Origin of the sequence: Enterobacter cloacae complex sp.6700776, from assembly GCF_048284255.1 — a bacterium.
GTDB lineage: Bacteria > Pseudomonadota > Gammaproteobacteria > Enterobacterales > Enterobacteriaceae > Enterobacter > Enterobacter intestinihominis.
The window spans coordinates 1-56519 of the sequence record NZ_JBLVYK010000010.1; the positions used below are offsets into that span (position 1 = coordinate 1).

The 56519-nt window shown below is 55.9% G+C and carries 55 protein-coding genes and 5 tRNA genes (1 of these 60 running past the window's edge); 16 read left to right on the forward strand and 44 right to left on the reverse strand.

Going from position 1 to position 56519, the window contains the following annotated elements; all coding sequences use genetic code 11:
* From ACNQ0T_RS15105 to ACNQ0T_RS15125, 5 genes are all read right to left on the reverse strand, one after another.
* A partial coding sequence (locus tag ACNQ0T_RS15105; protein ID WP_000031670.1) for a GTP-binding protein occupies nucleotides 1–243 on the reverse strand: 243 nt, incomplete at its 3' end.
* A 118-nt stretch (nucleotides 244–361) separates the two neighbouring features.
* Nucleotides 362–437: transfer RNA gene (locus ACNQ0T_RS15110), tRNA-Thr, on the reverse strand.
* Nucleotides 438–443: 6 nt separating this feature from the next.
* Nucleotides 444–518, reverse strand: a tRNA-Gly gene (locus ACNQ0T_RS15115).
* A gap of 116 nt (nucleotides 519–634) precedes the next feature.
* A tRNA-Tyr gene (locus ACNQ0T_RS15120) sits at nucleotides 635–719 on the reverse strand.
* Nucleotides 720–727: 8 nt separating this feature from the next.
* Nucleotides 728–803 (reverse strand) — tRNA-Thr (locus ACNQ0T_RS15125).
* 317 nt (nucleotides 804–1120) lie between these two features.
* Between ACNQ0T_RS15125 and coaA the strand changes: the two genes are divergently transcribed.
* Nucleotides 1121–2071 carry a type I pantothenate kinase gene (coaA, locus tag ACNQ0T_RS15130; RefSeq protein WP_032622068.1) on the forward strand — a complete coding sequence of 317 codons (951 nt, stop codon included), beginning with the start codon at nucleotides 1121–1123 and terminating at the stop codon, nucleotides 2069–2071.
* 42 nt (nucleotides 2072–2113) lie between these two features.
* Here the strand turns inward: coaA and dppF are convergent, their stop codons facing one another.
* The 9 genes from dppF to ACNQ0T_RS15175 all read right to left on the reverse strand — a co-directional run bounded on the left by dppF (nucleotide 2114) and on the right by ACNQ0T_RS15175 (nucleotide 12508).
* Complete coding sequence (gene dppF, locus ACNQ0T_RS15135; RefSeq protein WP_417930207.1) at nucleotides 2114–3112, reverse strand: dipeptide ABC transporter ATP-binding subunit DppF; 999 nt, start codon at nucleotides 3110–3112, stop codon at nucleotides 2114–2116.
* Nucleotides 3109–4092, reverse strand: a complete 984-nt coding sequence (gene dppD / locus ACNQ0T_RS15140; protein ID WP_010426220.1) for a dipeptide ABC transporter ATP-binding protein — start codon at nucleotides 4090–4092, stop codon at nucleotides 3109–3111. Before dppD ends, dppF begins: the two co-directional genes overlap by 4 nt.
* Before the next feature lie 10 nt (nucleotides 4093–4102).
* The gene (gene dppC, locus ACNQ0T_RS15145) at nucleotides 4103–5005 is read right to left on the reverse strand and encodes a dipeptide ABC transporter permease DppC (protein WP_022646697.1); all 903 of its coding nucleotides are present in this window, start codon (nucleotides 5003–5005) and stop codon (nucleotides 4103–4105) included.
* 9 nt (nucleotides 5006–5014) lie between these two features.
* Nucleotides 5015–6034 carry a dipeptide ABC transporter permease DppB gene (gene dppB / locus ACNQ0T_RS15150; RefSeq protein WP_022646696.1) on the reverse strand — a complete coding sequence of 340 codons (1020 nt, stop codon included), beginning with the start codon at nucleotides 6032–6034 and terminating at the stop codon, nucleotides 5015–5017.
* Between the two features lie 161 nt (nucleotides 6035–6195).
* Nucleotides 6196–7803: a dipeptide ABC transporter periplasmic-binding protein DppA gene (gene dppA, locus ACNQ0T_RS15155; RefSeq protein ID WP_022646695.1), complete on the reverse strand. Its 1608-nt coding sequence runs from the start codon at nucleotides 7801–7803 to the stop codon at nucleotides 6196–6198.
* A gap of 621 nt (nucleotides 7804–8424) precedes the next feature.
* Nucleotides 8425–8501: transfer RNA gene (locus ACNQ0T_RS15160), tRNA-Pro, on the reverse strand.
* A gap of 91 nt (nucleotides 8502–8592) precedes the next feature.
* Entirely contained in the window at nucleotides 8593–10287 is a 1695-nt protein-coding gene (gene eptB / locus ACNQ0T_RS15165) for a kdo(2)-lipid A phosphoethanolamine 7''-transferase (RefSeq protein WP_022646694.1), read from the reverse strand.
* A gap of 239 nt (nucleotides 10288–10526) precedes the next feature.
* Nucleotides 10527–11729, reverse strand: a complete 1203-nt coding sequence (locus tag ACNQ0T_RS15170; protein ID WP_063146911.1) for an MFS transporter — start codon at nucleotides 11727–11729, stop codon at nucleotides 10527–10529.
* A 236-nt stretch (nucleotides 11730–11965) separates the two neighbouring features.
* Nucleotides 11966–12508 carry a lipase gene (locus ACNQ0T_RS15175; protein ID WP_022646692.1) on the reverse strand — a complete coding sequence of 181 codons (543 nt, stop codon included), beginning with the start codon at nucleotides 12506–12508 and terminating at the stop codon, nucleotides 11966–11968.
* A gap of 160 nt (nucleotides 12509–12668) precedes the next feature.
* On the opposite strand from ACNQ0T_RS15175, the gene tag reads away from it, so the two are divergent.
* Together tag and ACNQ0T_RS15185 are read left to right on the forward strand one after the other, a co-directional pair.
* Entirely contained in the window at nucleotides 12669–13250 is a 582-nt protein-coding gene (gene tag, locus ACNQ0T_RS15180) for a DNA-3-methyladenine glycosylase I (protein ID WP_032626511.1), read from the forward strand.
* Nucleotides 13228–13668 carry an N-acetyltransferase gene (locus tag ACNQ0T_RS15185; protein ID WP_022646690.1) on the forward strand — a complete coding sequence of 147 codons (441 nt, stop codon included), beginning with the start codon at nucleotides 13228–13230 and terminating at the stop codon, nucleotides 13666–13668. Before tag ends, ACNQ0T_RS15185 begins: the two co-directional genes overlap by 23 nt.
* On the opposite strand, the gene ACNQ0T_RS15190 is transcribed toward ACNQ0T_RS15185, so the two are convergent.
* A complete protein-coding gene (locus tag ACNQ0T_RS15190) occupies nucleotides 13637–16006 on the reverse strand; it encodes a molybdopterin guanine dinucleotide-containing S/N-oxide reductase (RefSeq protein WP_417930208.1) in 2370 nt (789 codons plus the stop codon). The two genes, ACNQ0T_RS15185 and ACNQ0T_RS15190, sit on opposite strands and share 32 nt — an antisense overlap.
* A gap of 122 nt (nucleotides 16007–16128) precedes the next feature.
* On the opposite strand from ACNQ0T_RS15190, the gene ACNQ0T_RS15195 reads away from it, so the two are divergent.
* The 6 genes from ACNQ0T_RS15195 (at nucleotide 16129) to ghrB (ending at nucleotide 22158) form a co-directional block, all read left to right on the forward strand.
* Nucleotides 16129–16791 carry an OmpA family lipoprotein gene (locus ACNQ0T_RS15195; RefSeq protein ID WP_022646688.1) on the forward strand — a complete coding sequence of 221 codons (663 nt, stop codon included), beginning with the start codon at nucleotides 16129–16131 and terminating at the stop codon, nucleotides 16789–16791.
* Nucleotides 16792–16948: 157 nt separating this feature from the next.
* Complete coding sequence (locus tag ACNQ0T_RS15200; RefSeq protein ID WP_023305241.1) at nucleotides 16949–17965, forward strand: LacI family DNA-binding transcriptional regulator; 1017 nt, start codon at nucleotides 16949–16951, stop codon at nucleotides 17963–17965.
* A 102-nt stretch (nucleotides 17966–18067) separates the two neighbouring features.
* On the forward strand, nucleotides 18068–18817 hold the full coding sequence (locus ACNQ0T_RS15205) for a sugar phosphate isomerase/epimerase family protein (protein WP_417930209.1): 750 nt from the start codon (nucleotides 18068–18070) through the stop codon (nucleotides 18815–18817).
* A gap of 3 nt (nucleotides 18818–18820) precedes the next feature.
* Complete coding sequence (locus ACNQ0T_RS15210; protein WP_105322898.1) at nucleotides 18821–19759, forward strand: sugar kinase; 939 nt, start codon at nucleotides 18821–18823, stop codon at nucleotides 19757–19759.
* Nucleotides 19760–19876: 117 nt separating this feature from the next.
* Nucleotides 19877–21157 carry an MFS transporter gene (locus ACNQ0T_RS15215; protein WP_001089079.1) on the forward strand — a complete coding sequence of 427 codons (1281 nt, stop codon included), beginning with the start codon at nucleotides 19877–19879 and terminating at the stop codon, nucleotides 21155–21157.
* Nucleotides 21158–21183: 26 nt separating this feature from the next.
* A complete protein-coding gene (gene ghrB / locus ACNQ0T_RS15220; protein WP_022646684.1) occupies nucleotides 21184–22158 on the forward strand; it encodes a glyoxylate/hydroxypyruvate reductase GhrB in 975 nt (324 codons plus the stop codon).
* 58 nt (nucleotides 22159–22216) lie between these two features.
* On the opposite strand, the gene cspA is transcribed toward ghrB, so the two are convergent.
* Both cspA and ACNQ0T_RS15230 read right to left on the reverse strand, forming a co-directional pair.
* Complete coding sequence (gene cspA / locus ACNQ0T_RS15225; RefSeq protein ID WP_003860775.1) at nucleotides 22217–22429, reverse strand: RNA chaperone/antiterminator CspA; 213 nt, start codon at nucleotides 22427–22429, stop codon at nucleotides 22217–22219.
* A gap of 243 nt (nucleotides 22430–22672) precedes the next feature.
* A complete protein-coding gene (locus ACNQ0T_RS15230; protein WP_023299059.1) occupies nucleotides 22673–23383 on the reverse strand; it encodes a DUF3053 domain-containing protein in 711 nt (236 codons plus the stop codon).
* 330 nt (nucleotides 23384–23713) lie between these two features.
* Between ACNQ0T_RS15230 and ACNQ0T_RS15235 the strand changes: the two genes are divergently transcribed.
* Nucleotides 23714–24001: an HTH-type transcriptional regulator gene (locus tag ACNQ0T_RS15235; RefSeq protein ID WP_003860776.1), complete on the forward strand. Its 288-nt coding sequence runs from the start codon at nucleotides 23714–23716 to the stop codon at nucleotides 23999–24001.
* Nucleotides 24002–24039: 38 nt separating this feature from the next.
* On the opposite strand, the gene ACNQ0T_RS15240 is transcribed toward ACNQ0T_RS15235, so the two are convergent.
* From ACNQ0T_RS15240 to ubiD, 3 genes are all read right to left on the reverse strand, one after another.
* Nucleotides 24040–25659, reverse strand: a complete 1620-nt coding sequence (locus ACNQ0T_RS15240; RefSeq protein WP_046621685.1) for an ABC-F family ATP-binding cassette domain-containing protein — start codon at nucleotides 25657–25659, stop codon at nucleotides 24040–24042.
* A 217-nt stretch (nucleotides 25660–25876) separates the two neighbouring features.
* Nucleotides 25877–26578, reverse strand: a complete 702-nt coding sequence (gene fre, locus ACNQ0T_RS15245) for an NAD(P)H-flavin reductase (RefSeq protein WP_003860778.1) — start codon at nucleotides 26576–26578, stop codon at nucleotides 25877–25879.
* A 39-nt stretch (nucleotides 26579–26617) separates the two neighbouring features.
* The gene (gene ubiD, locus ACNQ0T_RS15250; RefSeq protein WP_088581798.1) at nucleotides 26618–28111 is read right to left on the reverse strand and encodes a 4-hydroxy-3-polyprenylbenzoate decarboxylase; all 1494 of its coding nucleotides are present in this window, start codon (nucleotides 28109–28111) and stop codon (nucleotides 26618–26620) included.
* 172 nt (nucleotides 28112–28283) lie between these two features.
* Here ubiD and rfaH point away from each other — a divergent pair, with 172 nt between their 5' ends.
* Complete coding sequence (rfaH, locus tag ACNQ0T_RS15255) at nucleotides 28284–28775, forward strand: transcription/translation regulatory transformer protein RfaH (RefSeq protein ID WP_032626529.1); 492 nt, start codon at nucleotides 28284–28286, stop codon at nucleotides 28773–28775.
* Here the strand turns inward: rfaH and tatD are convergent.
* The 9 genes from tatD to udp all read right to left on the reverse strand — a co-directional run bounded on the left by tatD (nucleotide 28772) and on the right by udp (nucleotide 36682).
* Nucleotides 28772–29554 carry a 3'-5' ssDNA/RNA exonuclease TatD gene (tatD, locus tag ACNQ0T_RS15260; RefSeq protein WP_032626531.1) on the reverse strand — a complete coding sequence of 261 codons (783 nt, stop codon included), beginning with the start codon at nucleotides 29552–29554 and terminating at the stop codon, nucleotides 28772–28774. The genes rfaH and tatD overlap by 4 nt on opposite strands.
* Nucleotides 29555–29595: 41 nt before the next feature.
* A complete protein-coding gene (gene tatC / locus ACNQ0T_RS15265) occupies nucleotides 29596–30366 on the reverse strand; it encodes a Sec-independent protein translocase subunit TatC (protein ID WP_022646678.1) in 771 nt (256 codons plus the stop codon).
* A gap of 2 nt (nucleotides 30367–30368) precedes the next feature.
* The gene (gene tatB / locus ACNQ0T_RS15270; RefSeq protein WP_022646677.1) at nucleotides 30369–30911 is read right to left on the reverse strand and encodes a Sec-independent protein translocase protein TatB; all 543 of its coding nucleotides are present in this window, start codon (nucleotides 30909–30911) and stop codon (nucleotides 30369–30371) included.
* A gap of 3 nt (nucleotides 30912–30914) precedes the next feature.
* On the reverse strand, nucleotides 30915–31169 hold the full coding sequence (gene tatA, locus ACNQ0T_RS15275) for a Sec-independent protein translocase subunit TatA (protein WP_022646676.1): 255 nt from the start codon (nucleotides 31167–31169) through the stop codon (nucleotides 30915–30917).
* 76 nt (nucleotides 31170–31245) lie between these two features.
* On the reverse strand, nucleotides 31246–32886 hold the full coding sequence (gene ubiB / locus ACNQ0T_RS15280) for a ubiquinone biosynthesis regulatory protein kinase UbiB (RefSeq protein WP_022646675.1): 1641 nt from the start codon (nucleotides 32884–32886) through the stop codon (nucleotides 31246–31248).
* Complete coding sequence (gene ubiJ, locus ACNQ0T_RS15285; RefSeq protein WP_022646674.1) at nucleotides 32883–33488, reverse strand: ubiquinone biosynthesis protein UbiJ; 606 nt, start codon at nucleotides 33486–33488, stop codon at nucleotides 32883–32885. Before ubiJ ends, ubiB begins: the two co-directional genes overlap by 4 nt.
* Before the next feature lie 13 nt (nucleotides 33489–33501).
* A complete protein-coding gene (ubiE, locus tag ACNQ0T_RS15290; protein ID WP_022646673.1) occupies nucleotides 33502–34257 on the reverse strand; it encodes a bifunctional demethylmenaquinone methyltransferase/2-methoxy-6-polyprenyl-1,4-benzoquinol methylase UbiE in 756 nt (251 codons plus the stop codon).
* A gap of 66 nt (nucleotides 34258–34323) precedes the next feature.
* On the reverse strand, nucleotides 34324–35781 hold the full coding sequence (rmuC, locus tag ACNQ0T_RS15295; protein WP_417930210.1) for a DNA recombination protein RmuC: 1458 nt from the start codon (nucleotides 35779–35781) through the stop codon (nucleotides 34324–34326).
* A 139-nt stretch (nucleotides 35782–35920) separates the two neighbouring features.
* The gene (gene udp / locus ACNQ0T_RS15300; RefSeq protein WP_417930211.1) at nucleotides 35921–36682 is read right to left on the reverse strand and encodes a uridine phosphorylase; all 762 of its coding nucleotides are present in this window, start codon (nucleotides 36680–36682) and stop codon (nucleotides 35921–35923) included.
* A gap of 259 nt (nucleotides 36683–36941) precedes the next feature.
* Here udp and ACNQ0T_RS15305 point away from each other — a divergent pair, with 259 nt between their 5' ends.
* The gene (locus ACNQ0T_RS15305; protein WP_023299052.1) at nucleotides 36942–37748 is read left to right on the forward strand and encodes a dienelactone hydrolase family protein; all 807 of its coding nucleotides are present in this window, start codon (nucleotides 36942–36944) and stop codon (nucleotides 37746–37748) included.
* 47 nt (nucleotides 37749–37795) lie between these two features.
* Here ACNQ0T_RS15305 and metE read toward each other — a convergent pair whose 3' ends face one another.
* Entirely contained in the window at nucleotides 37796–40057 is a 2262-nt protein-coding gene (gene metE / locus ACNQ0T_RS15310) for a 5-methyltetrahydropteroyltriglutamate--homocysteine S-methyltransferase (RefSeq protein WP_417930212.1), read from the reverse strand.
* A 115-nt stretch (nucleotides 40058–40172) separates the two neighbouring features.
* On the opposite strand from metE, the gene metR reads away from it, so the two are divergent.
* Entirely contained in the window at nucleotides 40173–41126 is a 954-nt protein-coding gene (gene metR / locus ACNQ0T_RS15315) for an HTH-type transcriptional regulator MetR (RefSeq protein WP_015570000.1), read from the forward strand.
* Here metR and ACNQ0T_RS15320 read toward each other — a convergent pair.
* From ACNQ0T_RS15320 to pldB, 3 genes are all read right to left on the reverse strand, one after another.
* Nucleotides 41014–41913: a carboxylate/amino acid/amine transporter gene (locus ACNQ0T_RS15320; protein ID WP_045309031.1), complete on the reverse strand. Its 900-nt coding sequence runs from the start codon at nucleotides 41911–41913 to the stop codon at nucleotides 41014–41016. The two genes, metR and ACNQ0T_RS15320, sit on opposite strands and share 113 nt — an antisense overlap.
* 82 nt (nucleotides 41914–41995) lie before the next feature.
* Complete coding sequence (gene yigL, locus ACNQ0T_RS15325; RefSeq protein WP_063850220.1) at nucleotides 41996–42796, reverse strand: sugar/pyridoxal phosphate phosphatase YigL; 801 nt, start codon at nucleotides 42794–42796, stop codon at nucleotides 41996–41998.
* A 31-nt stretch (nucleotides 42797–42827) separates the two neighbouring features.
* On the reverse strand, nucleotides 42828–43820 hold the full coding sequence (gene pldB, locus ACNQ0T_RS15330) for a lysophospholipase L2 (RefSeq protein WP_022646668.1): 993 nt from the start codon (nucleotides 43818–43820) through the stop codon (nucleotides 42828–42830).
* Nucleotides 43821–43931: 111 nt separating this feature from the next.
* Between pldB and rhtB the strand changes: the two genes are divergently transcribed.
* Nucleotides 43932–44552 (forward strand): homoserine/homoserine lactone efflux protein, encoded by a 621-nt coding sequence (rhtB, locus tag ACNQ0T_RS15335; protein ID WP_038415047.1) that lies wholly within the window; start codon nucleotides 43932–43934, stop codon nucleotides 44550–44552.
* On the opposite strand, the gene rhtC is transcribed toward rhtB, so the two are convergent.
* From rhtC to pldA, 3 genes are all read right to left on the reverse strand, one after another.
* Nucleotides 44549–45169: a threonine export protein RhtC gene (rhtC, locus tag ACNQ0T_RS15340; protein WP_006179256.1), complete on the reverse strand. Its 621-nt coding sequence runs from the start codon at nucleotides 45167–45169 to the stop codon at nucleotides 44549–44551. The genes rhtB and rhtC overlap by 4 nt on opposite strands.
* Nucleotides 45170–45230: 61 nt before the next feature.
* Nucleotides 45231–47060, reverse strand: coding sequence for an ATP-dependent DNA helicase RecQ (recQ, locus tag ACNQ0T_RS15345; RefSeq protein ID WP_417930213.1), 1830 nt, complete (start codon nucleotides 47058–47060; stop codon nucleotides 45231–45233).
* Between the two features lie 90 nt (nucleotides 47061–47150).
* Nucleotides 47151–48020, reverse strand: coding sequence for a phospholipase A (pldA, locus tag ACNQ0T_RS15350; RefSeq protein ID WP_022646666.1), 870 nt, complete (start codon nucleotides 48018–48020; stop codon nucleotides 47151–47153).
* A gap of 160 nt (nucleotides 48021–48180) precedes the next feature.
* On the opposite strand from pldA, the gene yigI reads away from it, so the two are divergent.
* Nucleotides 48181–48648 carry an acyl-CoA thioesterase YigI gene (gene yigI / locus ACNQ0T_RS15355; protein WP_006812366.1) on the forward strand — a complete coding sequence of 156 codons (468 nt, stop codon included), beginning with the start codon at nucleotides 48181–48183 and terminating at the stop codon, nucleotides 48646–48648.
* Nucleotides 48649–48699: 51 nt separating this feature from the next.
* Entirely contained in the window at nucleotides 48700–49596 is an 897-nt protein-coding gene (gene rarD / locus ACNQ0T_RS15360; RefSeq protein WP_023299047.1) for an EamA family transporter RarD, read from the forward strand.
* A 43-nt stretch (nucleotides 49597–49639) separates the two neighbouring features.
* Here rarD and corA read toward each other — a convergent pair whose 3' ends face one another.
* The 8 genes from corA to lptM form a co-directional block, all read right to left on the reverse strand.
* Nucleotides 49640–50590 carry a magnesium/cobalt transporter CorA gene (gene corA, locus ACNQ0T_RS15365; protein WP_003860807.1) on the reverse strand — a complete coding sequence of 317 codons (951 nt, stop codon included), beginning with the start codon at nucleotides 50588–50590 and terminating at the stop codon, nucleotides 49640–49642.
* Nucleotides 50591–50740: 150 nt separating this feature from the next.
* Complete coding sequence (gene ysgD, locus ACNQ0T_RS15370) at nucleotides 50741–50797, reverse strand: YsgD/CorL family protein (RefSeq protein ID WP_212743980.1); 57 nt, start codon at nucleotides 50795–50797, stop codon at nucleotides 50741–50743.
* A 149-nt stretch (nucleotides 50798–50946) separates the two neighbouring features.
* On the reverse strand, nucleotides 50947–53109 hold the full coding sequence (uvrD, locus tag ACNQ0T_RS15375; RefSeq protein WP_417930219.1) for a DNA helicase II: 2163 nt from the start codon (nucleotides 53107–53109) through the stop codon (nucleotides 50947–50949).
* A gap of 79 nt (nucleotides 53110–53188) precedes the next feature.
* The gene (gene yigB / locus ACNQ0T_RS15380; RefSeq protein WP_022646664.1) at nucleotides 53189–53905 is read right to left on the reverse strand and encodes a 5-amino-6-(5-phospho-D-ribitylamino)uracil phosphatase YigB; all 717 of its coding nucleotides are present in this window, start codon (nucleotides 53903–53905) and stop codon (nucleotides 53189–53191) included.
* Nucleotides 53905–54807, reverse strand: a complete 903-nt coding sequence (gene xerC / locus ACNQ0T_RS15385) for a tyrosine recombinase XerC (protein WP_022646663.1) — start codon at nucleotides 54805–54807, stop codon at nucleotides 53905–53907. Before xerC ends, yigB begins: the two co-directional genes overlap by 1 nt.
* Nucleotides 54804–55511 (reverse strand): DUF484 domain-containing protein, encoded by a 708-nt coding sequence (locus ACNQ0T_RS15390; protein ID WP_417930214.1) that lies wholly within the window; start codon nucleotides 55509–55511, stop codon nucleotides 54804–54806. Before ACNQ0T_RS15390 ends, xerC begins: the two co-directional genes overlap by 4 nt.
* Nucleotides 55508–56332: a diaminopimelate epimerase gene (dapF, locus tag ACNQ0T_RS15395; protein WP_023299045.1), complete on the reverse strand. Its 825-nt coding sequence runs from the start codon at nucleotides 56330–56332 to the stop codon at nucleotides 55508–55510. The genes ACNQ0T_RS15390 and dapF overlap by 4 nt, the downstream gene beginning before the upstream one ends.
* A 35-nt stretch (nucleotides 56333–56367) precedes the next feature.
* Nucleotides 56368–56519 carry the 3' portion of an LPS translocon maturation chaperone LptM gene (lptM, locus tag ACNQ0T_RS15400; RefSeq protein ID WP_006812373.1) on the reverse strand. The gene runs 52 nt beyond the window's last position, so the window shows 152 of its 204 coding nt (coding positions 53–204); its start codon lies beyond the right edge, outside the window; its stop codon occupies nucleotides 56368–56370.

The window sequence follows — 56519 nt, forward strand, 5'->3', positions numbered from 1 at the left end:
GTCTACGTGTGCGTAGTGGCGAGTCGGGGTGTCATACTCAACGTGAGAGGTGTTGATGGTGATACCACGAGCTTTTTCTTCTGGTGCGTTATCGATCTGATCGAAAGCACGAGCAGCACCGCCGTAGGTTTTAGCCAGTACGGTAGTGATTGCAGCGGTCAGCGTTGTTTTACCATGGTCAACGTGGCCGATAGTACCGACGTTAACGTGCGGTTTTGTACGTTCAAACTTTTCTTTAGACATCGATTGTCCCTCTAAGACACGGATAAATCGGTGATATCACCACATCAACCAGGCGAAAATGCCTGAACTGTTGAATACATTTACATTGAAACAGAGAGAAAGGGAGGGAGAAGTGAAGTGGTGCTGATACCCAGAGTCGAACTGGGGACCTCACCCTTACCAAGGGTGCGCTCTACCAACTGAGCCATATCAGCACGTATTGGAGCGGGCAGCGGGAATCGAACCCGCATCATCAGCTTGGAAGGCTGAGGTAATAGCCATTATACGATGCCCGCATCCTGAAACTCGGCTACCCAGTTCTTTCTGTAACAAAAAAAGAGATTTCTCTCTTTTCTGTTCGAGCTGGTCAATTTTTCCAACCAGCTCCGGCGGCGTTGACGCTGCCAGAAAGTGGTGGTGGGGGAAGGATTCGAACCTTCGAAGTCTGTGACGGCAGATTTACAGTCTGCTCCCTTTGGCCGCTCGGGAACCCCACCGGACTTGATGGTGCCGACTACCGGAATCGAACTGGTGACCTACTGATTACAAGTCAGTTGCTCTACCTACTGAGCTAAGTCGGCATCAAGTAGCGCGCATTCTATGGAGACCTGCGCAGTCATGCAACTAAAAAATTGCATAAAACGTTCTTTCGCTCACATTTTATTCGAAACCAGGGCTAACCGCTGTAAATTCATCCGCTCGTGATTAAAAATCCAACATGAACGCCTGATTTCGGCACGCTATAGCCCCGGGTGATGCCTGCCCGGTTAAGCATCGCTTTCCCATATTTTTTCTTATTATTCCTCTCATCTGGTGTTAACCTCCTGCCCATTGTCCAAAATTAACTATGTGATGAGCCCGCACCCGCCGTTTCGTGATGGTTCACAGAAGCATGCTTATGAGCAAAAAAGAGCAAACGTTAATGACGCCCTATCTTCAGTTTAACCGTAGCCAGTGGGCAGCCCTGCGTGACTCCGTCCCTATGACACTGACGGAAGGTGAAATCGCACGGCTAAAAGGGATAAACGAAGATCTCTCCCTGGAAGAGGTGGCAGAAATCTATCTCCCCCTCTCTCGCTTGCTTAACTTTTATATCAGCTCCAACTTGCGTCGTCAGGCCGTACTGGAACAGTTCCTCGGCACGAACGGTCAACGTATTCCTTATATCATCAGTATTGCGGGCAGCGTGGCAGTGGGTAAAAGTACCACCGCGCGCGTGCTACAGGCGCTGCTGAGCCGCTGGCCGGAACACCGCAGCGTGGAGCTGATCACCACCGACGGCTTCCTGCATCCCAATGAGGTGTTGAAAGAACGCGGCCTGATGAAGAAGAAGGGCTTCCCGCTCTCTTATGATATGCACCGCCTGGTAAAGTTTGTCTCTGATTTAAAATCGGGCGTGCCGAACGTTACCGCACCGGTCTACTCGCATCTGATCTACGACCGCATCCCGGATGGTGACAAAACGGTGGTGCAGCCCGACATCCTGATTCTGGAGGGCTTAAACGTACTGCAAAGCGGGATGGATTACCCTCACGATCCGCATCACGTGTTTGTCTCTGACTTCGTCGATTTCTCAATTTATGTGGATGCGCCTGAAGATCTGTTGCAACGTTGGTATATCAACCGCTTCCTGAAGTTCCGTGAAGGGGCGTTCACCGACCCGGATTCTTACTTCCACAACTACGCTCAGCTCTCTGAAGAAGAGGCTATCAACGTGGCGACCGGGCTGTGGAATGAGATCAACTACGTCAACCTCAAAGAGAACATCCTGCCGACGCGCGAACGTGCAAGCCTGATCCTCACCAAGAGTGAGAAACACGCCGTTGACCAGATTCGTTTACGGAAGTAGATCTCAGACGTAAAAAAACCGGCTTATCGCCGGTTTTTTCCTTTATGCATGCGGCTTTTCGCCGTTTTCATCCTGATCGACCGCGAAGCAGGCCACCAGCTGTCCGCCATAATCTTTCAGTTGTGGCTGCAACTGCGTACACGGACCGAAGCGGCGACGGCAGCGGGCGTTGAACGCACATCCCGGCGGCGGGTTAAGCGGGCTTGGTAACTCGCCGGTCAGCTTAATGCGCTCACGGCGGTCATCCGGGTTCAGTCGCGGCGTCGCAGACAGTAGTGCCTGAGTATATGGATGACGCGGGTTATTAAAGATCTGATCTTTCGTCCCCTTCTCTACGCAGCGTCCCAGATACATCACCATCACCTCATCGGCAATGTGCTCAACCACAGACAGGTCATGGGAGATGAAAACGTACGACAGCCCAAGATCCTGCTGTAAATCCATCATCAGATTCAGCACCTGCGCACGCACGGATACGTCGAGCGCCGAAACCGGTTCATCGGCAATCACCACGTCCGGGTCGAGCATCAGACCACGGGCGATGGCGATACGCTGACGTTGACCGCCAGAGAACATATGCGGATAGCGATCGTAATGCTCGGTTTTCAGGCCCACCTTCGCCATCATCGCCAGCGCTTTTTCACGACGCTGCTCTTTGCTCAGGTTGCTGTTGATCAGCAGCGGCTCTTCCAGAATCTGCCCCACTTTTTTTCGCGGGTTCAGCGAACCATACGGATTCTGGAACACAATCTGGATTTTCTGACGTCGCAGTTTCTGCGCCTGCGGATCGTGCTTGAGCAGATCCTGGCCCTGATAGTAAAGCTCGCCGCCAGTCGGAACTTCAATCATCGTTAACAGACGGCCCAGCGTGGACTTCCCACAGCCAGATTCCCCTACCACCGCCAGCGTTTTTCCGCGTTCGAGAGTAAAGGAGACACCATCCAGCGCTTTTACCAGGCGCTCAGAAGCAAAGAGGCCCTTCTTCACCGGGTAATGTTTTTTCAGGTCGATGGCCTGCAACAGCATTTGTTGCGTACTCATAGTGTTGGCCTCCCGGCATCATCGAGTGGGTAGTGGCATTTCGACTGACGTCCGTCAGCTAACAGGTTCAGCTCCGGCTCGTCGACGCGGCATTTATCCGTCGCATACGGGCAGCGCGGGTTAAGCAGACAGCCCTGAGGACGGTCATATTTACCCGGTACCACCCCCGGCAGCGAGGCCAGACGCGCTTTATCCTGCGCGAACTCCGGCAGCGCGCGCAGCAGCGCCTGCGTATAGGGATGACGCGGGGCCCGGAAGATATCGTGTGAACTCCCGGTCTCCACCACCTGGCCTGCATACATCACAATGATTTTGTGTGCCGCTTCAGCCACCAGCGCCAGATCGTGCGTAATCAGCACCAGCGCCATATTCTCTTTCTGCTGCAACTCCAGCAGTAGCTCAATAATTTGCGCCTGAATGGTCACGTCCAGCGCGGTTGTCGGTTCATCGGCAATCAGCAGTTTTGGTCGACAGGCAATGGCCATCGCGATCATTACACGCTGACTCATCCCACCGGACAACTGGTGCGGATAAACGTCCAGACGCGATGCCGGATCGGGTATACCCACCTGCGTTAGCAGGTCAATAGCGCGCTGGCGACGGGTTTGCTTGTTACCGCCCTGGTGCACCTTAATGGCTTCCATAATCTGGAAACCCACGGTGTAACACGGGTTCAGACTGGTCATCGGGTCCTGGAAGATCATCGCCACTTCCGCTCCCACCAGCTGGCGGCGCTGTTTTTCGGAAATGCGCTGCAGATCCTGACCATTGAACTCCAGGCTTTCCGCCATTACGCGGCCGGGATAGTCAATCAGCCCCATGATTGCCAGTGAACTCACTGACTTACCGGAACCGGACTCCCCAACGATACCAACCACTTCGCCCTGATTTACGCTATAGCTGATGCGGTCCACAGCACGAAACGGTGTGCCTTCATCGCCGAAGTGCACCGATAATTTATCTACATTTAATAACGCCATCTCGTGCCTCTTACTGCTTCAGTTTGGGATCAAGTGCATCACGCAGACCATCACCCATCAGGTTAAATGCCAGCACCGTCAGCAGAATCGCCAGACCCGGGAAGGTGACGACCCACCAGGCGCTTTGCGCGAACTGCAACACGTCGGAGAGCATGGTGCCCCATTCCGGTGTTGGCGGCTGCGCACCCATGCCAAGGAAGCCAAGAGCGGCCATATCGAGAATGGCGTTAGAAAAACCGAGCGACGCCTGAACAATCAGCGGTGCAAGGCAGTTAGGAAGAATATTGACGAACATCTGGCGCATCGCCCCCGCACCCGCCACTCGAGATGCTGTCACATAATCGCGGTTCACCTCGACCAGCACGGCCGCACGGGTTAATCGGACATAGTGAGGAAGCGCAACGAACGTTAGCGCGAGCGCGGCATTGCCTATCGAAGGACCAAAGACCGCGACCAGCACCAGGGCCAGCAGAAGGCTTGGCAATGCCAGCATGATATCGACGATACGCATGATGACGTTATCAACGATGCCGCCGAAGTAGCCCGCCACAAGACCAAGCACAACGCCCATGATCAGCGACAACACCACCACGAGACAGCCAACCAGCAGAGAGAGGCGCGCACCGTACATCAGACGAGACAGCACATCACGGCCAACGTCATCGGTACCGAGCAGGTGCGTCAGGCTACCACCTTCCTGCCAGGCCGGTGGCGCGAGCAGCGCATCACGGAACTGGTCCGCGGGGTTATACGGCGCAAGGAAGTTCGCAAACACCGCAATCAGGATCATGATGGAAACATATACCAGCCCGACGACCGCGCCTTTGTTGCGCTTGAAGTAGTGCCAGAATTCCTGCATCGGCGTCATTGGCACCGGTGCGGTAACCGCTTTATTTTGAGTAACTTGTGACATGATGGCCCCTTACTTCTTATGACGAATACGCGGGTTCACCACGCCGTACAGCAAATCGACCAGCAGGTTGACGAGGATAATCATCGTCGCGACCAGCAATACACCGCCCTGCACAACCGGATAGTCACGGCGTTGCAGCGCATCAATCAGCCAGCGTCCAAGGCCTGGCCAGGAGAAGATGGTTTCGGTCAGGATCGCCCCGGCCAGCAGCGTACCGACCTGCAAACCGATAACGGTCACCACCGGCAGCATGGCGTTACGCAGGGCATGAATAATGATGACGCGCATACGGGTCAGACCTTTAGCGCGGGCAGTACGAATATAATCTTCGCCCAGCACTTCCAGCATGGAGGAACGAGTCATACGCACGATCACCGCAAGTGGGATGGTGCCCAGCACCATTGCAGGCAGGATCATGTGCGCAACCGCATCAATGAAGTTGCCCTCTTCGCCCCAGATCGCCGTATCAATCAGCATAAAGCCGGTTAACGGGTTGGTGTCGTCAAGGAAAACCATATCGCTGACACGTCCGGAGACCGGCGTCAGGTTCCACTGCACCGAGACCAGCATGATCAGCATCATGCCCCACCAGAAGATAGGCATGGAGTAGCCGGTCAGTGCCAGGCCAACGGCGGTGTGGTCGAAAATAGAGCCACGCTTAACGGCAGCCAGCACGCCGACGGGAATCCCCACCGCGGTCGCGAAGATCATGGCGCAGATGCCGAGTTCCAGCGTCGCCTGGAAACGCGGCACGAACTCGTCCCACACCGGAAGACGGCTTTTCAGTGAAATCCCTAAATCGCCGTGTAATACGCCCCAGATGTAGTGGAGGTACTGCTGCCACATCGGCTTATCAAGGCCGAGTTCAGCCAGCAGTTGCGCATGACGTTCAGGGGAGATACCACGCTCGCCCGCCATAATCATCACCGGATCACCCGGGATCATATGGACGAAGGCAAAAGTGAGAAGGGTGATACCGATAAACGTCGGGATAACCAGTCCCAGACGTCGGAGGATGAACTGCAACATAACCCGGATTCTCTCTGATGACGCACGCTCAGTAGCGTGACGTCTGTATTGCTCACAAATGTAAATTCCCTCTCCCTTCGGGAGAGGGTTAGGGTGAGGGGATGCATGCACGCCCCTCACCCCTGCCCTCTCCCACAGGGAGAGGGAGAACACCCTACTTATTATTCAACAGACACGTTTTCGAAGTGGTGTTTGCCCAGTGGATCGACCACGTAGCCCTTCACTTCTTTACGCACTGGCTCGTACACGGTGGAGTGAGCAACAATCAGCGCCGGAGCCTGATCGTGCATGACAACCTGCGCTTGCTTGTACAGTTCGATACGTTTGTTGTGATCATCGGTCGCACGCGCCGGCTGGATCAGGTCTTCAAACGGCTTGTAGCACCAGCGAGAGTAGTTGGAACCGTCTTTCGCTGCCGCACAGCTGAACAGGGTCGCGAAGAAGTTGTCCGGATCCCCGTTGTCGCCGGTCCAGCCCATCATGACCGCCTGGTGTTCGCCCGCTTTGGCGCGTTTCAGGTACTCGCCCCACTCGTAGGTCACAATTTTGGCCTGTACGCCAATCTTCGCCCAGTCAGCCTGAACCATTTCCGCCATACGACGTGCGTTCGGGTTGTAAGGACGCTGTACCGGCATCGCCCACAGCTCAACGGTGAAACCTTTATCCTGGCCCGCTTCTTTCAGCAGCGCTTTCGCTTTCTCAGGATCGTAGGTGTAGTCCTTAATGTCGTCGTTATAGCCCCACATGGTTGGTGGGATCAGGTTCTTGGCCGCAACGCCAGCGCCCTGGTAAACGGCTTTGATGATCGCTTCTTTGTTCACCGCGTAGGTCAGCGCCTGACGCACTTTCACGTCATCGAACGGTTTCTTCTCGGTGTTGAAGGAGAGATAACCCACGTTCAGGCCCGCCTGCTCCATCAGGTTGATATTTTTATCCTGCTTCATGCGCGCGATGTCAGCCGGGTTTGGATACGGCATCACCTGACATTCGTTTTTCTGCAATTTTGCGTAACGCACGGATGCGTCAGGCGTGATGGAGAAGACCAGACGGTCGATCTGCGGCTTGGTGCCCCAGTAGCCCGGGAAGGCTTTATACAGAATACGGGAATCTTTCTGGTACTGAAGCAGCTGGAACGGGCCGGTACCGATTGGGTTCAGGTCCACTTTTTCCGGCGTGCCGGCTTTCAGCATGTTGTCCGCGTACTCTTTAGAGAGAATAGAGGCGAAGTCCATCGCCAGGTCAGCGAGGAATGGCGCTTCCGGACGCGTCAGCACGAACTGAACGGTTTTATCGTCCACTTTTTTCACTTCAGCAATCAGGTCTGGCAGACCCATCCCTTCGAAGTATTCATAGCTGCCGCCAGACACTTTATGGTACGGGTTCTGGGCATTTTTTTGACGGTCGAAGGAGAACACTACGTCGTCGGCGTTAAAGTCGCGCGTAGGTTTGAATTCTTTGCTGTCCTGCCACTTCACGCCCTGACGCAGGTGGAAGGTATAGGTTTTACCGTCTTCGCTGATATCCCACTTTTCAGCCAGGCCAGGAATCACTTCCGTGGTACCGGTTTTAAATTCAACCAGACGGTTATAGATCGGTACAGAGCTTGCGTCGTAAGTCGTACCAGAGGTAAAGAGCTGTGGGTTAAAGCCTTCCGGAGAGCCTTCAGAACAGTAAACCAGGGTTTTTGCCTGTACGCTTGCTGCGACGGTCATGGCCACCAGGCTCAGACCAAGCTTCAGCATCCCTGACTTCTTCAAGGAAATACTCATTATTGTGCTCCAATGTGATGTTTTGCTTTGTTGTGTTACGCCGCCTGACCTTTATTTATTTTTTACCCGGTCCGGTCGGTGATGCCCGAGGGCGTTAAAAGGGATAGAGAATCCTTTCAGAAGAGCGTTTGAGTTGCAGCGCAGATCCTCCCTGAAATGCCCCTCGTGCCCTACAATCTGTCAACAGAATGTGAAAACGTCAATACAGGTGGCGGGGATTTACGTGGAGTGTGAGAAACCGCAAACAAAGATTAAAAAAACTCTGAATGCCAGTTTTCAGCAGAGAAATTTATGCTACTCGCCATGTTGCAGCACAAACCCCTCCCTATTTCGCAACATCCAGTGATTAAGTTTTATTCAGAATGGGTAAATTTTCTTACAGAATGGTGATTATCTGAGCACTAAATACCGCGAACGTTAAAACGCACAGCGAAAAATGCTGAGGTTATCCATAAGCAACGCGAAAAAAGATCAAACTATATATAAAAAAATACAATGGATTATGTCACAAAACCGCAAGCAGGCAGGGGGAAGCAGGGCTAAGGGGTATTTTGAGGACTCGGGTGGGGTAACGCGTTAATGCAAAAAGGGCTAACCTTGCGGTTAGCCCTTTTTAGAATGTGGTCGGCGAGAGAGGATTCGAACCTCCGACCCACTGGTCCCAAACCAGTTGCGCTACCAAGCTGCGCTACTCGCCGAATGCGGAGCGCATCTTACTGCTGAGGTGCGCCCTCGTCAATCCCTTATTTTCAAAAAGCCATTCAACTGGCGATATTCTCGCCAGACCAGCTACTGCGCGGCTTTTGTGGTGTTATCAGGGAGTTTACACCAGTTGTTGTTTTCGTTAATCCCACCGTTCGGTGAGGTATAGCCGAGACAGCCCATAATAGTGTCGTACAGCTCAACGTGACGGCGCGGTACCTTAATCTCTGCCTGCTGTTTCAGGTGGGCAAACATTTTGGCTTTGTCCGGGTTTTCCAGATACTTGTCCGACATCCACATGATCATCGGCACGCGGAACTGCTCTGGTGGCGCCAGCTTACGCGGCGTACCGTGTAAATGCTCTTTCTCGTTGATGGACTCGCCGTGGTCGGCCGCGTAGATCACAATCGCTTTCTTATCGCGAAGCTGGTCAATCACCCGGCTGAGGAAGGTATCCACATACAGAATCGAGTTATCATAGGCATTGATCAACTCCTGCTTGCTACAGTTCTTGTTAATGCCGACGCACTCAGGCGTCCATTTGGCGAAATCGCGCGTGTAACGCTGATAGTAGCTGTAGTGTGACCCTTTGGTATGCAGAACAATAAGGTGCTTACCCTGCGGATGGTTTTTCAGCGACTGTTCCATCTCAGAGAGCAGCAGCATGTCATCAACGTTCTTTCCGCGGTTACGCGGCTCGGCGCCAATCTGCTCGCGGTAGGCGATGTTATCCGCCATGGTGTTGGTGTAGAACCACATCTCACTTTGCATGGCGAACAGATCGGAGCTAAATCCAAGCTGCTTCAGAACAGCAAATACGTTTTGCTCTTTGAGAGTGCGCTGAGGGTTATCACTCGCACCGCCCTCGCGAACAAACATACAGCGCAACGAGAGCTTCGTGGCGGTATCGCAGGAGTAGCCGCGGTATGCCACCAGATTCTTTTCCTGCGCCAGTTTCGGGGTGGTATCGCGGTCATAACCGAGAATACCCATATGATCCCAGCGCGTCGTTTCGCCGATAACGAAGACCACGTAAGTATCATCCAGCCCGTCAGCCGGAGCCTGGTAGGTGAACTTTTTGGTCGGGTTAATCAGCGATTTCACATCGCTGGATTCGTCCGCCTGAGCCCAGGCATAAAGACCTAACGCCGACAGCCAGTTAGACGGCAGGTACGAGTTAGCCACCACGCCGCCGTAGCTTGGCATATCCACGCCTGTCGCTTTTTCGATCCGTTTTTGCTGCTTTTCCATCAGGCGAATAGGCGCCCATACCAGCAGACCCGCCAGAAGAACGACGGCGACGTTGCGGATGCGCTGTCCCCGGGTACGCAGCTGGCGTAACAGGGTGTAGCGACAGGTGTTACTCCAGATAAAGAAGAGCGGGATCAGGCAGGTCAGAATCGTCCACAGGATGAACCCTTGACCCACCACCTCTTTCGAGAGGTCGATGTCCGTGGTCATCACCGAGGCCACAATACCGTAGCCAATGACCACGTTCATGAATGTCATGTAATAGCTTGCGGCGGCGGAGATAATCACCACCAGCGAGGCCAGAATTTGCCATGTACGACGGCCAAAGAGAGAGAGCAGGCGTAACAGGAAGAAGGTCGCCAGAATTGAGCCAAACACTTCAATCGCGGCAAAAATTCCATTTCTTACAGTGAGGTGTTCGAAATAACCTTCCACTCGTCTGAACAGCACCGCGCCATTCAGAAACAAACCGATATAGACAGCCAGCATCAGACACAATCTTTGCTGGGTAAGAGACCTAATATATTTCATGCAAACAACCCTGGGGGAAGGGGTATAAAAACCCGCCGAATCTCAGTGAGAAAGCTGACAGAGTAAGTAGATGCGAGAGAAACCGTTATCAGAAACGTCTACAAGCGCGATAAGTAGACCACAGCAGGGAAGAAAAGTGGCAGCAGAGAATGTGAATCGATGAAGATTTTTACAAAATAGCAAGTCCGGAAGCGATTTAGAAATAAATAAAAGAGGCCCAGCGGCCTCTTTTCATCGCATCATACATGCGCTTCTTTATACAGTTCGCGCTGCGGCTGACGGATCGTGGTGGACAGCGCCAGCGAAATAATCAGCAAAGCGAATATCACGCAGAAGGTCACGTAGAAGCCGCCAAACAGCGAGGCAATCAGTGAACCGCAAATACTGCCGATACCGAAGCCGAGATAAATGACGCCGTAGTTTTTCGCCAGGTTGTTCAGGCCGAAGAACTCGCTCACCAGTGACGGGAAGACGGTAATAGTGCCGCCAAAGTTAAAGGCTACGCAGGCAATTGCTGCAAAGAATGTCGCCTCGTTCAGCGGAGCGAACAGCAGTGCTGCCATACCCACCAGGGAGATGACCTGCCCCAGCGTAATCACACGCATACGGGCGATTTTGTCAGACAGGATACCCAGTACCAGACGACCCGAGAGGTTAGCGATGGAGATGACCGTTACCGCGTTTGCCGCCGTCGCCGCGTCCAGTTTTACCATCCCCTGCGCGATATCTTTCGCCACACCGATGACATACAGACCGCTCATGCAGGCCGTCAGGAACATCACCGCCAGCATCCAGTACTGCGGCTTACGCATGGACTGAGCGAGGGTGAAATCGTTCTCCACCACGCCGTTAACGGTTTTCACTTCCTGCTGTGGCGCATCTTTCATCAGCGTGGCGCCGAAGAGGATCATTACCAGCACAATCACGCCCCAGATCATAAAGGTTTTCTCAAGCCCCACCGAGGCCAGCAGATGGGAGTCAATGAATTTGAACCCCAGGCTGCCCAGACCATATGAACCAATGGCAAACGCGGAGATAAGCCCTTTACGCTCCGGGAACCACTTCACGCAGTTAGACAGCGTCAGCAGATAACCTGCGCCGTCCGCCAGACCCACCAGCACCCCGGCGCTTAACCACAGCATCATCAGGTTGTTTGAATGTGCCGTCAGGAAGAAGCCCACGCCCAGCAGGATCCCGGAGGCCATGGTTACGCGCTTCACGCCGAAGCGCTCCTGAAGTTTGCCCGCCACGGAAGAGGAAATCGCTAATCCAAGGCTCAGCAAGCCGAAGGAGAATGCCACCTGGCTTATCGGTGCGCCGAGCTTATCGGACAGGGCGCTGTTAAACAGGCTCCAGGTATAGACCGAGCCCAGTGCGAACTGGGTAACGATGGTGCCGAAAAGCGTCAGCCAACGCGTGCGGTTATAAGTTGATGTGTTCATGGCAGTGTCCTGCAAGAGAAATTAAGGAAGTTCGCTGAGGACACGATAAACAAAACCCCAAAACGCCAGGGGTAAAACGGCATGAAATGCAGGAGATACGGAATGAAATGCCTGGAAGCGGGAATGAATGACCTTGCCGGAAAAGAAAAAGCTTAAAGGTGAGTGACCACTATCACCACAGCCCGCGCCGTTATTGTATTAAATATGTTACCGCAGCGTTTAAAAAAGTAACAATCCTAAAATTTGGCGCTTAAGCCCAGGGTGTACAAATATTCTTCCTCCGACTGCTGGTTGTAGCTGATCTTCGCCCAGGGATGTAAATCACCATACTGCGTATCAACGCGCCACCCCAACGAGTTCACGCTGGCATGCCAGAGGGGATCGGTAAGCGGCTGCGTGGTAGTTGCCTCACCAAATGCATTCACCGTTGCAGGGAGAGCGCCATCAGTGCGCCACGCCATGACGGGGCCGGTGGTAAAATGTCCCGCCACGGGAAAATTCCAGCCAACGCTCAGAACGGTTTCCGCATCTGAACCGGATGGGTCGTTCAGGGCAAAGCCCGCAGCATTCTGCGAATGGTTGATACGCTCCGCGAGAATATCTTCATAACGAGGTTGGTGATCGGCGTCCCATGTATAGCGTTCCGTCGTATTACTTTGTGCATCTGAAACGATATATTCCTGTTGCCACGCAAAAGCGGTGTTACATATAAGCAGGCAGGCTGAGACACCCACCAGGCCAGAAGCAGCATGGCGACCACTGATTTTTTTTAACATCATCAAAGCGACTCCAGAAAGAGCCGAGTTCGGCGATATATGTCATTGTTCGAAGAGGTATTAGGGCGTATAGCCCTGTATTAACTATTGTCTCTTTAGCAAACACGTCAAGCCGGGCAGATTGAAATTTTTGCGTTTACCGTATCAGGAAGGGAGATGACCTATGCAACGTTGCGGCTGGGTAAGCCAGGATCAGCTTTATATCGATTATCACGACAAGGAATGGGGCGTGCCGGAAACCGACGGTAAAAAACTGTTTGAAATGATTTGCCTTGAAGGCCAGCAGGCCGGGCTGTCGTGGATCACCGTTCTGAAAAAGCGTGAGAACTATCGCAAGGCCTTCCACCATTTCGATCCGGTTGCGGTGGCCGCCATGACCGACGAAGACGTGGAAAGGCTGGTTCTGGATACCGGTATCATCCGCCATTGCGGTAAAATTCAGGCCATTATTGGTAACGCGCGTGCTTATCTGGCGATGGAGCAAAACGGCGAACCCTTCTCAGCTTTTGTCTGGTCGTTTGTGGATAACGAGCCGAAGGTGACGCAGGCTGCCACGCTTGCAGAGATCCCAACGTCGACCCCCGCCTCAGATGCCCTGTCAAAAGCGCTGAAAAAACGCGGCTTTAAGTTTGTGGGCACCACCATCTGTTACTCCTTTATGCAGGCCTGCGGGCTGGTCAATGACCATATTAAGGGCTGCTTCTGCCACCCGGAGGGCCACCATGATCCGCAAATGGCAAAGTGAGGATACCGCTCCGCTTTTGAGTCTGTGGCTGGAGAGCACCACCGAGGCGCATCCGTTTATCGACGCAAGTTACTGGCAAGCGAATGAAGCGGTAGTGCGGGATGATTACCTTCCCGCCGCCGAGACCTGGGTCTGGGAGGAAAACGGTACCCTGTGCGGTTTTATCAGCGTCATGCAGTTCCAGTTCGTGGGGGCGTTGTTTGTCGCCCCGGCGTTCATCGGAAGGGGGATCGGGCGTGCGCTGCTGAACTATGTTCAGCAGCACTACCCGTATTTAACCCTGGAGGTGTATCAGAAAAACGTGCGGGCGGTGAATTTCTATCATGCTCAGGGTTTTCGCATCGAAGACAGCGCCTGGCAGGATGATACCCAACACCCGACGTGGATCATGAGCTGGCAGGCGGATCAAATGCCGTAAGGGGAAGCGCCGGTCCCTCATATTTCTCCACCCATGCCAGCGCCGTATTCCCCGCACAGCCATTCCCCAGCTTCGAGCTGGGGAGATCTTTGGTCAGCACGTTTACGGCGCCGTTCTTACAAATACCGCCCTCTTCCAGCGCCAGATCCGGCCATGCTCCCTGATGAATGCAGAACACGCCTGGGCGGATCCCGTCACTCACTACGGCGCCAGCCAGCACCTGCCCGCGTGCGTTCCAGACGCGAACGAGATCGCCGTCGTTAATCCCCCGCGCCTTTGCATCGTCGCTATTCAGCGCGATCGGCTCACGACCCGCCACCGCATACTGCTCGCGCAGAACCGAATAGTTGAGCTGGCTGTGCAGACGATGGGCAGGATGGGCAGACAGCAGCTGAAGCTGCCCCGGCTGCGCATTGCCATGCCATTCGTCCGGCTCCAGCCACGCCGGGTGCGGCGGGCAGTCCGCGTAGCCAAAGCTGGCGATGCGCTCGCTGTGGATCACAATCTTCCCGCTTTCGGTTTTTAACGGGTGATTCTCCGGATCGCGACGGAAGTCAGCAAAGCGCACAAACCGCGCGTTCTGCTCGCTTTCCGGCATTTCGAAGAGTTGATTCGCCTCCCAGAACTCAGCAAATGGCGGCAGCGTCACGCCCTGCGCAGCCCCGCGCTGGCAGGCAATCTGGTAAAACGTTTCCAGCCATTGCAGATCCGTTTTGCCCTCGGTGAAACGCTCCCGTCCGCCCGCTTCCCATAATTCACTCAGGTCAGCAAAGACGTCATAATCATCCCGCGCTTCATCCCGGGGAGCCACGACGCGCTTCATCGGTACCATATGCTGGTTGCTGTAATCCCCCGTCATGGTGAGATCGTTACGCTCGAACGAGGTCGTGGCGGGCAAAACGATATCGGCATGTTTCGCTGACGCGGTCCAGAAGCACTCCGAGATCACCACCAGCTCCGGTTTCTGCCAGGCGCGGATCAGGCGGTTGGTATCCTGGTGATGGGTGAAGTTGGCCCCACCCGCCCACCAGACAAACTTAATATCCGGGAAATGGCGATCCTGACCGTTGTGCTGATAAAACCCGCCGGGGTTCTCCAGAGCTTCAACAATGCGTGCCACCGGAATTTTATCCACAGCGTCCACGCCACCCTGCACCGAGCCCTGCATGGACGCCAGCACCGCCGCTTTACGCGTCGGGTTGCCGCCGTTGGCAAAGTGATAGGAAAGGCCAAAACCGCCGCCGGGTGTGCCAATCTGCCCAAGCATCGCGGCGAGCGTCACCAGCATCCAGTGCTTCTGCTCGCCAAACTGCTGGCGCTGCATCCCCCATCCGGACATGAGCATCGTGACATTGCTATGGAATAACGCTGCCAGTTCGCGGATTTTAGCGGCATCAACGCCGCAAATCGCCGCAGCCCACTCTGCGGTTTTGGCGATACCGTCGGTTTTGCCCGTCAGATAGTCGGCAAATTTATCGAACCCCGTTGTGCAGCGCGTCAGAAATTCCGTGTCGTGCCAGCCGTTCTCCACCAGGGTGTGGGCGATACCCAGCATCATCGCCACGTCGGTGCCCATATGCGGCGCGATCCAGTCGGCGCTGTCGCCGAAGAAATCAAGCGTTTCAGAACGCATCGGATCGATACAGATGATGCGCTTGCCGCTTTTGCGCAGCGCATCGAAGTAGGAAACGCCCTGCTCGTCGGACGCATTCCAGGCAATTTTAAGGGTATTGAGCGGGTTGGCGCTCCACAGCACCACCACCTCTGTATGCTCCAGCACCAGCGGCCAGCTGGTCTGCTGCTGATAAACCTCATTCCCGCCCACGACATACGGCATGATCGCCTGCGCCGCGCCGGTCGAGTAATCACCCAGATGGCCGGTATATCCTCCGGCCAGGCTCATATAGCGTTGCAGCAGGGTTGCGGCCTTATGCAGCACGCCGTTTGAGCGCCAGCCATAGGAGCCGGCAAAAATGGACGACGGGCCATAGCTGTCGCGGATGCGTTTATGCTGCGTATGGATCAGCGCCAGGGCATCGTCCCAGCTCACGCGCACGAACTCATCCTGCCCGCGAATACCTTGCGGTTTATCCGGTGACGCCAGAAAGCCTTTACGCACCATCGGCCAGCGTACGCGGGTTTTGCTATGTACCTGATCGCGAACGACGGTCTGTAAAGAGTTGAGATGGCGCGAAGGCAAAGCCCCGCGAGACGACAGCACGGTGTCGCCATCGGTTTCGACCAGCATCGGCCCCCAGTGGGCGGCGGTCAGAATGGTTTTTGTTGAGGTGCTCAAAGCGTGCGCTCCTGGTTGCGTGCAGGTATGACGGCCTTTCATTGAGGCAGTTTATCGTTTGTGACAAATTTCAGAGTTATACACTGAATTTTCTCCGTATTCGGACGTCATAATCCACTGCCACGTCCGTCGTGGCAAAGAATAAAAAGGATTAAGGAAATAAGATGAAAAAACGCGTACTCGTTATTGCCGCTCTGGTGAGCGGTGCACTGGCTGTTTCAGGCTGCACAACCAACCCTTACACCGGCGAACGCGAAGCGGGTAAATCCGGCATTGGCGCGGGTATTGGTTCCCTGGTGGGCGCTGGCGTTGGCGCACTCTCCTCCTCCAAGAAAGATCGCGGTAAAGGTGCGCTGATTGGCGCAGCGGCAGGCGCAGCCCTGGGCGGCGGCGTGGGTTATTACATGGATGTGCAGGAAGCAAAACTCCGTGACAAAATGAAAGGTACAGGCGTGAGCGTGACGCGCAGCGGTGACAACATCATCCTGAACATGCCAAACAACGTGACCTTTGACAGCAGCAGCGCGACGCTGAAACCCGCAGGCGCGAACACCCTGACCGGCGTGGCCGCGGTGCTGAAAGAGTACAACAAAACTGCCGTGAACGTGATTGGCTACACCGACAGTACCGGCAGCCAGGATCTGAACATGCGTCTGTCGCAGCAGCGTGCCGATTCCGTGGCCAGCTCGCTGATCACCCAGGGCGTAGAAGCGAACCGCATCCGCACCAGCGGCATGGGGCCGGCTAACCCGATCGCCAGCAACAGCACGGCGGAAGGCAAAGCGCAGAACCGCCGCGTTGAGATTACGTTGAGCCCTGTGCAGTAGGTTAAAGCAAAACGGCAACCCTGTTGCCGTTTTAGTGTTTGCGCCCTCTCCCGTGGGAGAGGGTTGGGGTGAGGGCATCAGACCGCCACCCGGCAAATTGCTTGATTCGTCAGATTTTCCCGTTAAGGTATTCTCACTAAATTCAGGGAAATCAGCGATGAGCAAACCAACCCGGGCCACCATCAGCGACGTGGCGAAAGCCGCCAAAACCGGTAAAACCAGCATTTCACGCTACCTCAACGGCGAGAAACACCTGCTTTCCGATGCACTGCTGGCGCGAATTGAACAGGCCATTGCCGATCTCGACTACCGTCCCAGCCTGATGGCGCGCGGCCTCAAGCGGGGTCGTACCCGTCTGATTGGCCTCATCATCGCCGATATCACCAACCCTTACTCCGTTAACGTCCTCAGCGGCATTGAGGCGGCGTGCCGTGAGAAAGGCTTTACCCCGCTGGTCTGTAACACCAATAACGAAGTTGATCAGGAGTTGCACTACCTCGATCTGCTGCGCAGCTATCAGGTGGAAGGGATCGTGGTCAATGCCGTCGGGATGCGCGAAGAGGGACTAAATCGCCTGCAACAATCGTCGCTGCCGATGGTGCTTATTGACCGCAAAATCCCGGAATTTGCCTGCGATGTGGTCGGGCTGGATAACACCCAGGCGGCCACCACTGCCACCGAACATCTGATTGAACAGGGTTTCGAAGCCATTTTGTTCCTGAGCGAACCGCTGGGTATGGTTAACACCCGCCGCGACCGCCTGGCTGCATTTCGTGCCACGCTGGCGCGTTATCCCGGTGTGATCGCCGAAAATGCCGAAATCTCCCTCCATGAAGCCGGTCAGCTGGATAATACCCTGCGCCAGTTCCATACCCGCCATCGGGGTATGCGCAAAGCGGTGATCTCCGCGAACGGGGCGCTGACGCTTCAGGTTGCCCGCTCGCTTAAACGCATTGGCCTGCACTGGGGCAGCGACATCGGCTTACTCGGCTTTGATGAACTGGAGTGGGCTGAACTTGCTGGCGTAGGCATTACCACCCTCAAACAACCCACCTGGCAGATCGGCTATGCCGCGGTTGAACAAGTGGTTCGCCGCATTGAAGGCACACGCGACGCCGTACGCGAGCAGGTTTTTTCTGGCGAGCTGATCGTTCGCGGCTCTACTGCCCGTTAAATTCCCCTTCGTGACAGCGATCATAAATTCAGCATCCCGATCTTTTCTTTGGAACCGGTTCCATCTAGCGTAATACTATCGATTACGCCCTGGAGTCAGGAAATGAGCAGGAAAATTATGGTGGTCACCGCCGCGTATGGCGCGGATCAGGTGCGACAAGCAGGCGGTCAACGGGCGATGCTTCCCGTTATTGCCGGCGCAGGGGCTGATGGCGTTGAAATCCGCCGCGAGCTCTTCAGCAGCGACGAGTTAATGGCCCTGCCTGCGCTCGGCGAGTCCATTGAACTGCTGGGTTTACTGGCGTGCTACTCCGCCCCGGCCCCCCTGTTTATGCCCGATGGAACCCTCAACCCGGATCTTCCGCGCTACCTTAGCGAAGCCAGCACCCTGAACGCCCTGTGGCTTAAAGTCTCGCTGGGCCATTTCAGCGACAAACAACCGCTTGAAGCCCTGCGCGTACTGCTGGTTGAAAGCGGCATGACGCTGGTGGTGGAAAACGACCAGACCGACTGCGGTCAGCTCGCTCCGATGCAGCGCTTCAAAGCCGCCTGCCGGGTAATGGCGCTGCCGGTCACGCTGACGTTCGATATGGGCAACTGGCTGTGGGTTGGCGACTCCCCGGAAGAGGCTGCACGTCAGTTGGCTCCCGCCGTGAGCTACATTCATGTGAAGGCCGCGATCCCGCATAAGGCGCAATTCCGCGCCGTCGCGCCGGATCAGACCGATTCTCGCTGGCGGGATCTGCTTAATCAACTCCCTGCCGATGCGCCACGCGGTATCGAATTTCCGCTGGAAGGGACGGATCTCACCGCCGTCACCCGCCATTACGTCAACCTGCTGCGCGAGGAGTAAACCATGCACAAGACGCTGGATGTCATCACCATCGGCGAGGCCATGGCGATGTTTGTCGCCACCGAAACAGGCGAGCTGAGCGCAGTGGAGCACTTTATCAAACGCGTTGCAGGTGCTGAGCTGAATGTTGCTACCGGCCTTGCGCGGCTGGGGCTGAATGTTGGCTGGGTAAGCCGCGTGGGAAATGACAGCTTTGGCCATTTCGTACTCGACTCGCTGAAAAAAGAGGGCATTGATGGCGCAGGCGTGACTCTCGACGGACGCTTCCCGACGGGCTTTCAGCTGAAATCTAAAGTTGAAAATGGAACCGATCCCATCGTGGAGTATTTCCGTAAAGGCTCAGCGGCAAGCCATCTCTCCGTGGATGATTATCACGCCGCGTATTTCTCCTCCGCGCGCCACCTGCACCTGAGCGGCGTGGCGGCGGCGCTCTCGGCCAGTTCGTACGATTTACTCGATCATGCCGCTTCGGCAATGAAAGCGCAGGGCAAAACGATCTCCTTTGATCCAAACCTGCGTCCGGTGCTGTGGAAAAGCGAAGCGGAGATGGTTGAGAAACTCAACCGACTGGCGTTTCAGGCGGACTGGGTACTGCCGGGGGTAAAAGAGGGAATGATCCTCACTGGCGAGAGCACGCCGGAAGGCATTGCTGATTTTTACCTCAACAAAGGAGTAAAAGCCGTGGTGCTGAAAACCGGTGCTGACGGTGCATGGTTCAAAACTGCCGACGGCGAGCAAGGCGCCGTCGCTGCGGTAAAAGTCGACAACGTGGTCGATACCGTGGGTGCGGGCGATGGGTTTGCCGTCGGGATCATCAGCGCCCTGCTGGAGGGCAAACCGCTGTCGCAGGCCGTGGCGCGAGGCAACAAAATTGGTTCGCTGGCGATTCAGGTGCAGGGCGACAGCGAAGGATTACCAACACGAGCAGAGCTCGGAATCTAAATTCTCTCTCCCACAGGGAGAGGGCCAGGGTGAGGGCAGCAATCCGCACCAGATAATTAAGCCACCGTGTACCCTACAGACAACGGCGGCAACAACCTCAACAACAGAGGCAAGCCTATGAACAGTTCGACCAATGCAGTAAAACGCTGGTGGTACATCATGCCAATCGTGTTTATCACGTACAGCCTGGCGTACCTTGATCGTGCCAACTTCAGTTTTGCATCCGCCGCCGGGATCAACGAAGACCTCGGGATCACCAAAGGGGTTTCCTCCCTGCTGGGCGCCCTCTTCTTCCTGGGTTATTTCTTCTTCCAGATCCCCGGCGCGATTTACGCTGAACGCCGCAGCGTGCGAAAGCTCATTTTCATCTGCCTGATCTTATGGGGTGCATGTGCATCGCTGACTGGCGTGGTGAATAATATTCCTGCTCTGGCGGCTATTCGCTTTATTCTCGGCGTGGTTGAGGCGGCCGTCATGCCAGCAATGCTGATTTACATCAGCAACTGGTTCACAAAATCTGAGCGTTCACGTGCCAATACGTTCCTGATACTCGGTAACCCGGTCACCGTGCTGTGGATGTCGGTGGTTTCCGGCTATCTGATCCAGTCCTTCGGCTGGCGCGAGATGTTCATCATCGAAGGGGTTCCCGCGATTATCTGGGCCTTCTGCTGGTGGGTGCTGGTGAAAGATAAGCCAGCCCAGGCAAAATGGCTTTCTGAAGACGAAAAAGCCGCACTCCAGGCGCAGCTGGATAAAGAGCAGCAGGGGCTGAAAGCGGTGCGTAACTACGGCGAAGCCTTCCGCTCCCGGAACGTTATTCTGCTATGCGCACAGTATTTTACCTGGAGTATTGGCGTGTACGGCTTTGTTCTGTGGCTGCCGTCGATTATCCGCAGCGGCGGTGAAAACCTTGGCATGGTGGAAGTGGGCTGGCTGTCATCAGTGCCTTACCTGGCTGCAACCATCGCGATGATTATCGTCTCCTGGGCATCGGACAAGCTGCAAAACCGTAAGCTGTTCGTCTGGCCACTCCTGCTGATCGCTGCTTTTGCCTTCATTGGTTCCTGGGCCGTAGGCGCGAACCACTTCTGGGCCTCGTATACGCTGCTGGTGATTGCGGGTGCGGCCATGTATGCCCCGTATGGTCCGTTCTTTGCCATCATCCCGGAAATGCTGCCGCGTAACGTCGCAGGGGGCGCGATGGCGCTGATCAACAGTATGGGTGCGCTGGGTTCGTTCTTTGGCTCGTGGTTTGTGGGCTATCTGAACGGCGCCACCGGCAGCCCTTCAGCTTCTTACATCTTTATGGGGGTGGCGCTTTTTGCCTCGGTATGGCTTACTCTGATCGTTAAGCCTGCTAATAATCAACAGCTACCCGTCGGCGCACGCCACGCCTGAATCCTTTTAAATCAACGGAGATTAGCATGAAGCCGTCCGTCATTTTGTACAAAGCACTGCCTGAAGATCTGCAAAAACGCCTGGAGGAACACTTTACCGTTACCCGGGTAAAGAACCTCAGCCCGCAAACCGTGGCACAGCACGCCGACGCGTTTGCCTGCGCCGAGGGCCTGCTGGGTTCAAGCGAAAAGGTGGATGCAGCGCTACTGGAGAAAATGCCGAAGCTTCGTGCAACCTCAACCGTTTCTGTGGGCTACGACAATTTCGACGTGGATGCGCTTAACGCGCGCAACATCCTGCTGATGCACACGCCACATGCTCTGACGGAAACCGTCGCCGACACGCTGATGGCGCTGGTGCTCAGCACTGCTCGTCGCGTGGTGGAAGTTGCTGAGCGCGTGAAAGCGGGCGAATGGACGAAAAGCATTGGCCCGGACTGGTTCGGCGTGGACGTACATGGCAAAACGCTGGGGATTGTTGGGATGGGCCGTATCGGTCTGGCGCTGGCACAGCGCGCCCATTTCGGCTTCAACATGCCCATTCTGTATAATGCCCGCCGTCATCACGCTGAAGCTGAAGAACGTTTCAACGCCCGTTACTGCGAGCTTGATACGTTGTTGCAGGAAGCCGACTTTGTCTGCCTGATCCTGCCGCTGACGGATGAAACGCGTCATCTCATCGGCAGGGCGGCGTTTGAAAAGATGAAGAAATCGGCCATTTTCATCAACGCAGGTCGCGGCCCGGTGGTCGATGAGAAGGCGCTGATTGAGGCACTGCAAAACGGTGAGATCCACGCCGCCGGTCTGGACGTGTTTGAACAGGAGCCACTGCCGGTGGATTCTCCGCTACTGAACATGCCAAACGTCGTCGCCCTGCCCCACATCGGCTCTGCAACTCACGAAACACGCTACAACATGGCGGCGACCGCCGTGGATAATCTGATTGCCGCGCTCGGCGGTAAAGTGGATAAGAACTGCGTTAACCCGCAGATACAACAGTAGAAACGAAAAAACCCGCCAGAAGGCGGGTTTTTGAATTTTGTGCTACTGGGTTGGAAGCTTACAGGCTTACAACGTTACCAGCTGCTGGGCCTTTAGCGCCGCTTTCGATGGTGAAGGAAACTTTCTGACCTTCATCCAGAGATTTGTAGCCATCGTTCTGGATAGCAGAGAAGTGTACGAACACGTCTTTAGAGCCATCGTCAGGAGTGATGAAGCCGAAACCTTTATCAGCGTTGAACCATTTTACCAGACCAGTCATTTTAGCAGACATAGAAATTACCTTATTAACAAATATATTGTGCCTTCCGGCTTGATGGATTGCGTTACAGATTTTTAAGCGATGAAGGAAGGGTCACTACGAAGGGTATCTATGGATAACAATCTGGACTGCTTTACTAAACTGCTTTAGGTCTGTGTAACAAACCGACGAAGATAGTTATACCGATATGGTAGAAGAATGACAAGCGTTATTTTCATCATGCATAAAAAAACCCCGCCGAAGCGGGGGTTTTTCTTATTCCGTTGCAGCGACCGCTGCGCTCCAGGCCTGGCTAAAGGCCTGATGCTGGGACGCCAGCGGCCCTATCAGCGTATTGTACTGACTCGCCTGCTGGGAGGTCGGGAACTGGATACCGTTAGAGACGAAGCTCACCTGCGTACCCTGCTCATTAATAAAGTCACCCACCTGAACCAGCTGCTGAGTAAAGACCTGCGCCGCCGGGATCAGTGGTTGCAAGGCGTTTGACGGCTTGGTCACGACTTTCTCATACACCTGATCATAAACCGGCTTGAGATCCTCGTCCTGCTTCAACGCGGAGCGCGACGCATCAGCCTGCATTTTGGCATTTTGCAACTGCTGGCTCAGCACCCCAAGGGCGCCATTGGACTGGCGCAGCGGTTCGCGCTGGGTCATATAATCCTGTGGAACGCGAATGGCATTGACGCTATCCACGACCGGGCGAATACCCGAATCCATCGCCTGGCTTACCTGCTGTGAATAGCCATACAGAATGGCGTAATCCGACACGAATGGACCAAACTGTTTTTTCTGATCCGCAGTCAGCGTTGGTAAACGCTCGCCGCTACGCATCACTGTATTCTGTAGAAAATCGATAAACGCTTTGCGCTGATCGCCTTCTTTATCGAAACACCCACTCAGGCTAACAACCATCAACAACGCCGCAATAGGCGCAAACCAGCGAGAGCAGGACTTTCCTGTCGCCATTTTATTACTCCTTTCACCCAAAAAGCGCACACCGGCACACGCGTGCCCAACGCTGACAAGGATAGTCCAGGTCAGCCTTGCAAGATAGAGTTTTCATGCAAAACGGGTATTGCCGTTTTTGTACTGACTATTTACAAAAAAATACCTGTGCATCCCTACATATGATTAATCAGGTAATTAGCATAACTATCCATATAGCTGAAACGGGTAAAGCGATCGTTATCGCACAATTAATCACAACCGTGACGATCCTGTGTTTGGTTTAGGGACTATTCTTAACATGCTCTCTGATGTTCATGATCCCGATGTGTGATTTATGAGGAGTTCTCAATGGAATTAAAAGATCCTGAGTTTGAGCTGCTGAGCAGCCTGGAACAGATTATTTTTAAAGATGTACCGCCGACGGTTACCCTGAATCAAAAGTCCAATCCTTTTAGTGAATTTGAGCGTTTACGCAAAGGGTCGGGCCTGAAAACAGATGAATTCGCAAGAGCGATGGGTGTCAGCGTAGCGATGGTGCTGGAGTGGGAGTCAAAGCGTGAAAAACCTACCCCAGCCGAGCTAAAGCTGATGCGCCTGATCCAGGCAAACCCTGACCTTCGCAAGCAGTTAGCCTGATAAAGTTTGTTTGCCCCCGCCCTTGCGGGGGCTTGTGTTTAGAGGCTTTCACATCGCCATCCCGACTCTTCCCACACCAGCTCATGCGTCAGCTTTAATCCTGCTAAAAACGCTTCATCGTGCGACACCACCAGCAGCGCGCCGGGATAATCGGCCAGGGCCGCTTCAATGGCCTGAACGGAAGCCAGATCGAGGTGGTTGGTCGGCTCATCCAGAAGCAACAGCTGCGTTGCCGCTTCACGCCACAATACGCAGGCCAGTGCGGCCTTCAGGCGCTCGCCGCCGCTTAGATCGGCCAGTGGAAGTGTCACTTTCTCTGCGCCCAGCTGAAGCTGCGCTAAACGGGTACGCAGCGCCCCCTCTTCGAGCGGCGTATTGCCCAGGCTAAGGTGTGTCATCACCGACTGCGACAGATCCAGCCGGGAAAGATGCTGATCGAGATAAGCACATCTGACGGAGACCTTACAGGTTCCCGTAACAGGGGCGGTTTCGCCCAACATCACTTTCAACAGCGTGGATTTCCCACAGCCGTTCGGCCCGCGTAGCGCCACGCGCATCGGGCCATCCATTCGCCAGTTTATCGGGGAGACAGGCACGTGCGGAAGCACCAGTTCTTCCAGCACCAGCACCTGTTTTCCTTCCGGGATTTCACTGCCCGGCAGGGTAAACATCACCGCGTTATCCTCTTCAACCCGCTCGCGTGCCTGGTTAACCGCAGCGTTCAGGGCATGATTTTGATCGCTATGCTGTTTTTTCCAGGAACCAATCCGCTCTTTCGCCGCCCCTTTGTATTTGACCCGTTCAAACGAGGCGATGTTAAGGCTGTCGACCGTGCGAAGCGTTTTGGCCGAACGACGCTGGCTGTCGTCATGCTCTTTATGCATACGGGCGCGGGTACGCTTGCGTTCGGTGGCAGCATGCTCCAGCGCGGCGCGGGCAGCCAGCTGCTCAGCATCACGCTGGGTTCGATAGTCAGCATAATTCCCGCCGTAGCTGCGCAAGCCCAACGCGCTCAGTTCAAGGATACGCGGTACCTGGGCCAGCAACTCACGGTCGTGAGAGGCCACCAGCACCCCGCCCTGATACCGGGAAAGCTGCTCGTAGAACCACACGCGGCCTTGACTGTCGAGGTGGTTGGTCGGTTCGTCCAGCAGCAGGAAATCAGCATCCGCGGTGAATGCGCCGCACAGCAAGGCACGAATGCGCTCGCCGCCGCTTAGCTCTGCCGCGCGTTTGTTCGGCTCAAAAGAGGGAAGTTTTGCAGCGATAAAAGCCTGGCTTAGCCGTTCAGCCAGATCCCAGTAACCATCGAGCGTGTCGAGATCGTCGGGTTCATAATGACCGCCGTCGATGCGCGTGCGCGCCGCAAAGATCGCGTCGTAACCAAGCAGTCCGGCAAGAGTCGTATCCGCAGAAATATCCTGCTGCTGCGCCACATAGACGTGTGTACCAAAGCGCTCAATGTGACCGCTGGCGGGTTCATCAACCCCTGCCAGCAGACGCAGAAGGCGTGTTTTACCGCTGCCGTTGCGGCCAACCAGCGCACACACTGACGCATCCAGAGAAAGATTCAGTGGACCAAAAAGGATATCGCCCGTCGCAAACTGACAGGTGACCTGATGCAAAATAAAAGAGGGGGATTGCGCAAAATGAGCCATAAGCACTCCTGAATGAAATCAAAACATCCCCTGCCGACGCGATGCGTTGAGCAAGGATCGAAATTCATCAGTCGTGTTTGTTCATTTTTGGGGGGCGCTCCTGAGGGCGAAATTTAACGGGAACAAGAATAACGGCAATGCGCCGCCCATTTCAAGGTTAAATTTTCACCAGCGCTATTGCCCGAGCGTAAAAAACCCGCCGAAGCGGGTCTCACAATCAGATAAACGCAAACGCATCGCCAAACAGACGATCTTCCCGCGCGTCACGCTCGTTGCAGAACAGGTCGCGGGCAATTTTCGCCATTTCAAAGCGACCGGCAATGTAGATATCGTGCCCGGCCAGCGTTCCGTGATCCTGCAATACCGCAGTCAGCACCGTGCCGCTGCGCCCGCGCCAGCCCTCTTCCGGCTGCTCGACGACCGGCTCGATGCGCAGGTTTGGATGATTGACGCTCAGCGCTTCCAGCTCAGACAGATCGTAAAGGTGCTTCTCTTCACGGCCGCCCCAGTAGATGGTGATATCGCGATTTGGATTACGCGCCAGCGCCGTCAACAGAATAGAGCGGACATAGGAGAAGCCTGTACCACCGGCAATCAGGATCAGCGGACGGTCTTCGTCTTCACGCAGCCAGGCCTCGCCATGAGGAATATCGACCACGATTTCACGCTCTTTCAGGATGCGATCCATCACGGCCATCGCGTACAGGTTAAGCTCAGACGCACCAATATGCAGCTCAATAAATTCCTTCTCTGCTGGCGTTGAGGCCATAGAGAAAGGACGCTTATCACGCTCGTCCATCACGACCATCAGGTACTGACCGGCACGGAATGAGAATGCCGCTTCAGGAACCAAACGGACGCGATATACGGTGTCGGTAATAGCATCTACCGACGTCACTTTACAGCTTAAGGTTGTCATTCGCTCTCTCTGTCGGGAAGTCTATAGGGCTAAACGGTCTTATTCTGCCTTACCGTTATTCATTATGGCCAGCTCGTCCCAGATCGCGTCAATTCGCGCGGTCACGGCAGGATCTTTTTCGATCGGGCGACCCCATTCACGGTCGGTTTCGCCAGGCCATTTGTTCGTGGCATCCAGACCCATTTTTGAACCAAGGCCGGAAACCGGCGAGGCAAAGTCCAGATAATCAATCGGCGTGTTTTCCACTAACACCGTATCACGCGCCGGATCCATACGCGTGGTGATGGCCCAGATGACGTCATTCCAGTCGCGGGCATTGACGTCATCATCGCAGACAATCACAAACTTGGTATACATAAACTGGCGCAGGAAAGACCATACGCCCATCATCACGCGCTTAGCGTGACCGGCATACTGCTTCTTCATCGTCACCACCGCCAGGCGATACGAACACCCTTCCGGCGGCAGATAAAAATCAACAATTTCCGGGAACTGCTTTTGCAGGATCGGCACGAACACTTCGTTCAGCGCCACGCCAAGTACCGCCGGTTCATCCGGTGGACGGCCGGTGTAGGTAGAGTGATAGATGGCATCTTCACGCTGGGTAATGTGCGTGACGGTGAATACCGGGAAGTTATCCACTTCGTTGTAATAGCCGGTGTGGTCGCCGTACGGCCCTTCGGGTGCCAGCTCGCCCTGTTCAATGTAACCTTCCAGCACGATCTCTGCGCTGGCTGGCACTTCCAGGTCATTTGAGATGCACTTCACCACTTCGGTTTTGGTGCCGCGCAGCAGCCCTGCAAAGGCATATTCCGACAGCGTATCAGGAACAGGCGTCACCGCGCCCAGAATGGTTGCCGGATCGGCACCCAGCGCGACGGAAACCGGGAAGCGTTCGCCCGGATGGGCCGCGCACCACTCCTGGAAATCCAGCGCGCCACCGCGGTGGGACAACCAGCGCATGATGAGCTTGTTCTTGCCAATCAGCTGCTGGCGATAAATGCCGAGGTTTTGACGCTCTTTATGCGGCCCACGCGTCACGGTGAGGCCCCAGGTAATCAGCGGTGCGGCATCTTCAGGCCAGCACTGCATAATGGGAATTTTGGTCAGATCAACTGCATCGCCTTCCAGCACTTTTTGCTGGCATGGCGCGCCGCGCAGGCGTTTGGTGGGCATATTCAACACCTGCTTAAACTGCGGCAGCTTGTCGAACAGGTCGCGGAACCCTTTTGGCGGCTCCGGCTCTTTCAGAAAGGCCAGCAGTTTGCCCACTTCACGTAACGCCGTGACATCTTCCTGCCCCATGCCCATCGCCACGCGGCGAGGTGTGCCAAACAGGTTGCACAGTACCGGCATAGCGTAGCCTTTTGGGTTTTCAAACAGCAACGCCGGGCCGCCCGCGCGCAGGGTGCGGTCAGCGATTTCTGTCATTTCCAGATACGGATCAACAGGAAGCGTAATGCGTTTGAGTTCGCCCTGCTTTTCCAGCAGCGCCAGGAAGTCGCGTAGATCGTGGTATTTCATGCAGTTAATCATGGCCTCTCTGTAAGCGCTTCATTATACGGCGTAAGACCGCGTGATGCTGTAATTTTGTTAAATTAGCGTGAACTTCCACGACTTACTCTCTTTTTCGCCATTATAATCACCTTAGCGATCCCGCCAGGGTTTTGGTATGCTTGCGCCCCGAACAATGGGAAGAGTGATTATGCAGGCCTGGTATTTACTGTATTGCAAACGCGGGCAACTTCAGCGCGCACAGGAACATCTTGAACGTCAGTCTGTTAACTGCCTGACGCCCGTGATCACGCTTGAAAAAATGCAGCGTGGAAAACGCACGACCGTCAGTGAGCCTCTGTTCCCGAACTATCTGTTCGTTGAGTTCGACCCCGAAGTGATCCACACCACGACGATCAGCGCCACGCGCGGCGTCAGCCATTTTGTACGTTTTGGCGCCCATCCGGCAAGAGTACCGTCATCGGTTATTCATCAGCTCTCTGTCTACCAGCAGCCTGAAGATATTACCGATCCGGAAACCCCTTATGCCGGGGACAGCGTGGTGATCACCGAAGGCGCTTTTGAAGGGTTACAGGCCATCTTCGCTGAACCAGACGGTGAAGCGCGTTCTATGCTGCTGCTCAACCTGCTGAACAAAGAGGTGTTGCAGAGCGTTAAAAACACCGATTTCCGCAAAGTTTAGAACTGCACGCCGAACAGACGACGCACGTTGTCATCGGTTTGGGCTGCCAGCCACTGCGCGTCTTCCCCGCGCCAGTACGCCACTCGCTCAGCAATGTGTCCCAGATAAGCCGGTTCGTTACGTCGTGATGCCGGTTTGGGCTGCATATCCCGGGGCAACAGATACGGCGCATCCGTTTCCAGCAACAAACGATCGGCCGGGATTACGGATAACAGCTCGCGCAGCTCCAGCCCACGACGCTCATCGCACACCCAGCCCGTGATACCCAAGTAAAGCCCGCGGTTCAGGCAATCCAGCGCTTCCTGACGGGAGCCCGTAAAGCAGTGCAACACCGCGCCTGGCAGTTTCTCCAGCCAGGGGTCCAGTAGCGCCAGAAAACGTTCATGCGCATCGCGACAGTGCATAAACACCGGCATCCCCAGCTCTGCAGCCAGCGCGAGCTGGGCGGTAAATGCCTTCTCCTGCTCTTCAGGCGTCGAGAAGTTACGGTTGAAATCAAGCCCGCATTCGCCAATGGCAACCACTTCTGGCGTAGCCGCCAGACGATGAAGCGCCTCAGCGCTTTCCTGCGTCCACTGGCTGCTGTCATGAGGATGCACGCCTGCGGTGGACCAGCAGTGTTGATAGCGTTGCGCCAGCTGCCGTGCCTGCTCACTCTCATGCAGATTTGTTCCCGTCAGTAACAGCCCGTTCACGCCGGCGGCAAAGGCGCGCGCCACCACCTCATCGCGGTCTTTCGCAAACTGGGCGCTGGTCAGGTTAAGCCCGATATCAAACATACGTATCCCCATATGACAACCGCCCTGACGGGCGGTTGGTTTTATTCTTTAGTGGTCTCTTCAGACGGCTCGTCTTCTTCGTCCCGGGTACGCCCCTTTCCGACGTAGAAACGAGCGAAGAATACGCCGACTTCAAACAGGCAGTACATGGGTATCGCCAGTAAGGTTTGCGAGAAGACGTCCGGTGGCGTTAACAGCATACCTACGACAAATGCCCCTACCAGGATGTACGGGCGCTTCTTACGCAGATCGTCAGGCGTGGTCACCCCCACCCAGCAGAGCAGGACAATCGCGACGGGCACCTCGAAGGCGACACCAAAGGCCATAAACAGCGCCATAACGAAGCTGAGGTAGCTGGCGATGTCCGTCGACACCTGTACCCCTTCCGGCGCGGTATGCGTCAGGAAGCCGAAGGCCAGCGGGAAGACAACGAAGTAGGCGAACGCCATACCGATATAAAACAGCAGCGAACTGGACACCAGCAGCGGAATAACCAGCTTGCGTTCATGCCTGTACAGCGCGGGTGCCACAAATGCCCAGACCTGATACAAAATGACCGGCGCAGAGGCAATCAACGACACCCAGAAGGTCAGCTTGATCGGGGTAAAGAACGGCGAGGCAACGTCCGTTGCAATCATCGTTGCGCCCAGCGGCATCTGCTTAATCAGCGGTGCGGAAACCACCTGATAGATATCGTTGGCAAAATAGACCAGACATAAAAAAATGAGGAAAACCGCAATAATGCAGTTTAACAGACGCTTACGCAGCTCAATGAGGTGCGTAATCAGCGGTTGAGTATCATCTACTGCCATGTTTACGCTTTATCACTCGACGAGGGGGATGATTCGGAAACGGGCGCGGCGGGTTTTACCTCAGCCGTTTTGACCACGGGCTCTTCCGGCGGCACCTGCTTTTTCACTTCGGGCTCCTGCGGCGATTGCTCTGGCGAAGCAGCCTGATGTTCCGCGCTGGAAGGCGTCACACCCTCGCGCTGCTCTTCGCTGCCCTTCACCACCGGATTATGGATGGTGTTTGCTTCATCACTCGCCTTCTCAGGATCGTTAACGCTGTATGAGCGCTTCATGGATTCAGCCGCTTCGCGCAACTCATCCATGGATGCTTTCAGCTCCGGCGTCAGGTTATCCATGCTCGCCTTTTCAACCTTTTTCAGGCTGTCCTGAAATTCCTGAAGCTTCAGTTCCTGCGCCAGTTCGTTCTGCACGGTCGTTGCCAGCGAACGGAGCGCACGCACCCAGCCCACGACAGTTTTTACCGCAACGGGTAAACGCTGCGGCCCCAGCACAATCAAACCAATCACAAAGACCAGCAGTAACTCACCAAAACCAATGTCGAACACGAATTACACCTGCTCTTTATCGTGACGTTTGGCCTCTTCCTTTTTGGCTTCGTCCTGCTTATCGGCGATAGATTTAGCGGTAAAATCAGCGTCCTGACCGCTTTTTTCCTGCTTATTCTCATCATCGCTCATGGCTTTCTTGAAGCCTTTGATTGACGCGCCCAGGTCGGAACCAATTGATCCGAGTTTTTTCGTGCCGAACAGCAGCACAACGATGACGGCAATGATCACTAACTGCCAGATACTGATACCACCCATGCGTGTTCCCCAGTGATAGATGATTAATTAGTCAGATCGCATTATACGTATGCAATCCCTCGATAGCGACGCTAATTCAGCGTGTTTTTTGCCAGCCAGCAAGCCAGACAACCACACCGGCAGCCATAATCCAGGCTGGCATCATTTCCCAGTCCGGACGATTGATCAACAGCAACGTGCCGCTTATCAGCAGCGTCGCGCCAATTCCGAAGAGATAGCGGGACTGCCCCTGACGCACGCGACTGGATTGAAGCTCGTGCGCGATTTTATCCATGCTGTGCTGAAGGTTCTTGCTCTGACGCAAACTGTCGTAAACCAGTTCAGGAATTTCTGGCATTTTTTCAATCCAGAACGGGCCTTTCTCTTTAAGCGAGCGAACCAGGGCTGGAATACCGACCTGATCCTTAATCCAGGATTCGAGGAACGGTTTCGCGGTTTTCCACAAGTCTAACTGAGGATAGAGCTGGCGGCCTACGCCCTCAACGTAAAGTAATGTTTTCTGAAGTAAAACTAATTGTGGCTGCACTTCCATATTAAAACGGCGTGCGGTGTTGAACAGGTTGAGCAGAACATGCCCGAAAGAGATCTCTGAGAGCGGCTTTTCAAAAATTGGCTCACAGACGGTACGGATCGCAAATTCAAACTCTTCCACGTTGGTATCTGGCGGAACCCAGCCTGAATCCACGTGCAGTTCGGCCACCTTACGGTAGTCGCGATTGAAGAAAGCGATAAAGTTCTCGGCGAGATAACGCTTATCCTCTTTATTCAGCGAGCCGACAATACCGCAGTCGATGCCGATGTATTTCGGGTCTTCCGGGTGCTCATAGCTGACGAAAATGTTGCCGGGATGCATATCAGCATGGAAGAAGCTGTCGCGGAAAACCTGAGTAAAGAAGACCTGCACGCCGCGCTCGGCCAGCAGCTTCATGTTTGTGCCCTGTTTTTCCAGCGCTACCACGTCCGAGACCGGGATGCCGTAGATACGTTCCATCACCATCATGTTCTGACTGCAATAGTCAGAATAGACTTCAGGAACATACAGCATCGGGCTGTCTTCAAAGTTTCGACGCAGCTGAATGGCGTTCGCCGATTCACGCAGCAGGTTAAGTTCATCGATGAGCGTTTTTTCGTATTCCCGTACCACTTCCAGCGGACGCAGACGGCGGCCATCCGGCAACAGACGCGGCACCCAGCGAGCCAGGCGATAGATCAGCTTCATGTCCGCTCTGATAACCGGCAGGATATCCGGGCGAATCACCTTAATGACCACCTCTTTGCCATTTTCCTTCAGGCGCGCGGTGTGAACCTGCGCAATAGAGGCAGAGGCCAGAGGCTGAATGTCGAAATCATCAAACCAGGTCTCGATGGGGATATTGCCCATCGCTTCTTCGATTTGTTTCTTCGCTCTCTCTCCGTCAAACGGAGCGACGCGGTCCTGCAATAGCGCGAGCTGATCGGCAATCTGCGGCGGGAAAAGGTCGCGACGCGTTGAGAGCATCTGCCCAAACTTGATCCAGACCGGTCCCAGCTCCTGCAACGCAAGACGCAGGCGTGCGCCCAGCTCCTGATCCTTATGGCGATTCGGCATCCAGAACAGCGTGCGACGCCAAAGCCGAAGCGGCAGGGTAATACGCATTCTGGGGATAAGCTCGTCGAGCCCGTAGCTCAAAAAGGTGCGAACGATAAAATAGAGGCGCCGAATTTCACCAGGCGTCATTTGCCCTCCAGTTTTTCCAGCCGTTTGGTTAACGCATCAACTGCGCGCTCAACTGCCGCGGTCTCTTCTGCAAACCAGGCGACTTCTAAAGGCCCAGGCGCCATACGCCACTCTTCGGTCAGCACCTCGGCAGCATAGCGCTGTTGACGGAGCAGGCCTTTACGCAGGAAAGTGGAACCCGTGCGCAGCGTTTTGCTTATCCCTTCAGCCGCGATGTCGCCGATATAGGGCGCCAGCAGTTCCGCGGGGTCAAATTCAGCCTGATCGCTGAGTGCAACGAAGTTCTGTACTACCTGAATATCGCCCTCGACCTCCAGCTCACCGCTGCGAATAAGCGCCGTCATCTGCTGACGGTCACGCAGTTTTGGCAATACGCTCATGTGCGTAATCACCGAGCAGTCAGCCTCGCCTTCCCACTCCCCCAGAACGTCAAGCTGGCGTTCGCTGAAGACCAGCACAAGCGGCGTCGAGAACTCTTTTAAAACGATACGCAGCACCTTTCCGTTAAGCCGCTGACGTGCGGTTTTCAGCGCCGGGGCGCGATACAGAAAGGCATTCAGTACATTCTCGATGCCTGCGGTGACTAAGGGTTTAATGGGCACGGGAAACCTCCACTCAGAACTTGTAACCACGATGCAGCGCGACGACACCCGCCGTCATATTGAAGTATTCCACGTTTTCAAACTCCGCATCCTGCATCATCGCTTTCAGCGTGTCCTGATCCGGGTGCATTCGGATGGATTCGGCCAGATAACGGTAACTTTCTGCATCGTTTGCCACCAGCTCGCCGATGCGCGGCAGAACGTGGAAGGAATAGGCATCGTAAGCTTTGCTCAGCGGGTCGATAATCGGTTTAGAAAACTCGAGTACCAGCAGTCGGCCGCCCGGCTTCAGCACGCGGTACATAGAGCGCAGCGCTTTATCTTTATCGGTCACGTTACGCAGGCCGAAGGAGATGGTGATGCAGTCGAACGTATTGTCCGGGAACGGCAGCGCTTCGGCGTTGGCCTGAACATATTCAACGTTGCCTACCACGCCGATGTTACGCAGCTTTTCGCGTCCCATTTTCAGCATGGAGTCGTTGATATCTGCCAGCACCACGCGACCGGTTTCGCCAACCAGACGGGAGAATTTAGCGGTCAGATCCCCTGTGCCGCCGGCTAAATCCAGCACCTTTTGTCCACGGCGCACGCCGCTGCAATCAATAGTGAAGCGCTTCCACAAGCGATGAATGCCAAACGACATCAAATCATTCATCACATCGTACTTCGCCGCCACGGAATGAAATACGTGGGCCACCATGTCAGCTTTCTGCGCTTTGGCGACAGTCTGAAAGCCAAAGTGCGTTGTGTCTTGTGAATCGTCAACCATCTCAGAGCCTGCTAATCAGTCAAATGTTCGTGAAGTGTAACAGATTGGGCGCATTTGCCCTACGTTTCAACCACCGTGAAAGAAACGCGCCGACTGCGCTTCGGGGGATAAACTCGCCGCTAACCCATTGTCTTCATTGCGGCTATTTTGCTCACCATCGCCTTCACGCAGACGAAACTCTTCGTCCTGAGCCGTAGCCTGCTCCACCAGTTCCGGATTAATCTCGCGTTTAACTTCCACCCCCAGGCTGCGAAACGCCTCCGCCTGCGCCAGCAAATTGCCGCGCCCGGAGGAGAGTTTTTTCATTGCCTGGCGGTAGTTATCCTGCGCGCGATCCAGGCTTTGCCCCACCGAGGACATATCGTCCACAAACAGCCGCATTTTGTCGTACAGCTTGCTGGCGCGATCGGCAATCTGCTGTGCGTTTCGGCTTTGGTGCTCATAACGCCACAGGTTGGCAATGGTACGTAACGCCACCAGCAGCGTGGTGGGGCTGACCAGCATAATGTTATTTTTCAGCGCTTCGGTAATAAGCTCAGGCTGTCTGTCGAGCGCCAGCAGAAATGCAGGCTCGACCGGAATGAACATCAGCACGTAGTCCAGCGATCGCAGCCCCGGCAGCTGCTGATAATCTTTCCTGCCCAGCAGACGAATATGGTTACGCACGGAGGCGATATGCTCCTGCAACGCTGATTCTCGGGTGTAGTCATCGTCAGCGTTGAAGTAGCGCTCATAGGCGACGAGCGTCATTTTGGCGTCGATAACCACATCTTTGCCCTGAGGCAGACGCACAATCACATCCGGCTGCATTCGCGAGCGCGCGTCGTTTTCAATGCTGACCTGCGTCTCATATTCATACCCTTCGCGCAGGCCCGAGGCCTCCAGCACGCGAGTTAAGACCACTTCGCCCCAGTTTCCCTGCGCTTTGTTATCGCCTTTGAGCGCCCGCGTCAGGTTGATTGCCTCCTGCGCCATCTGCGCATTCAGCTGCTGGAGGTTACGGATCTCGTGCGCCAGGGTGTGGCGCTCGCGAGCTTCCTGTCCAAAGCTGTCCTGCACCTGACGGCGAAAGCCGTCCAGCTGTTCGCGCAGCGGCGTCAGCAGGCTGTTCAGGCTCTGGCGGTTCTGCTCATCCACGCGGCGATTGCTGTGCTCAAAAATGCGGTTCGCAAGGTTCTCAAACTGCTCGCTAAGACGCTGCTCGCTGTTGATCATCTGACGGATTTTGTCTTCGGCGTGCAGTTGGGTGGATTCAAGGCGGGTGGTCACTTCCCGGAGATCGGCCTCCAGCGAGGTGTTAATGTCGCGCAGATTGCGCAGTTCGTTATTGAGCAGTTCACACTCATCGCGCCAGTGGTCACACAGCGCAAGCTGTTGTTTCGTCGCGCTGAGTTCGGCGACGATCTCTTCGCGCTCTGCCAGCTGATCGGCTTTCTGCTGAGCATGTTGGTAGCCGCAAATGAGCCAGCCAATCCCCACGCTCACCAGCGCAACTACCGCATAAACCAGGATTGAGATATCCACAATGCCCCCTGCATCCACGTGTAACCCGCACAAAATAGAATTGTGCTGTATGAACGTCCAGTTTGAAAGGGTTTTCCTGCGAGGCGTTACGCAAAAAAGAAAGGCCGAGCATGTCGGCCTTTTAGCACTGAAGAGAGAATTAGATCAGACGGCGCGCCGCTTCAACCACGATTTTCACCGCATGGCTTTCAGTCTGCTTCATGGTTTCAGCGTTCGGGATCTCCTGCTGGGTACGGTTGACGATAACGCCCGCCACCATACCGGCACGCAGACCCTGGCTTGCGCACATGGTCAGCAGCGTCGCAGATTCCATTTCGTAGTTCATGACGCCCATCGACTGCCACTCTTCCATTGAGCCTTTGAAACGGCTCACCACGCGACCAGAGAAGGTGTCGTAACGCTCCTGGCCCGGGTAGAAGGTATCGGAAGAGGCAGTGACGCCCACGTGAGTGGTGGCGCCCACGGACTTCGCGGCTTCAACCAGCGCGGTGGTGCATTCGAAATCAGCCACTGCCGGGAATTCCATCGGTGCAAAGTGCAGGCTTGCCCCGTCCAGACGCACGGATGCGGTGGTAACCAGCACGTCGCCCACGTTGATGTGCGGCTGAATGGCGCCTGTGGTGCCAATGCGCAGGAAAGTACGAATGCCCAGCTGTGCCAGCTCTTCAACGGCGATAGAGGTAGACGGGCCACCGATACCGGTAGAGCACACGATCACCGCTTTACCGTCCAGCTCTGCGCGCCAGGTGGTGAATTCGCGATGCGCTGCCAGCTTAACCGGCTTATCCATCAGCGCGGCGATCTTTTCCACACGCTCAGGATCGCCAGGGACGATAGCAAGCGTAGCCCCTTGTAAATCGTTTTTATTGAGGCCGAGATGAAAAACATCAGACTTAGACATAGGTGACTCCTCTGTGGGTCGGTTTGTCAGAAGAAGTAAAACGGTACTTTACAGAAGCAATGTGCATTATTTCGTGACACACCTCACCATGAATGAAAATGATTGCAGTTAATTTCCATAAAATAGTGATTCACATCACATTAACAAGTTATATCGCCGGGTGCTGCACAAAAGATAGACGCTATAAGGCACTGTGGGTTGTTAACCTGGTGTCTATATTTATCTTTGCGCTAATCCATTCATTGGTACGGAGAATGCCATGACTGAAAAAACCGGTTTTGCACCTGCTGCGGCCCCGCATGCTTCAACCATCGTCTCAACCCCTGAAGAGGCCATTACCGCAGGCGAGACCTCCATTCCCTCCCAGGGAGAGAACATGCCAGCGTACCACGCGCGGCCAAAATCCGCCGATGGCCCGCTGCCCATCGTGATCGTGGTGCAGGAAATATTTGGCGTTCATGAACATATTCGCGACCTCTGCCGCCGTCTGGCGCTGGAAGGTTACCTGGCCGTTGCGCCGGAACTCTATTTCCGTCAGGGCGATCCGAATGATTACAGTGACATCCCGACGCTGTTCAGCAACCTGGTCAGCAAAGTGCCGGACGCGCAGGTGCTGGCCGATCTCGACCACGTTGCCAGCTGGGCAGCGCGCAACGGTGGCGATGCGCATCGTCTGATGGTGACTGGCTTCTGTTGGGGCGGACGCATTAGCTGGTTGTACGCCGCGCATAACCCGCAGCTAAAAGCGGCCGTGGCCTGGTACGGCAAGCTGGTGGGTGAAAAAACGCTGAATTCACCGAAGCAACCTGTTGATATTGCCACGGATTTAAATGCGCCTGTGTTGGGGCTCTATGGCGGTCAGGATACCGGGATCCCGCTTGATACGGTCGAGACCATGCGCCATGCGTTGCGCGCAGCAAACGCGAAGGCGGAAATTGTGGTGTATCCGGAAGCCGGGCACGCCTTTAATGCCGATTATCGTCCGAGCTATCACGCGGAATCGGCGAAAGATGGCTGGCAGCGGATGCTGACATGGTTTAGCCAGTACGGCGGGAAAAAAGCGTAAAAGCAAAAAGCCCGGTGGCGGCTACGCCTGACCGGGCCTACATTTCATCAAGCCTGACGCAACTTTTGCGCCGCCTTCACCATGTTCGCCAGCGCCGCGCGGGTTTCAGGCCAGCCACGGGTTTTCAGGCCGCAGTCCGGGTTTACCCAAAGACGTTCCGCCGGAATGCGCTGGGCCGCTTTTTGCAGCAGCGATTCAATCCACTCCACGCTTGGCACATTCGGGGAGTGAATGTCGTAGACGCCCGGCCCGATTTCGTTCGGGTAGTCGAACTCTTCGAACGACTCCAGCAATTCCATGTCTGAACGCGAGGTCTCGATGGTGATCACATCGGCGTCGAGCGCGGCAATGGAGTCCATGATGTCGTTAAATTCGCAGTAACACATGTGGGTGTGGATCTGCGTATCGTCCTTCGCGACAGCCGCGTTGAGGCGGAACGCCTCCACGCCCCACTGTAAGTAAGCATCCCAGTCGCTGCGACGCAGCGGCAAACCTTCACGCAGCGCAGGTTCGTCGATCTGAATGATACCAATCCCGGCCGCTTCCAGATCCGCAACTTCATCGCGCAGCGCCAGGGCGATCTGTTTGGCGATGGTTTCCCGGGTTACGTCTTCACGTGGGAACGACCAGCAGAGAATGGTCACCGGACCCGTCAGCATGCCTTTTACCGGTTTGTCGGTCAGAGACTGGGCATACTTCGCCCACTCCACGGTAATCGCTTCCGGGCGGCTGACGTCGCCGATTACCACCGGCGGCTTCACGCAGCGGGAGCCGTAGCTCTGCACCCAACCGTTCTGGGTAAAGACAAACCCGTCCAGGTGCTCACCGAAGTATTCCACCATGTCGTTACGCTCGGCTTCACCGTGCACCAGCACGTCCAGTCCTAAACGTTCCTGCTCGATAATCGCCTGTTTGATGTGTTCCGCAATACCGGTGCGGTAGTGATTCGCATCCAGATTGCCCTTTTTGAAGTCCAGGCGCAGGCTGCGGATCTCGGTAGTCTGCGGGAAGGAGCCGATTGTCGTGGTCGGCCACGCGGGCAGGTTAAAGCGCGCACGCTGGGCTTCGGCGCGCACTTCATACGGGCTCTGGCGCTGGCTGTCCTGGGCGGTGATGGCTGCCAGACGTTTTTCCACTGCCGGGTTATGCACGCGCGTCGAGTGACGGCGCGCCTGGATCGGAGCGCTCCAGTCGCTAATCGCTGCCGTGTCGCCGCTGTTCAACGCGTCGCGCAGCAGAGCCAGCTCCTCACACTTTTGCAGGGCGAAGGCAAACCAGCTTTTCACCTCAGGGTCGAGTCGGGTCTCCACGCTCAGGTCAATCGGGCTATGCAGCAGGGAACAGGAAGAAGCCACCCACAATTCACGTTTACCGACTATGTCTTTAATTTGTGCATATTTCTCGGTGAGATCGGCACGCCAGACGTTACGACCATTCACCAGACCGGCAGAGAGCAGCCAGTCCACTGGCAGACGCTTGTGCAACTCTGCTACATCGTCTTTGCCGTGAACGAGGTCAACGTGCAGACCCTGAACCGGCAGCGCGGTAATGGTTTTCAGGTTCGGCGTGACGCCTTCGAAGTAGGTGGTCAGCAGCAGCTTCACCTGCCCGGTGAGCGCGTTATACGCCGGTTTGAAGGCGTCCAGCCACGCCTGTGGCAGCTCAAGCACCAGCGCCGGTTCATCGATTTGCACCCACTGAATGCCGCGTTTGCCCAGCTCAATCAGCACCTGCTTATAAACCGGCAGAATGTCGTTCAGCAGGCTGAGGCGGTCGAACTGTTCGCCTTTCACTTTGCCCAGCCACAGGTAGGTTATCGGCCCCAGCAGCACGGGTTTCACCTGGTGACCCAGCGCCAGCGCTTCGTCCACTTCATCCAGAAGCTGGGTCCAGGTCAGTTTGAACTGCTGGCCTTTAACGAACTCCGGCACCATATAGTGATAGTTGGTGTTGAACCACTTGGTCATTTCCGCCGCTGCCGCTGGCTCACCCGTTGGCGCGCGGCCACGGCCGATGCGGAACAGGGTATCGATATCCACCGATCCATCGTTGTTCTGATGACGAGCCGGCACGTTGCCAAGCAGCAGGCTGGTGGTCAGAACATGGTCGTACCAGGCGAAATCGCCCACCGGCAGCAGGTCAATGCCCGCCTGTTTTTGCTGATCCCAGTGACGCGCGCGCAGCTCACGTCCCACCGCCAGCAGTTCTTCACGGGTGGCGTTACCTGCCCAGTAGCTTTCTTGCGCTTTTTTTAGCTCGCGACGCAGGCCAACGCGAGGGAAACCGAGAGTGTGAGTGCGGATTGTCATGGTATGCCCCTTGTGAAATTCGTTATTTAGACGTCCAGATGTTTACACATCTATAATTGGCAGGTACTGTATATTCCTCAAGCGCAAAATGTTCATGGCGAAGTGAAGGACTTTCATGATCGAGATAAAACACCTGAAAACGCTACAAGCGTTGCGGAACTGCGGTTCTCTTGCGGCGGCAGCGGCCACGCTGCACCAGACTCAGTCTGCCCTTTCTCACCAGTTCAGCGATCTGGAACAACGCCTCGGCTTTCGTCTTTTTGTGCGTAAGAGCCAGCCTTTGCGCTTTACGCCGCAGGGCGAAATTTTGCTTCAGCTGGCGAACCAGGTGCTGCCGCAGATTGCCAGCGCGTTGCAGTCCTGCAACGAGCCGCAGCAGACCACCCTGCGCATCGCCATTGAGTGTCACAGCTGTATTCAGTGGCTGACCCCCGCGCTTGAGAATTTCCGCCAGAAGTGGCCGCAGGTGGAGATGGACTTCAAGTCCGGCGTCACGTTTGATCCGCAGCCGTCGCTTCAGCAGGGTGAGCTGGATCTGGTGATGACCTCTGATATTCTGCCGCGCAGCGGTCTGCACTATTCGCCAATGTTTGATTTTGAGGTACGTCTGGTGCTGGCCCCGGACCATCCGCTGGCCGCCAAAACGCGTATCACGCCGGAAGATCTGGCAACGGAGACGCTGCTGATTTACCCGGTACAGCGCAGTCGTCTGGATATCTGGCGCCATTTCCTGCAACCCGCAGGCATCAGCCCACAGCTGAAAAGCGTGGATAACACGCTGCTGTTAATTCAGATGGTGGCGGCCAGAATGGGAATTGCGGCGCTGCCGCACTGGGTGGTCGAGACGGTTGAACGCCAGGGTCTGGTGGTTACCAAAACCCTGGGTGAAGGACTGTGGAGCCGGCTGTACGCCGCCGTGCGCGACGGCGAGCAGCGTCAGCCGATTACGGAAGCGTTTATTCGCTCAGCGCGGAACCACGCGTGCGACCATCTTCCGTTTGTGCGGAGCGCGGAGCGACCCAGCGGCGATGTACCCACAGCGAAGCCAGGATCACCGTTCCCCCAATAAGGAAACTCGGCCAGTGCGGCTGTTCCTGCCAGATGGCGAGGTTCACCAGTAGCCCCGCCGGCACGTGCACGTTGTTCATGATCCCCAGCGTTCCGGCGTCTACCTGCGTCGCGCCGTAGTTCCACATAAAGTAGCCCAGCCCCGAGGCCACCACGCCCAGCCAGACCAGAACGCTCCACTGCACGGTGGTGGTCGGCAGCTTTTGCGGGTTGCCGAGCATAAACCATGCCGCAATCGCGACAATCGCCGCGCCCATATAGAACCACGCAAACGCGTTATGCTGCGGCATCGGGCGGGTCTCCATCAGGCGTTTATAGCCCACCATCCCGATGGCGAAGCTGATATTGGCCAGCTGGACGAACATCAGCCCGGTCCAGAAGTGATCGCTCACCTTGTCATAGCGAATTATCGCCGCGCCAATGACTGCCAGCGCCGCGCTCAGCAGATATCCCCAGCGCAGGCGGCGCCTGCTGAGCAGGTCGTAAATCAGCGTGATATAGAGCGGCGTGAGCACGGTAAAGAGCAGAAATTCCGAGACGGAGAGGTAGACGTAAGCCCGGAAGCTGAACAGGTACATGATGCCGAGCTGCATCGCGCCTACCAGCATGTACAGCAGAATGGTTTTCAGCGATTGCCCGCGGGTACGCAGGAACGGCAGGAACACCAGCGCCGCCAGCCCCACACGCATCAGCACCGAAAAGTAGCTGTCGACCGATCCGGCAAGGTATTCGCCAATCAGGCTAAAGGAGAAGGCCCACAGGATAGTGGTGATAATGAGTAGCGCCACAATGCTTGTCTCTCAGAAAGAAGGAGAGGCATTGTAGCGAACTCTTTAGTTGACATCTGAACAATAAACAATCAAATGAAGATTATTCAAGGAACAGTTTGCGCAAATACTTAGGTACCGCGTTGTCTGCGTTGGTGCCAATCACTTCCAGCTCCGGGTGCAGATCTTTCAGGCGCTGGTGCGCGTTCTGCATGATGCAGCCTTTGCCCGCCATGGAGAGCATCTCGGCATCGTTCATGCCATCGCCGAACGCGATGCAGTCTTTCAGATCAAAGCCCAGACGCTTCGCGACCGCTTCCAGCGCGTGACCTTTGGACACCCCGCCCGCCATCACTTCCAGACAAGTCAGCGTGGAGAAGCTCACGTTCACGCGGTCTCCCCAGCGGGCGTTGATCGCCTGCTCCAGCGGAAGCAGCGCTTCGTGACTTTCGCAGGTAAAGAACACCTTGCTGATCCCTTCAGGATCCAGCAAACCCGGTTCATACAGGGAGTAGTTGAAGACGGCTTCCTTGAAGAAACGCATTTCGTCCGGGCGATGACGGTTCATAAACCACTCGTCGTCGCGATAAACGTTAGTGACGATATCCGGGTTGTTATGCACAATGCCGAACAAATCAGTGGCGATGTCGCGATCGAGATTGTGGGTAAAAATCAGGTTGCCTTCCGTGTCGTGTACGCGCGCACCGTTGGAGGTGATCATGTACGACTTGATCTCCAGGTTATCGCGGATCTGCCCCACGTCCACGTGGTGGCGGCCGGTGGCGAACACAAAGTTCACGCCACGGGCAGTCAGGAGTTTTAAGGTCTCTTTCGCATAAGGCGACAGGGTGTGGTCGGGGGAAAGCAGCGTGCCATCTAAATCAGATGCAACAACCTGGTACATAGGGATTTCAACCTCTGGTGGAAAACAATAATCAGTTATGCCTGTTGAAAAATTCAACAATGGCGTTGAGCGCGACTGAGCGCATAGCGTCCTTTTCAAAAAGGATCTCATGGTACGCACCGTTGATGACCAGCGGTTTACCCCCTTCACAGGGATGGCCCGCCGCGGCGCGAAGTTCACAATAGCGGTCATGCATGCGGTTATCCACCACACGCTCTTCTTCCGCCTGGATCAGAAGCGTCGGCGTGTCATCATCGCCTACGCCCGCCAGCACCTGCTCACCGGCATGAATACCTTCCCGCACCCAGTGCCAGGTGGGGCCGCCGACCCGCAGACGCGGTTCATCGGCATAAAAACGCAGGTTGCGGCGATAACGCTGCCGACTGTGGGTTAACACGTTGATGGCAAACGGCAACGCCCGCCAGCGTCCTGTTCCTATGGCATAGCCTTCACGAATGCGCTGATGGCCCTCAGCCCAGTCGAGAAGATGGCGCACCATCCAGTCAGGAAAACGTATCACAATGCCGTACATCGGCGCGGTCAGCGCAATGGCGTCGCACTGGTGCTTATGGCGCTGCAAAAACAACGTCGAGATCGCGCCCCCCATGGAGTGGGCAAGAATATAACGCTTGCGCCACGGTCCGGGCTGCACTTCCTGCTGCCAGAACGCGGCCAGATCGTCGACGTAATCGCTGAAGTTATCCACGTGGCCGCGATGGGTATCCGGCAGCATCCGGCCGGATAGCCCCTGCCCGCGATGGTCGATAATTAACACATCAAAGCCCAGATGGAACAGGTCATACGCCAGCTCGGCATATTTGATATAGCTTTCGATGCGCCCGGGGCAAACCACAATCACCCGGTCATTTTTTTCATCATGGAAACGAACGAAGCGTACCGGGATATCCCCGACGCCCATAAACTCATCTTCCTCACGCTGGCGCCAGAAATCGGTCAGCGGCCCCATGGAGAAAGCAGCAAATGCGTTTTCTCGTGTTTCCCAGTCCTTTTTCTGCTGAAACATTGGGTTTCCACCCCCCGTAATTCAGGGAATATCGTTTTTTTCGTCACCGGTCACAAAATGACTCAACAATAGCGTATTGTGGCATAAAAACAGACGATCCGGGAGTTTCAAATGACCTTCGAGTGGTGGTTCGCTTACCTGCTGACATCCATCATCCTCAGCCTTTCACCTGGCTCGGGCGCAATCAACACCATGACCACCTCCATTAATCACGGCTATCGCGGCGCGGCGGCGTCAATTGCCGGTTTACAGACAGGGCTTGGCATTCACATTGTGCTGGTGGGGATTGGTCTGGGCACGCTGTTCTCCCGTTCGGTGCTGGCCTTCGAGGTGCTGAAATGGGCTGGCGCAGCGTATCTTATCTGGCTGGGCATTCAGCAGTGGCGCGCCGCAGGCTCGATTGATCTGCATACGCTCTCCCGGACGCAATCACGCGGCCACCTGTTTAAGCGCGCGGTATTCGTTAACCTGACCAACCCGAAAAGCATTGTGTTCCTCGCCGCCCTGTTCCCGCAGTTTATCGTGCCGCATCAGCCCCAGGTGATGCAGTACGTGGTGCTGGGCGCGACCACCATTATTGTCGATATCATTGTGATGATTGGTTACGCGACGCTGGCGCAGCGAATTGCGGCGTGGATCAAAGGGCCTAAGCAGATGAAGGCCCTGAACAAAGTCTTTGGTTCGCTGTTTATGCTGGTTGGCGCGCTGCTTGCGTCAGCGCGTCATGCTTAGCGAGAAATGATGAGATGAATGCCGAAGCCGGCGAACAGTGCGCCGGCAAAGCCGTCGATCCACTTCGCGATGCGCTGGTAGCCGCGACGCATCGCCGGTAAAGCAAACAGGCTTGCCACAACGGTAAACCAGGCGAACGTCTCAACAACGATTAGCAGGAAGATCCCCCAGCGCGCGCCCGCACCGACGTTATCTCCTACAAACAGCGAGAACACAGAGCCGAAGTAAATAATCGCTTTCGGGTTCGCCAGGTTAGTCAGCAGCCCTTTCACAAAGCTACGGCCGCCCGTTGCCAGCTCAACCTTTGGCTCTTCAGGCTTTTTCTCTTCTTTCTTCAGCGCCCCGCGCAGCATCTGGTAGCCCATCCAGCACAGGTACAGACCGCCGCCAACCATGATGATGTTATGCAGCCACGCCATTTTCGCCAGGATCAGGTTCAGACCAAGCAGCGCAACCGCCGCCCAGACCATAACGCCCATGGTGATACCGAGCACACCCATCATCGCCTCTTTGCGGGAGCGGCTGACGGCCGTTTGTGACACGAAGAAGAAGTCAGGGCCAGGGCTCATCAGCGCAACGATGTGCACTAACGCCACGGTGAGAAATAGCATTAACATAATTAGCTCGCGGGGAAATAATGTAGTGAGTCATCATCCTGGCACTTTTTCGCCCGGCTGACTACTTCTCATCATCACCATCAGCGTGGGAACGGATAAGCGCCATAAACTCTTTACCAAAGCGCTCCAGTTTGCGCGTGCCGACGCCGTTGACGCTGAGCATCTCGCTGGCGCTGAGTGGCATTTGCTCGGCCATCTCGATCAACGTCGCGTCATTGAACACCACGTATGGCGGGATGTTCTCTTCATCGGCAATGGCTTTACGCAGCTTGCGCAGCTTGGCGAACAGCTTGCGATCGTAGTTGCCGCCGTAGGATTTTTGCATCACGCGCGGCTTGAGGGCGACGACGCGCGGAACGGCGAGCTTCAGTTCAACCTCACCGCGCAGGACCGGTCGCGCCGCTTCGGTAAGCTGAAGCGCAGAGTGCTGGGCAATATTTTGCGTGGCAAAGCCGAGATGGATCAGCTGGCGGATGATACTCACCCAGTGCTCATGGCTCTGGTCTTTCCCGATGCCGTAAACCGGCAGCTTGTCGTGACCCATATCGCGGATACGCTGGTTGTTAGCCCCGCGCAGCACTTCAACGACGTAGCCCATCCCAAAGCGCTGGTTAACGCGTCCGATAGTCGAGAGCGCTTTGCGCGCGTCCATCAGACCGTCGTACTGCTTCGGCGGGTCGAGGCAGATATCGCAGTTGCCGCACGGCGCCTGTCGCCCTTCACCAAAGTAGTTGAGCAGTACCAGACGGCGGCAAGTTTGCGCTTCGGCGAAGGCACCCATCGCGTTAAGCTTGTGGCGTTCGATATCCTGCAACTGCCCCTGCGGTTTCTCCTCGAGACAGCGGCGCAGCCACGCCATATCCGCCGGATCGTAAAACAGCATCGCTTCCGCAGGCAGGCCATCACGCCCGGCGCGGCCGGTTTCCTGATAGTAGGATTCGATATTGCGCGGGATATCAAAGTGCACCACAAAGCGCACGTTAGGCTTGTTGATCCCCATCCCGAACGCCACCGTTGCGACCACGATTTGCAGGTCGTCACGCTGGAATTTTTCCTGTACGTCGGCGCGGATGTGGTTTTCTAACCCGGCATGGTATGCCGCCGCGCTAAAGCCGCGATTTTGCAGACGCGCAGCGGTGTCTTCCACCTTCGCGCGGCTGTTGCAGTAGATGATGCCGGACTTGCCGCGCTGCTCCTGCACGTAGCGCAGGAGCTGATCCAGCGGCTTGAATTTTTCCATCAGCATATAGCGGATGTTCGGCCGGTCGAAGCTGCTGACCTGAATATAGGGGTCTTTCAGCCCCAGCAGGCGAACGATATCCTGACGCGTGGTGTCATCCGCCGTGGCGGTAAGCGCCATAAACGGCAGCTCAGGGAAGCGTTGACGCAGCTGGCCGAGGGCGGCATATTCCGGGCGGAAATCGTGCCCCCACTGGGAGATACAGTGCGCTTCATCCACCGCCAGCAGCACCGGGTTCCAGTGCGCCAGGTGATCGAGGAAGTTGTCCAGCATCAGACGCTCTGGCGCGATATACAGCAGGCGGATCTGCCCGGTGCGGCACCCGGCCATCACCTCATGCTGCTGCTCGCGGGTTTGCGTCGAGTTAAGACAGGCCGCCGCCACGCCGTTGGCAAGCAGCTGGTCGACCTGGTCTTTCATCAGGGAAATAAGGGGGGAGACCACAACCGTCAGGCCATTAAGTACCAGCGCGGGCACCTGATAGCAGAGCGATTTTCCGCCGCCGGTCGGCATGACCACCAGGCAATCGCGGCCTTCCAGCACGGTTTCAATGATGGTTTCCTGGCCAGGACGGAACTGCTGGTAGCCAAAGGTTTCATGCAAAACCTGTTTAGCCAGCGATTCCTGATTCAATACTTCCGCCTGCGCCACGTTAACCCCATATGCCAGAAATGAAACAGGCGCTATTTTCAGCGCCTGAGAGAGAAACTTCAACGTTTAACGCAAAAACATTCGAGCAGCTTAGAAAATATCGTTCAGCATGACGCCCACACCAACGCGGGTCTGGTTGAAGTTATAGTCGATCAGCGATTCGCCATAACCGCTATACACCTGGGTATAGAGACGAACGTGTTTCGTCACTGGGTAGCTCAGGCCCAGCTCTGCGCCGCCGTAGCCGGTATTCCAGTTGTACTGCCCTTTGGCGCTCAGCACCGCGTCACCCAGCTGATAGCCCACTTTAAGCTGATAATAGCCCATGTATTTGGTGATATCAGGATTGTCATCGGTGCTGCCCACCACGTACCACGGCTTCACTTCCACCATGAAATTGCCGTTCTGCGCCATCAGACGCGTATAAACGCGATTCCAGCTGCGTGAGGTTGGGTCGGAACGACCGTTGGAATCGTGGTTATAGCCCACCTCCACGTCTCGCAGCGTCCAGCCTGCAAACTCATAATCAGTGGCGAAACCGAGGAACAGCTGCGGTTCATAGTTGGTTTCGCGGAACGGTGAAGATTCCCCGCTGTTGGAGAGCTGCCACCATGACTTCTGCGTGTAAGATGCACCAAGCACCGAGTTCGGCCCCAGGATGCCGCGCCATAACGGGAAGGCCAGGCTGAGCTGGAACTTCACCTCATCTTTACGCGCATTGTCAGACCAGTTATAGGAGCTTATCGCCTCTTTGTTGAGATCGCTGGTCTGGGTATAGATCACGTAGTTTGTGTCATAGGGGTAGAGCGTGAACGGATTGTCATGCTCCTGAAGCATATTGGCGATGATGCTGCCCTGAACGGCAGGTTTATCATGCACTTCTTTGATCGTCGCTTCCTGCGCATATGCTGTGAGGGGCAGCGCAACCGCCGCCAGTAACCAACCCAGATACGTCCGCATCGGTGGTGTTCTCCTGAAATTGTGACATTTAATGAATAGTTTTGTCCGGGCATTCTACAGACTTCTGCGATAACTTCCGCTTCCTCGTTTCTTAAAGTGGCATTCCTTTATCCTGAAGCATAAAATCAACATTTTGTTAACAACAAGGATGCCACGTCAGATGTCAGCCACACTCACCGCCGAAGAAACCTTAAAGCTCGTGGGCGAGATTTTTGTGTATCACATGCCATTCAACCGTGCACTGGGTCTTGAGCTGGAGCGATACGAAAAAGACTTCGCTCAGCTGAGTTTCAATAATCAGCCAATGATGGTCGGTAACTGGGCGCAAAGCATTTTGCACGGCGGGGTGATTGCCTCTGCGCTGGACGTGGCGGCCGGTCTGGTGTGCGTGGGCAGCACGCTGACGCGCCATGACACCATCAACGAAGATGAGTTACGCCAGCGCCTGTCGCGCATGGGAACCATCGATTTACGCGTCGACTATCTGCGTCCGGGACGCGGAAACCGCTTCACCTGCACCAGCAGCCTGCTGCGCGCCGGGAATAAAGTTGCCGTCGCCCGCGTTGAGCTGCATAACGAGGAGCAGGTTTATATCGCCAGCGCAACCGCCACTTATATGGTGGGTTGAGACGGCAAATTCGGGTAAAATTACTTCACTTTTTTGTAACGGATTTTCCCGATGGATGCTAAACAGACGCGGCAGGGCGTTTTACTCGCCCTTGCCGCTTATTTTATTTGGGGTATCGCGCCGGCGTACTTCAAGCTTATCGCCTATGTCCCGGCGGACGAGATCCTCACTCACCGCGTCATCTGGTCGTTTTTCTTTATGATTGCGCTGATGAGCATCAGCCGTCAGTGGTCAGGCGTCAAAACGCTACTGAAAACCCCGAAGAAGGTCTTCCTGCTTGCCCTCTCTGCGGTGCTGATTGGCGGAAACTGGCTGCTGTTTATCTGGGCGGTGAATAACCATCACATGCTCGAAGCCAGCCTGGGCTACTTCATTAACCCGCTGGTGAACATCGTGCTGGGGATGATTTTCCTCGGCGAACGTTTCCGCCGGATGCAGTGGGTGGCGGTGATTCTGGCCCTCTGCGGCGTGCTGGTGCAGCTGTGGACCTTCGGTTCACTGCCGGTTATCGCCCTGGGGCTGGCGTTCAGCTTTGCCTTCTACGGCCTGGTGCGTAAAAAAATCGCCGTGGAAGCGCAGACGGGAATGCTGTTTGAAACCCTGTGGCTGCTGCCTGTCGCCGCGATCTACCTGTTCGGTATTGCCGACAGCGCCACCAGCCACATGGGCAGTAACCCATGGTCGCTGAACCTGATGCTGATGGCCGCGGGCGTGGTCACGACGATACCCCTGCTGTGCTTCACCGGCGCGGCAACGCGTCTGCGCCTCTCCACGCTTGGCTTCTTCCAGTACATTGGCCCGACGCTGATGTTCCTGCTGGCGGTGGTGTTTTACGGCGAGGTGCCGGGTGCGGATAAGATGGTGACGTTCGCCTTTATCTGGGTGGCGCTGGCGATTTTCGTTGCGGATGCAATTTATACCCAGCGCAGGACTCGCAGAGGAATTTAGGTGCTTTGTAGGGCGGGTAAGCGCAGAGCCACCCGCCTGATTTTTACAACCAGTTCTTCCGCTTGAAGTACAGGTACGGCGCCAGCCCGGCGAGGATCATAAAGATAATCGCCCCCGGGTAGCCAAAGCTCCACTTCAGCTCCGGCATAAACTCAAAGTTCATCCCGTAGCTGGATGCCACCAGCGTCGGCGGCAGGAACACCACGGAAACCACCGAGAAGATCTTAATGATGCGGTTCTGCTCGATGTTGATAAAGCCCATTGCCGCCTGCATCAGGAAGTTGACCTTCTGGAACAGGGATTCGTTGTGCGGTAGCAGGGATTCGATATCGCGTAAGATCTCACGCGCCTGCTCCAGCTGACCGCCCGGCAGACGCGCCTTGCGAACCAGGAAGTTCAGCGCGCGCTGGGTATCCATCAGACACAAACGCACCTTCCAGCCGATATCTTCCAGCTCTGCAAGCGTGGACAACGCTTCGTCGTACTCATCGCCCTGATGGCCTTCCATAATCACGCGGCTCAGCTTTTCCAGGTCGCTGTAGATGTTTTCGATTTCATCCGCCAGCTGTTCGATTTTGGTTTCGAACAGATCCAGCAGCAGCTCATAGGCGTTACCGTCCATCATCGCCTGGCTGCGGGCGCGCATGCGGTAGAGACGAAACGCAGGCAGTTCGCGCTCGCGCAGGGTGAACAGGCGGCCATCGCGGATGGTGAACGCCACGGTGGAGTTCCCCGCGTGGTCTTCGGCATCTTCGAAGAAGAAGAAGGAGTGAATGTGCAGGCCGTCTTCGTCTTCAAAAAAACGGGCGGATGCTTCGATGTCTTCCAGTTCCGGGCGTGTCGCCAGGCTTTGCCCCAGTTCAGATTGTACGCGAAGGCGCTCATCGTCGTCCGGCTCGACCAGATCCACCCATACGGCATCAATGAGGGGCTGTGACTCTTCGGCTTCAAGCCGAGTCAGTCGGTTATTTTCGAGTTGAAATGCGCTCAACATGACCGGGACTCCCAATGCAAAAAATATCGGACAGTTCGGTGGGCACACAGAAACAAATTGGGTTTCAGACCATTAAACAGCCTGACTCAGCGCGACGGGAATGATGCAGTCGCTGACAACCACTAAGGCCATCAGCAAGAGGAGATAGCCTTAGGAGTTGTTCCTGGATGACAGGGAATTGAGCCAGTATCTACTGGGTGTGTCCAAGGCGAATGTCCTCTTAGCGTAATCGTGCGCGCATGTTACGCCAGCAATAACTGTGGCGTCAACACGCAACGGAACGCTGAAGGGCATTAATTGACCTTCAACGTATAAGGCTAGCAGATTATTACAAAATAGTGATATTTTTCTGAAAGTTACACACTTTCCAGCTTGGCATAGGCTGCCACCAGCCATTTGATCCCCTGCCCCTGGAACGCGACCTGCAAACGGCTGTGCTCGCCGCTGCCTTCCAGATTGACGATGGTGCCTTCGCCAAACTTCGAGTGGCGCACGCGCTGGCCCAGCTTGTATCCGGTATCGGTTTCCGAGATTGGCGAGCCCATACGCTGATGACTGACCGGACGGCTGATGCTGGCGCGCAGGCGCACCTCTTCCACACACTCTTCCGGCAGTTCGCCGATAAAGCGCGACGGACGGTGATACACCTCTTTCCCGTACAGGCGGCGGGTTTCCGCGTAGGTCAGGGTCAGTTTCTGCATCGCACGGGTCACACCCACGTAGGCCAGACGACGCTCCTCTTCCAGACGCCCGCCTTCATCCAGCGACATCTGGCTCGGGAACATCCCCTCTTCCATCCCGACGATGAACACCTGCGGGAACTCCAGACCTTTCGCGGAGTGCAGGGTCATCAGCTGAACCGCATCCTGCCAGGTATCGGCCTGCCCTTCACCCGCCTCCAGCGCGGCGTGAGAGAGGAATGCCTGCAACGGCATCAGGTCTTCGTCTTCTTCGTTGTAGCTGAACTGGCGCGTTGCCGTCACCAGCTCCTCTAAGTTCTCAATACGGGTCTGGCCCTTCTCGCCTTTTTCCTGCTCGTACATGGTGCGCAGGCCGGAATCTTTGATCACCCGGTCGGTCTGGACGTGCAGCGGCATGTCGGCCGTTTCCTGCGCCAGCGCGTCGATTAACTCCAGGAAGCGTTGCAATGCGCTGGCGGCGCGCCCGGCGAGGGCTTTTTCCTGTAACAGCTCGCGGCATGCCTGCCATAGCGTGAGCTGACGATCGCGCGAGGCCTGACGCACCACGTCCAGCGTACGATCGCCGATGCCGCGCGTCGGCGTGTTCACCACGCGCTCAAACGCCGCATCGTCGTTACGGTTGGCAATCAGACGCAAATACGAGAGCGCATCTTTGATCTCCTGACGTTCGAAGAAGCGCATACCGCCATAAATGCGGTACGGCATGTTCACCTGCAACAGCGCCTCTTCCAGCACGCGCGACTGGGCGTTGCTGCGATAGAGAATGGCACACTGCTCCAGCGCACCGCCGTTCTCCTGCCAGGTTTTAATGCGGTTCACCACGAAGCGGGCTTCGTCGAGCTCGTTGAAGGCGCAGTAAATCGAAATCGGTTCGCCGTCGACGCCATCGGTCCACAGCTTTTTACCCAGTCGCCCGTTGTTGTTCTCAATCAGGGCGTTGGCCGCGCTCAGTATGTTGCTGGTAGAACGGTAGTTCTGCTCCAGACGGATGGTTTGCGCGCCGGGGAAATCGTTGAGAAAGCGCTGGATGTTCTCCACCTGCGCGCCGCGCCAGCCGTAGATAGACTGGTCGTCATCGCCCACGATCATCACCTTGCCGGTATCCCCGGCCAGCAGGCGGATCCACGCGTACTGAATGTTGTTGGTATCCTGGAATTCGTCCACCAAAATGTTGGTGAAGCGTTCACGGTAGTGTTGCAGGATATGTGGTTTGTTGAGCCACAGCTCGTGGGCGCGCAGCAGCAGTTCGGCGAAATCCACCAGACCGGCGCGATCGCACGCTTCCTGATAGGCCTTGTAGACGTTCTGCCAGGTCTGCTCAACCGGGTTACCGAAGCTTTGAATGTGGTGCGGACGCAGCCCTTCGTCTTTCTGACCGTTGATGTACCACATCGCCTGACGCGGCGGCCACTGCTTCTCGTCGAGGTTCATCGCCTTGATCAGACGTTTCAGTAAGCGCAGCTGGTCTTCGCTGTCGAGGATCTGGAAATCCTGCGGCAGGTTAGCGTCCATATGGTGCGCGCGCAGCAGACGGTGCGCCAGGCCGTGGAAGGTGCCAACCCACATGCCGCCCTGACTGGTACCCATTAGCTGTGCGATACGGTGGCGCATCTCCGCCGCCGCCTTGTTGGTGAACGTCACGGCCATAATCGAGTACGGCGAGCAGTTCTCCACGCTCTGTAGCCAGGCGATACGGTGAACCAGCACGCGCGTCTTACCACTGCCCGCTCCAGCCAGTACCAGCAGGTTTGTACGCGAGGCGGCAACCGCGTCACGCTGTTTGTCATTAAGGCTGTCGAGCAGGTAAGAAACGTCCATTGGCACCGTCACGTCATGTCGGGCGGGCAAATGTTTCCATTCGCCAAAACCCTGTTAATTTATACAGAACAATTGATGATTATATCAGCGTCGTGAGGGATGCCAACCGTGAAATTTCCACGTGCGGGAGAAGTCGGCTATCCGGGGTAGTCATCAGATCGGCATTTTCCGGCTTGATCCAGCAGGCCTGCATGCCGCAGCGGATCGCCCCGGCGACGTCCGTGGTCAGGTCGTCGCCCACGTGCAGGATCTCACCGAGCGGCAAATCCAGTTTTTCCGCCGCCAGATGATACATATCGTTGAACGGCTTCGAGCGTCCGTGCGGGCCCGCGCGCAGCACGAACTGAAAATAGTTCCCCAGACCAAACAGTTCAGGCTGAGCGTTGCCGTTGGTAATGGCGACCAGCGGCCACTTTTCGGCGAGCTTCGCCAGCGTGTCGTGGGTCTCCTGCGGCACATCGATGCGACTGCGCCATTTGGCGAAGTTTTCCATGGCCGCTTCAGCACCCATGGCCGCGTCCTGCGCGCTCAGGCCGGCATTGAGCATCGCCTGCTCAACCGCACGGCGGCGCCATTCGGTCACGTCATGGTAAATTTCCGGCTCGGTTTCCCGCAGGGACTGACGCAGCTTCTGGAACTCTTTGTTCTGGATCGCTTTCAGCGCAGGATGGTAGTTTTGCACAAACGCCAGCGACTCCTGCTCGGTACGCAGGATCACTGGGCGGTTGTCGTAAAGGGTGTCATCAAGATCAAACGTCAGGGCTGAGATCTGACCGAGTGGGCGGTAAAAACGCATTATTTCCCCCGTTTGGCGCGTGGATGCGCCGCGTCATACACCGAGGCAAGGTGTTGGAAGTCTAAGTGGGTATAGATTTGGGTGGTCGACAGATTCGCGTGACCAAGCAGCTCCTGTACGCCGCGCAGGTCGCCGCTTGATTCCAGCATGTGCGTCGCAAAAGAGTGGCGCAGCTTATGCGGGTGAACGTGGCTGTTCAGCCCCTGCTTAATGCCCCACTCCGCAAAGCGCTTCTGCACGTTACGCGCCGAGATCCGCTTGCCGAGCTTCGACAGGAACAGCGCATCCTCTTCCGCGCCAAACAGACCGCGCAGATCCAGCCAGTGCTCAATCCAGGAGACCGCATTGCGGCCGATCGGCAGGCGGCGCTCTTTGCTGCCCTTGCCCATCACCCACACTTCGCCAGATTCCAGATCGAGGTGCTTTAAGTCGAGGTTCACCAGCTCAGAGAGACGCAGGCCCGCGCCGTACATCACCTCCAGCATCGCGCGGTCGCGCACGGCCAGCGGATCGTTAAGATCAATATCCAGCAGGCGGTTTACGTCGTCGACGTCGATATTTTTCGGCAGATGACGCGGGGCCTTTGGCGTGGCGATCCCTTTTGCCGGGTTGGCTTTCAGACCGCCCTGGCTGACCAGCCAGTCGAAGAAACTGCGCAGGGCAGAGAGCCGGAGCGCCAGGCTCGCCGGGCTTAAGTTTTTTTTACGGCTACGCACAACGAAGCCGCGAACCGTGGCGGCGTCACATTGTTGCCAGCTTTTCAGGCCGATTTCATCGGCAATCTGCATGATGGCATCAAGCTGACGCTGATAGTTGAGCAGCGTAATAGGGCTAAGCTGGCGTTCTACGCCAAGATAGCGCAGAAAACGGGTGACGTCAGTGGCGAGCAGTCCGTCCGTCATACGCGCTCAATCCAGCGCTCCAGCAGCTCAGGCAGCATCAGGGCGATCTCCTGCAACAGTTGCGTGCCCTGCCCCTGTTCATAATGATGCGCGTCGCGGCTGGTAAATAACATCACGCCCAGGTCACCATCGCGCCCCATCAGCGACATCGCCACCGAGCCGATAGCTTTGGCTTCCGGCAGCACCACCAGCAGTTCTGGCCCGTTAAGCGGCCCCAGATAGTGGTGCTCATGGCCCAGACGCTGAATGCGCAGCGGTTCAAACGCCTGACGGCTCAGCGCCAGATGGGTAAACCCGGACGGCGCGCCAATGCGCCAGCGGTCGGGAAAGAGACGGATCGTCGCGCCTGCCAGCCCCAGCTCGCGCGCCCAGCGGTGGAAGAGGTTGAGGAACTCTTCGAGACTGTGCGCGGAAGCCAGACGCGCCTGAAGGTGCAGAAGACGATAGAACAGGCTTTCGTTATTGCTGGCCTGCTCCATCAGCAGCGTCATGTTCTCTTCGAGCTGATTGATGTGGTTGCGCGAGCGCGCCATGTGCCATTCAACCAGCGACACGGTCTCGCGAACCGGATGCGGCACGCGCATCCTTTCGACGACGCGTGCATTGCGGATAAAAAACTCAGGATTGTGCAGCAGGTAATCCACAACAGCGCTGTCATCCAGCTCCGTTACAGGTTCCCGCAGTTCTTCCCCTGGTTGCTTCATAGATGGATAAACCCGTCATAAACATGTGTCGCCGGGCCAGTCATGTACAGTGGATGACCCGCTCCTTTCCAGGCGATATCAAGACGCCCGCCCGGTAATTCCACGCGAACCTCTTCCGCCAGTAACCCCTGCGAGATACCGACGGCCACCGCCGCACAGGCACCGCTTCCGCAGGCCTGGGTTTCGCCCGCGCCGCGCTCGTAAACCCGCAGGCGAATGTGTTCACGCTTCACCACCTGCATGAAACCGATGTTCGCCCGCTCCGGGAAGCGCTCGTGGCTTTCCAGCACCGGGCCGAGCGTTTCAACCGCCGCGGTTTGCACATCATCTACCTGAATCACGCAGTGCGGGTTACCCATCGAGACGACGCCGCACAATACTGTCTGCTCGGCGGCACGCATAATATAGGTCTTTTCCGCTTTGTTGGCGCGAAACGGCACGGCAGCGGGTTCGAAGTTCGGCTCGCCCATGTTCACGCGCACCAGTTCGTCGTCGGTGACGCTGAGCACCATCCGGCCATTGGCGGTGCTGACGCGGATATCGCGCTTGTTGGTCAGCCCTTTCAGCCGAACAAAGCGGGCAAAACAGCGTGCGCCATTGCCGCACTGGGAAACTTCGCTGCCGTCGGCGTTAAAAATGCGATAGTGGAAGTCCAGGTCAGGATCGTAAGGCGGCTCCACCACCAGCAGCTGGTCAAACCCCACGCCCACGTGCCGATCCGCCAGACGACGGATCAGTTCCGGGGAGAAAAAGACATTCTGCGTTACCGCGTCGACGACCATAAAGTCGTTGCCAAGGCCATGCATTTTAGAGAACTGCATCATTTGCTCCATTGCGCGGGTACAGAACGTAATCGTCAGAGATTGACCTGAGTCGGGCCGCCGTTATTGCCGCGATCGTTGGTATCCGGCGTAGATGACTCGATACCACTTTGCACTGGTTTTGTCGGCGGTGGTGCGTTTTTATCCTCTGGCGGGAAGTACAGTGGTCCCTTCAGTCCACAGCCGG

Coding starts and splice junctions, on each gene's coding strand:
- fre (WP_003860778.1), bottom strand. CDS start 26,578: ATGACAACCTTAAGCTGTAAAGTGACGTCGGTAGATGCTATTACCGAC.
- ACNQ0T_RS15210 (WP_105322898.1), top strand. CDS start 18,821: ATGCACAAGACGCTGGATGTCATCACCATCGGCGAGGCCATGGCGATG.
- ACNQ0T_RS15215 (WP_001089079.1), top strand. CDS start 19,877: ATGAACAGTTCGACCAATGCAGTAAAACGCTGGTGGTACATCATGCCA.
- tatD (WP_032626531.1), bottom strand. CDS start 29,554: ATGTTTGATATCGGGCTTAACCTGACCAGCGCCCAGTTTGCGAAAGAC.
- dppC (WP_022646697.1), bottom strand. CDS start 5,005: ATGTCACAAGTTACTCAAAATAAAGCGGTTACCGCACCGGTGCCAATG.
- rarD (WP_023299047.1), top strand. CDS start 48,700: ATGGATGCTAAACAGACGCGGCAGGGCGTTTTACTCGCCCTTGCCGCT.
- ACNQ0T_RS15305 (WP_023299052.1), top strand. CDS start 36,942: ATGACTGAAAAAACCGGTTTTGCACCTGCTGCGGCCCCGCATGCTTCA.
- yigI (WP_006812366.1), top strand. CDS start 48,181: ATGTCAGCCACACTCACCGCCGAAGAAACCTTAAAGCTCGTGGGCGAG.
- ACNQ0T_RS15185 (WP_022646690.1), top strand. CDS start 13,228: ATGATCCGCAAATGGCAAAGTGAGGATACCGCTCCGCTTTTGAGTCTG.
- tag (WP_032626511.1), top strand. CDS start 12,669: ATGCAACGTTGCGGCTGGGTAAGCCAGGATCAGCTTTATATCGATTAT.
- rhtC (WP_006179256.1), bottom strand. CDS start 45,169: ATGTTAATGCTATTTCTCACCGTGGCGTTAGTGCACATCGTTGCGCTG.
- ACNQ0T_RS15195 (WP_022646688.1), top strand. CDS start 16,129: ATGAAAAAACGCGTACTCGTTATTGCCGCTCTGGTGAGCGGTGCACTG.
- ubiE (WP_022646673.1), bottom strand. CDS start 34,257: ATGGTTGACGATTCACAAGACACAACGCACTTTGGCTTTCAGACTGTC.
- ACNQ0T_RS15390 (WP_417930214.1), bottom strand. CDS start 55,511: ATGAAGCAACCAGGGGAAGAACTGCGGGAACCTGTAACGGAGCTGGAT.
- ACNQ0T_RS15175 (WP_022646692.1), bottom strand. CDS start 12,508: ATGATGTTAAAAAAAATCAGTGGTCGCCATGCTGCTTCTGGCCTGGTG.
- dppB (WP_022646696.1), bottom strand. CDS start 6,034: ATGTTGCAGTTCATCCTCCGACGTCTGGGACTGGTTATCCCGACGTTT.
- dppA (WP_022646695.1), bottom strand. CDS start 7,803: ATGAGTATTTCCTTGAAGAAGTCAGGGATGCTGAAGCTTGGTCTGAGC.
- ACNQ0T_RS15205 (WP_417930209.1), top strand. CDS start 18,068: ATGAGCAGGAAAATTATGGTGGTCACCGCCGCGTATGGCGCGGATCAG.
- pldA (WP_022646666.1), bottom strand. CDS start 48,020: ATGCGGACGTATCTGGGTTGGTTACTGGCGGCGGTTGCGCTGCCCCTC.
- udp (WP_417930211.1), bottom strand. CDS start 36,682: ATGTCTAAGTCTGATGTTTTTCATCTCGGCCTCAATAAAAACGATTTA.
- xerC (WP_022646663.1), bottom strand. CDS start 54,807: ATGACGGACGGACTGCTCGCCACTGACGTCACCCGTTTTCTGCGCTAT.
- ubiB (WP_022646675.1), bottom strand. CDS start 32,886: ATGACGCCTGGTGAAATTCGGCGCCTCTATTTTATCGTTCGCACCTTT.
- tatC (WP_022646678.1), bottom strand. CDS start 30,366: ATGGCAGTAGATGATACTCAACCGCTGATTACGCACCTCATTGAGCTG.
- yigL (WP_063850220.1), bottom strand. CDS start 42,796: ATGTACCAGGTTGTTGCATCTGATTTAGATGGCACGCTGCTTTCCCCC.
- dapF (WP_023299045.1), bottom strand. CDS start 56,332: ATGCAGTTCTCTAAAATGCATGGCCTTGGCAACGACTTTATGGTCGTC.
- rfaH (WP_032626529.1), top strand. CDS start 28,284: ATGCAGGCCTGGTATTTACTGTATTGCAAACGCGGGCAACTTCAGCGC.
- tatA (WP_022646676.1), bottom strand. CDS start 31,169: ATGGGTGGTATCAGTATCTGGCAGTTAGTGATCATTGCCGTCATCGTT.
- ACNQ0T_RS15200 (WP_023305241.1), top strand. CDS start 16,949: ATGAGCAAACCAACCCGGGCCACCATCAGCGACGTGGCGAAAGCCGCC.
- corA (WP_003860807.1), bottom strand. CDS start 50,590: ATGTTGAGCGCATTTCAACTCGAAAATAACCGACTGACTCGGCTTGAA.
- metE (WP_417930212.1), bottom strand. CDS start 40,057: ATGACAATCCGCACTCACACTCTCGGTTTCCCTCGCGTTGGCCTGCGT.
- coaA (WP_032622068.1), top strand. CDS start 1,121: ATGAGCAAAAAAGAGCAAACGTTAATGACGCCCTATCTTCAGTTTAAC.
- ACNQ0T_RS15190 (WP_417930208.1), bottom strand. CDS start 16,006: ATGAAAGGCCGTCATACCTGCACGCAACCAGGAGCGCACGCTTTGAGC.
- uvrD (WP_417930219.1), bottom strand. CDS start 53,109: ATGGACGTTTCTTACCTGCTCGACAGCCTTAATGACAAACAGCGTGAC.
- yigB (WP_022646664.1), bottom strand. CDS start 53,905: ATGCGTTTTTACCGCCCACTCGGTCAGATCTCAGCCCTGACGTTTGAT.
- rhtB (WP_038415047.1), top strand. CDS start 43,932: ATGACCTTCGAGTGGTGGTTCGCTTACCTGCTGACATCCATCATCCTC.
- eptB (WP_022646694.1), bottom strand. CDS start 10,287: ATGAAATATATTAGGTCTCTTACCCAGCAAAGATTGTGTCTGATGCTG.
- ACNQ0T_RS15240 (WP_046621685.1), bottom strand. CDS start 25,659: ATGGCTCATTTTGCGCAATCCCCCTCTTTTATTTTGCATCAGGTCACC.
- ACNQ0T_RS15235 (WP_003860776.1), top strand. CDS start 23,714: ATGGAATTAAAAGATCCTGAGTTTGAGCTGCTGAGCAGCCTGGAACAG.
- dppD (WP_010426220.1), bottom strand. CDS start 4,092: ATGGCGTTATTAAATGTAGATAAATTATCGGTGCACTTCGGCGATGAA.
- ACNQ0T_RS15170 (WP_063146911.1), bottom strand. CDS start 11,729: ATGAACACATCAACTTATAACCGCACGCGTTGGCTGACGCTTTTCGGC.
- ACNQ0T_RS15230 (WP_023299059.1), bottom strand. CDS start 23,383: ATGGCGACAGGAAAGTCCTGCTCTCGCTGGTTTGCGCCTATTGCGGCG.
- pldB (WP_022646668.1), bottom strand. CDS start 43,820: ATGTTTCAGCAGAAAAAGGACTGGGAAACACGAGAAAACGCATTTGCT.
- ghrB (WP_022646684.1), top strand. CDS start 21,184: ATGAAGCCGTCCGTCATTTTGTACAAAGCACTGCCTGAAGATCTGCAA.
- metR (WP_015570000.1), top strand. CDS start 40,173: ATGATCGAGATAAAACACCTGAAAACGCTACAAGCGTTGCGGAACTGC.
- cspA (WP_003860775.1), bottom strand. CDS start 22,429: ATGTCTGCTAAAATGACTGGTCTGGTAAAATGGTTCAACGCTGATAAA.
- dppF (WP_417930207.1), bottom strand. CDS start 3,112: ATGAGTACGCAACAAATGCTGTTGCAGGCCATCGACCTGAAAAAACAT.